We start from the raw sequence: 50,680 nt of genomic DNA, 5'->3' as shown, positions 1-50,680 counted from the left end.
CTACCGCGCGCTTAGAAGCAAAAGCAACGGCAACGGCAACGACTACGACAACGACGACGGCCATTCAGGTTCGCGAACAGCACGTCCGAATACGGCAGGGTTGCGCGGGGAACTCGCCAGTTGACGAGATCATTCCCACCGAGAAAGACACCAAATTACCCCTTCGCCGAGCGATCAATGGAGAACCCAGCCCAGTCCTGGCTTACCGGCATCAGTTCCAGGCTGTTGATGTTGATATGCGCCGGCTGGTTGAGGATCCAGAAGATGGTCTCGGCAATGTCCTGTGGCTGAATCGGCTCGGCACCCGCGTAGGTAGCATCGTACTTGGCCTGGTCACCGCCAAAACGCACCAACGAGAACTCGCTCTCGCACAAGCCAGGCTCGATGTTGCTCACCCGCACGCCAGTGCCGCGCAAGTCGCACCGCAAGCTCAACGAGAACTGGCCGACAAACGCCTTGGTACCGCCATAGACGTTGCTGCCCGGATAGGGATAATTACCCGCCACCGACCCCACGTTCAGGATGGACGCCCCCCGCCCGTGGGCAATCAAGCGCGGCAGCAGCAAGCGCGTGGTGTAGATCAGCCCCTTGATGTTGGTGTCGACCATGGTTTCCCAGTCGTCGAGGCTGCAATTCTGTGCCGCGTCCACCCCCAGCGCCAACCCGGCGTTGTTGACCAGCCCGCGAAGCGTGTCGAAACCCGCTGGCAAGTTGGCGATGGCCTGTTCCATCGCCTGGCGATCACGCACATCCAGCACCAGGCCATGGACTTCGGTTTGCGCTGACAATTCGGCACACAAGGCATCCAGGCGGTCCTTGCGGCGCCCAGTGAGCACCAGCTTCCAGCCCGCCTCGGCAAACCGGCGGGCAGTGGCCTCGCCAAAGCCGGACGTGGCGCCTGTGATGAAGACGGTCGAAGTCATGCAGTGTTCCTCACGTAAGAGATCCTGGGTTAACCCGAAGCATGCCCGTGCTCGATGCGCCGGGCAAGTCGCCATACGCACTGATCGTTTTTTGACCACACCGCTGAAGGCCGCGTATGCACTGGGCTGCAGCCACCTATGCGCACCTTATCCACAAGCCTTTCCCCGCCAATTGGGGGCAACTGCCGCACCCGGCGGAACCCTTTCAGCGAACCACGGTCTCGTCTGACTTTTTCACTAGGGCCAGATCCTTGGCCACATGCTGCTTCCAGACGTCTGTCCAATGCTTTTCCACAATTTTATCCACAGACATCCGACCTTATGACATCACACTTAAAAAGTACTAGTCAGATAGGCATAGCACCACCCAGCACGCCCATGGTCAAAAAATGATCAAATCTGTGAAAGCCTTTGATTCAAGGGCCTGCAGAAAGATGCCACCATGTTTTCCACAGGCACCTCCACACGAATGGTGGACTAAATCAAGTTGTGGGTAACCGAGGGCGGCCTGTCGCCTCGCGCCTGTGCATAAGCCCGAGGTCATGGCAGTTGTCCACATGAGGACTGGCCTGTTGAGACGTGCAGGAAGATGCTTTCGAGCGCTGACCAGCCCCGATTGGCTCAAGGCTGGACGACCATCAGGGCTCAGTGCCCGCCCAGATAAGCACTGCGCACCTCTTCATTGACCAACAACTCCTGGCCCGTACCCGTCATGCGTATCTGCCCGTTGACCATCACGTAAGCCCGGTCGGACAGCTTCAACGCATGGTTGGCGTTCTGCTCGACCAGGAAGATGGTCATGCCCGTCTTGGCCAGCTCGCGCAGGGTGGCGAAAATCTGCTTGACGACGATGGGCGCCAGCCCGAGCGAAGGCTCATCCAGAAGCAGCAGTCGAGGCCGGCTCATCAGGGCGCGGGCGATGGCCAGCATCTGCTGCTCACCCCCCGACATGGTCATGGCGCGCTGGTTGCGTCGCTCCTTGAGGCGTGGAAACAATGCATACATCCGCTGCATGTCCTCGTCAGCATGCTTGTCGCCGATGGGGATGGTGCCCATCATCAGGTTTTCTTCGACACTCATGTCCGGGAACACCCGCCGCCCTTCCGGCGATTGAGCGATGCCATTGGCGGCGATGTAGTGCGAGGACTTGCGGGTGATGTCGGTGCCCCGGTAGAGGATCTGACCGGAAGCGGCGCGAGGTTGCCCGAAAATGGACATCAACAAGGTGGACTTGCCCGCCCCGTTGGCACCGATCAGGCTGACCGTCTCACCTTCGTCGATGTGCATGGACACCTGCTTCAGGGCCTGGATGGGGCCGTAGAATACATCCAGGTCCTTCAATTCCAGAATGGGTGCAGTCATATCAGCTCCTCTTCGTCGGCACCCAGATAGGCAGCGATCACTGTCGGGTTGTTGCGGATATCCTGGGGCGCGCCCTCGGCGATCACGTTGCCGTGGTCCAGTACGACGATGTGGTCGGAAATGCTCATGACCATGCCCATGTCATGCTCGATCAGCACCACGGTGATGTCATGTTCGTCGCGCAGGACCCGCACCATGCGGCTCAACGCTTCGGTTTCCTGAGGGTTCAGGCCCGCGGCAGGTTCGTCCAGGCAGATCACCTTCGGGCGGGTGCACATGGCACGGGCGATTTCCAGGCGTCGCTGCTGGCCGTAGGACAGTTCGCCGGCCAGGCGGTTGGCGCAGTCGACCAGGTCCACCACCTCCAGCCAATAGAACGCATGGTCAAGCGCGTCGCTCTCGGCCTTGCGATACCCCTTGGTGTTGAGCACGCCAGCCAACAGGTTGCGGTTGACCCACATGTGCTGGGCCACCAGCAGGTTCTCGACGACGGACATTTCCTTGAACAGCCGGATGTTCTGGAACGTCCGGGCCAGGCCGGCCCGGTTGACCAGGTGGGTGCCGCCAAACATCTTGTAGTACAGCCGGCTGGCGAACCGTGATGGCGAGACGAAGTCCGCCGCCTGGAAGCGTTCGCCCAGCAATTGGATGACGTTGGTATGGCTACCCCGCGCGTTGAGCTCGATCCGCCCGCCGCTGGGCTTGTAGAAGCCGGTCAGGCAGTTGAACACCGTGGTCTTGCCTGCGCCGTTGGGGCCGATCAGGGCGAAGATTTGGTTGCGCCTGACTTTCAGGCTCACATCGCTGAGCGCCTTGATGCCACCGAACTGCATCATCAGGTGGTCTACCGAGAGAATGATGTCGTCGCTCATGGCGCCACTCCTTTACGCGGGATCACACCGGACCGGCTGATGCGGATCAGCCCGCGCGGTCGCCAGATCATCATCAGCACCATTAGCACGCCAAACAGCAGCACCCGGTACTCGGAGAAGCTGCGCAGCAGTTCTGGCGCAACAGTGAGCACGAACGCGGCAATCACCACGCCGACGGTCGAACCCATGCCGCCCAGTACCACGATGGCCAGGATCAGCGCTGACTCGAAGAAGGTGAACGAGGACGGGTTGACGAAGCCTTGGTAGGTGGCGAAAAACACCCCCGCCAGCCCCGCCGTCGAGGCGCCCAGGGTGAACGCCGAGAGCTTGACCAGCACATGGTTGAGCCCCATGGAACGGCAGGCAATCTCGTCTTCGCGCAGGGCCTCCCAGGCGCGACCTACCGGCATGCGCGTCAGCCGGTGCTTGATGTACAGCACGGCCAGCACCACCAGGAACAGTACCGCGTAGATGAACACGAACTTGAGGTTGGGGTTGTAATCGATACCCATGAACTCGTGGATAGGCACGCCCCCGTCCTTGGCCCGCCGCCCGAACTCCAGGCCGAGGAACGTCGGCGCCGGGGCCGGCATGCCGTTGGGGCCGCCAGTGAACGACAGCCAGTTGTTGAGCACCAGGCGAATGATTTCGCCAAAGCCCAAGGTAACGATGGCCAGGTAATCGCCGTGCATGCGCAACACCGGAAAGCCCAGGATGCACCCGGCCAGGGCCGCGGCAATGGCCGCCAAGGGCAGCACGCTCCAGAAGCCAAGCCCCAGGTACTGGTAGCCCAGCGCCAGGCCATAGGCACCGATGGCATAGAACGCGACATAGCCCAGGTCCAGCAGCCCGGCCAGGCCAACCACGATATTCAGGCCAAGACCCAGCAGCACGTAAATCAGCCCAAGGATCACCACCGTCAGCAAGTACTTGTTGGCAAAGATCGGGAAGATGATGGCGATCACGATGAGCGCAGGAATGATGTAGCGCAGCCGCGACTTGTAATCTGGCGGGTTCACATGCACGCCCGAGCCGCCATTGTCGAAGCCTTGCAGCATGCGCCGGCCGGCAGCGGTTTGCAGGTAGAGGCTGAGCAGGAAGCGCCCAAGCATCACACCGCCGACCAGCCACGCCACACGCCGCGGTTCGGCGTTGAAGCTGTAGCCGTCGAGCACCACACCGACGACCGGGCCGAACACGATGAGCGCCAGCAGCCCTGCCACCAGGGTTTCCACTACGCTGCGCTTGAGATCCAAGCCTGTCTTTTGGGGAACGGATACGGATTTGGCAATGGACATGGTCACACCTTAGCCACGAGTGGGCGACCCAGCAGGCCTTGGGGGCGGAAGATAAGGATCAGCACCAGCAGCGAGAAGCTGAAGACGTCCTTGTAGTCCGAGTTGATGAGCCCGGAGAACAGCGATTCGGAGATGCCCAGGATGATGCCGCCAAGCATCGCGCCAGGCAGCGAGCCAATACCGCCGAGTACCGCGGCAGTGAAGGCCTTGATGCCGATGATGAAACCGGCATAGAAATCGAAGGTGCCGTAGTTCATGGTGATCAGTACGCCCGCCAGCGCCGCCATCACGGCACCGATGACGAACACATAGGAAATCACCCGGTCGGTATTGATGCCCAGGATCGACGCCATCTTGCGGTCCTGCTGAGTGGCCCGGCACATGCGCCCCAGCTTGGTGTACTTGATCACATAGGTCAGCAGGCCCATGCCAACGAAGGCCGCCACCAGAATGAAGATCTTGGTGTAGGTCAGTTGCACGAAGCCGCTGCCCACCTCGACGCGCCAGGCGCCTTCAAGCAGGGTTGGTACCCCCTGTTGCCGCGCACCTTGGCTGATTTGCGCGTAATTCTGCAGGATCAGGGAAATGCCGATGGCACTGATGAGCGGCGCCAGGCGGGTGGAGTTGCGCAAGGGTTTGTAAGCGATGCGCTCGATGGTGAAGCCGTATACCCCGGTCACCACGATGGTGAACAACAAGGTGCCCAACATCAGCAGAGGGAAGGACTCGACGCCGAAATAGGCCAGCAATGCCAGGCTGATCGCCGCCAGGTAGGCGGAAATCATGTACACCTCGCCGTGCGCGAAGTTGATCATGCCGATGATGCCATAGACCATTGTGTAGCCGATGGCGATCAGGCCGTAGACCGACCCGAGGGTCAGGCCATTGACCAGTTGCTGCAGGAAAATACCATCCATAACGCAATCTCACCTGATCGAGATCGCACCGGTGCTGCCCACGCAGGGCCCGGTACCAGGCAGCCATGGCGCTGCAGCACTGTGCTGATCTTCGGATAAAGACGGGTACCGCAGGGCCGGGCCCTGGGGCTCGCGCCCCAAGTCCCTGGAGCCGTTGTTATTGTTGTTTTTCCAGCTGGTGGTACTTGCCGTCCTTGTCCCACTGGTAGACCACGTAGTCCGACACCGTCAGGTCACCCTTGCTGTCCCACTTCTTCTCGCCCATCACCGTCTGCACAGGGTTGGCCTTCAACCACTTGGCCGCGTCTTCGCCCTTGTTGGACTTGGCGCCGTTGAACGCTGCAGCCAGTGCCTGCAATGAGGCGTAGGCGTAAAGGGTGTAGCCTTCAGGCTCGGTGCCGCCTTTACGGAATTCCTCGACCACTGCCTTGCTGTCGGGCAGTTGACGCGGATCGGCGCCGAAGGTCATGTAGACGCCATCGACGTACTGCGCCCCGCCTGCCGTGGACACCAGTTCGTCGGTGACGATGCCGTCATCGGACATGAACCTCACGTCCTTGAGCCCTTGCTCGCGCAGCTGGCGGACCAGGGGGCCGGCCTCAGGGTGCAGGCCACCGAAATAGACCACGTCGGCGCCGGTGGAGCGGATCTTGGTCACAATGGCGCTGAAGTCTTTCTCGCCTCGGGTCAGGCCCTCGTACAGCACAGGCTTGACGCCGCGTTTTTCCAGCTGAGCCTTGGTCGCATCGGCCAGCCCCTGGCCGTAGGTGTCCTTGTCGTGCAACACCGCTACTTTCTGGCCCTTGAGTACATCGACGATATAGTTGCCAGCGACGACGCCCTGCTGGTCGTCACGCCCACACATGCGGAACATGGCCGACAGCCCGCGCTCGGTGACCTGCGGGTTGGTCGAGCCGGGCGTGATGGCAATGACGCCTGCTTCGTCGTACACCTCGGATGCCGGGATGGTATTGGAGGAGCAGAAATGCCCTACCACGCCAATGACCTTGTCCTGATCCACCAGCCGGTTCGCTACAGACACGGCCTGCTTGGGTTCGCACGCGTCGTCGCCTTTGACCAGCACGATCTTCTCGCCATTGACTCCTCCGGCTGCGTTGATCTTGTCGGCCGCTGCCTGCGCACCTTTCATGTATTGCTCGCCAAACGCTGCGTTGGCACCGGTCATCGGGCCTGCAACACCGATCTTGACGTCGGCCTGTACATACGAAGAAACACCCATGGCCGTGGCAACGGCCAGGGCGAGGAAACCTTTCCTGTAAAACGTCTGCGACATGAGGTGGTGCTCCTAGAGTTTTTTTGATTGGCACTACAACGACTCAGCCCTGTGCTCTGAGCAAGGGCCGTGCCATTAGATTCGCATCATCTCCAAACACCATCGTGCGTAGGGTGGCGGGCCGGCGTTGGCCGTTTCTTTATTGAGCGTGCAACCGTCTATTCCACCTCAGGTGACACCGATTATCGCGGCGCAGGGCAACCGTAACGGCAGGGCGTTGCAACTGGTGCACGGGCCGATGGGCAACCGACCTGTAACAATTAACGTCACCGAACTGCACACAGCTGGTGCATGACTGCTACAGCCCGCACCTTAACTACACTCGGTACGTGATGTAACGCCGCCTGATTTGGCTGGTACGACACCGTAGTCAGATTCTTCTGAAGGGTTTCACGCTGCCTTACCTCTCCATCGGCGTCGCAATCACATCGGCATGGCAAAGACTGGCACAATGACCGCCTATTGCCGTTTCTGGAGCCACCTTGATGAGCGAGAGCGCATTCGCCGAGCGCATCGTGCATAACCTGCTCGACACCGATTTCTACAAGCTCACCATGATGCAGGGCGTGCTCCACAACTACCCTGACGCCGATGTCGAATGGGAATTTCGCTGCCGCAATGGCGAGGACCTGCGCCCCTACCTGCACGACATTCGCCAGCAACTCGAGCAGCTTGCCGAACTGACGCTGGATAACGGCCAACTTGCCTTCCTGGAGCGCATCAGCTTTCTCAAGCCTGATTTCCTGCGCTTTCTGAGGTTGTTCCGCTTCAACCTGCGTTACGTGCACCTGGGTATCGACGACGGTCAGCTGGTGCTGCGCCTCAAAGGGCCCTGGCTACATGTGATCCTGTTCGAGGTGCCGCTGCTGGCGATCGTCAGCGAGGTGCGCAACCGTTCGCTGCACCCGCACATGCGCCTGGCCGATGCCCGTGATCAGCTTTACCGTAAATTCGATTGGCTGCGCGCCAACGCCAGCACCGATGAACTGGCCGAAATGCAGGTCGCTGACTTTGGTACCCGCCGGCGTTTCTCCAGCCGTGTGCAGGAAGACGTGGTGCGCGTGTTGCGCGATGACTTCCCGGCCCGCTTCGTCGGCACCAGCAATGTGGACCTGGCCTGGAAACTCGACATCAAGCCGCTGGGCACCATGGCTCATGAATGGATCATGGCCCATCAACAGTTGGGCCCGCGGTTGATCGACAGCCAGATCGCCGCACTCGATTGCTGGGTGCGTGAGTACCGGGGGTTGCTGGGCATCGCCTTGACCGACTGCGTGACCATGGACGCCTTCCTGGGCGATTTCGACCTGTACTTCGCCAAGCTCTTCGATGGGCTGCGCCACGACTCCGGTGACCCTGTGCTCTGGGCCGAGAAAGCCATTGCTCACTACCAGCACCTGGGCATCGATCCGATGACCAAGACGCTGGTGTTCTCTGATGGGCTGAACCTGCCCCGGGCGCTGGAAATCTTCCGTGCCCTGCGCGGTCGCATCAACGTAAGCTTCGGTATCGGCACCAACCTGACCTGCGACATTCCGGGCGTAACGCCGATGAGCATCGTGCTTAAGATGACCGATTGCAACGGCGCACCGGTGGCCAAGATTTCAGACGAAGCGGCCAAGACCCAGTGTCGTGACGAGAACTTCGTCACCTACCTACGTCACGTTTTCAAAGTCCCCAGCAAGGAGTAACCCCATGCAAGCGGTTCAGCAAGAGATTGCCCAGGCACTCAAGGTACAACCGCCGTTCGCCGACGCTGCCGCCCTCGAGGCCGAAGTGACCCGGCGGGTAGCGTTCATCAAGGACTGCCTGGCCAATGCAAGGCTCAAGACCTTGGTACTGGGCATCAGCGGCGGCGTCGATTCGCTGACCGCAGCCCTGCTCGCCCAGCGCGCCATCAATGAGTTGCGTGATGAAACCGGTGACAAGGGCTATACCTTCATCGCCGTGCGCCTGCCCTATCATGTCCAGCACGATGAGCATGATGCACAGGCGTGCCTGGACGTCATCAAGCCGGACGAGACGCATACCATCGACATTGCCCCGGCCGTCAAGGCACTGGCAGGCGAAACGCAGGCGTTGAAAAACGGCTCGCCCACGCTCGTGGATTTCGTGGTGGGTAACATCAAGGCCAGGATGCGCATGGTTGCCCAGTACACCATCGCAGGCGCGCGCGCAGGCCTGGTGATCGGGACCGACCACGCAGCCGAGGCGGTCATGGGCTTTTATACCAAGTTCGGCGACGGCGCCTGCGACCTGGCGCCGCTCAGTGGCCTGGTCAAGCATCAGGTACGCGCCATCGCGCGCCATTTCGGGGCGCCGGAGTCACTGGTGGAGAAAGTGCCTACCGCCGACCTCGAAGACCTCGACCCGGGCAAGCCAGACGAAGCGGCCCACGGGGTTACCTACCAGCAAATCGACGCATTCCTGCATGGCCAGGAAATCGATCAAGCTGCGTTCGATGTCATCGTTGCCAACTACCGCAAGACCCAGCACAAGCGCGAACTGCCGTTCGCCCCTTGAATACGCAATTGGGGCCGCGTTGCGGCCCCAATTCGTGTTCTACCGCGTGGTGACATCACTTGACCACAACTTTGCCTTTCATCATCGCGATGTGACCTGGGAAGGTGCAGAAGAAGCTGTAGTCACCGCCGGCTTCGAGCTTGGCGGTGTCGAACGTCACTTCAGTTTCCTTCTCTGGCGCGCCGATCATCTTGGTGTGGGCGATGATGGCGGCGTTGTCGGCCTTGATGTAGTCCTTTTCCAGACCCTGACTCATGCCTTCGGTGGCGATGCCCTGCATGTCGGCCGTCTTGCTGATGACCAGGTTATGGCCCATGACGTTCTTCGGCAGGTTGCCGGAGTGAGTCAGTTTGACGGTGAATTCTTTGCAGCTCTTGTCGACCGTGATTTCCTTGGTGTTGAAGGACATCTGGTCAGTCGAATCGACAGTTACCGAACACTCGGCTGCGAAGACAGAGGCGCTGGCGAGGGTCAGCAGGGATACCGCTACAGCTTTCGCAAACATCGTGAATCTCCTTGGCAGGGTTTTATCAACAGCGAGACTGCCTGAAACCGTCCAGCCCCTGGGTGACGTGCGTCAAGGGGATGTCAATGGGCAGTCAGTTGAATTGTTCAATGGATTGTATACAACCAATCTAAGGGCACATCATGCCCTTTTAATAGACGATGGGACAACCTCTCATTTAGGAGCAGTACCAAATGCCCATGTCCAGTTTCTTGAACAGCCTGCTCGCTGCCTATGCCCACGCTGCCACAGGCGCGATCTGCGAGTTCTCGCGCCCCGAGTGATGCCGTTGTGCAGTGATCGAGTAACCCTTTGTTGCTGAGGAAGGGGCCGCCAGGCGGCCCGGGGTTTAGCGTGGGATGACTGGCTGGCGCGGCTTCTTCCCGCCTTTGCCACCCTTGGCCGACTCCTTGCGCTCCTTGGCCGCCTGCTGGTTGCGGGCGAACGCCTCCGCCTTGGCCTTCTCACGCTTGTCCCATGGCTTGCTGCCATCGCTGGCACGCGGCGGCAGGCCGGTGTGCTGGGTCAGGATCTTTTGGTCCTTGCCCACCTTGTGGCTACCGGCAGGCGTCGAGTTCTTGCGTCGGGCACTCTGGTAGGTATCGGATTGCGGCTGGTGCAACGGGATCAGCTGATGCTTGCCTGGCCCGATCAGGTCGGCACGCCCCATGCGCTGCAGCGCCTCGCGCAGCATCGGCCAGCCCTTGGGGTCGTGGTAACGCAGAAACGCCTTGTGCAAGCGACGCTGCTCGTCGCTCTTGACGATATCCACGCCCTCGCTCTTGTAGGTCACCTTGCGCAGCGGGTTCTTGCCCGAGTGATACATGGCTGTGGCAGACGCCATCGGCGAGGGGTAGAACGCCTGCACCTGGTCGGCACGGAAACCGTTGCCCTTGAGCCACAAGGCCAGGTTCATCATGTCTTCGTCGGTGGTGCCGGGGTGCGCCGCGATGAAGTACGGGATCAGGTACTGCTCCTTGCCCGCCTCCTTGGAGAACTTCTCGAACATGCGCTTGAAGCGGTCATAGCTGCCAATGCCCGGCTTCATCATCTTGTCCAGCGGGCCACGCTCGGTGTGCTCCGGGGCAATCTTGAGGTAGCCACCCACGTGGTGGGTCACCAGCTCCTTGACGTACTCCGGCGATTCCACCGCCAGGTCGTAGCGCAGGCCCGAGGCGATGAGGATTTTCTTCACGCCTGGCAGCGCACGGGCCTTGCGATACAGCTCGATCAACGAACTGTGGTCGGTGTTCAGGTTCTCGCAGATACCGGGGAACACGCACGAGGGCTTGCGGCAGTGCTTCTCGATTTCCGGGCTCTTGCAGGCGATACGGTACATGTTGGCGGTAGGGCCGCCGAGGTCCGACACCACGCCAGTGAAGCCTGGCACCTTGTCGCGCATCTCCTCGATCTCGTTGAGGATCGATTCGTGCGAACGGTTCTGGATGATGCGCCCTTCGTGCTCGGTGATCGAGCAGAACGTACAACCGCCAAAGCAGCCGCGCATGATGTTGACCGAGAAGCGGATCATCTCGTAGGCCGGGATGCGCTCCTTGCCATAGGCAGGGTGCGGCACGCGCGCATAGGGCATGCCGAACACGTAGTCCATTTCCTCGGTGCTCATGGGAATGGGCGGTGGGTTGAACCACACGTCCACTTCGCCATGTTTCTGCACCAGGGCGCGGGCGTTGCCTGGGTTGGTCTCCAGGTGCAGCACACGGTTGGCATGCGCATACAGGACCGGGTCGTTACGCACCTTTTCGAACGATGGCAGGCGAATTACCGACTTCTCGCGCGTCACGCGCGGGCTGTCCAGTATCTGCACCACCTTGGCTTCGTTCGGGTCTTCCTGGTCGCCCTTGGCTTGTTCGATGGCGCAGGCCTGGGTGTCCTGGGTGTTGACGTACGGGTTGATGATCTTGTCGACACGCCCCGGACGATCGATACGGGTGGAGTCGATTTCGAACCAGCCGTCCGGGGTGTCGCGCCGCACGAAGGCCGTGCCACGCACATCGGTGATCGACTCGATCTTCTCGCCGTTGGACAGCCGTTGTGCCACCTCGACCACGGCACGCTCGGCATTGCCGAACAGCAGGATGTCGGCGCTGGCGTCGATCAGGATCGAGTGGCGCACCTTGTCCTGCCAATAATCGTAGTGCGCGATGCGGCGCAAGGAGGCCTCGATGCCGCCCAGCACGATGGGCACGTGCTTGTAGGCTTCCTTGCAACGCTGGCTGTACACCAGGCTGGCACGGTCAGGCCGGCTGCCCGCCAGGCCGCCCGGGGTGTAGGCGTCGTCGGAACGGATTTTCTTGTCGGCGGTGTAGCGGTTGATCATCGAGTCCATGTTGCCGGCAGCCACACCGAAGAACAGGTTGGGCTCGCCAAGCTTCATGAAGTCGTCTTTGGACTGCCAGTTCGGCTGGGCAATGATGCCTACGCGAAAACCCTGGGCCTCCAGCAACCGGCCGATGATGGCCATGCCGAACGACGGATGGTCGACGTAGGCGTCGCCAGTCACGATGATGATGTCGCAGGAATCCCAACCGAGCAGATCCATCTCCTCCCTGCTCATCGGCAGGAAAGGTGCTGGCCCGAAGCATTCGGCCCAGTACTTGGGATAGTCGTAGAGTGGTTTGGCTGCTTGCATGTCAGTGACCGGTTTTGGTGTGCAGGAAATCGCGGGCGCGAAATATAGCACAAATTTTAACCAAGTCCGACTGGAATCGTAGGGGTTAGGTGGGTTGCGCGACAGTTGGTGTAAAGGCCTACAGGTGCCTGCCGTGATAATGACTTCGCTTGTCAGATCGAGCGCCGCGCGGGCGGCGCATCGAGGGACATTCTTATTGAGACCTCCCAAAGGCCGCTGGGGTTGCAGGTTTGCTGCATCTACGCCATCGAGCACCGCTCATCCGGCGCTTCCCGCGCGAAGCTCGCTCTTTCAGGCTTTTGCGACGAGGCGCCCTAAGTGCTTCCAAAGTGGGCAGGCAACTCTGCACCTAGCATTTTTGTCAGTGCTGCGGAGCCAAATTCAAAAGTACAATCAACTTTACCACCCCTACCAGCCCGTGGCAGCAAAGGTGAAATATGCGACTCTTTTATTGCAACGATGTCGTGTCTCATATTGCGAACACCTCCGCGAACATATCGATTTTCAGGCACGACGGTCACAATCTCTCGCTAAAAAATCACCAGAACACTCATCTACTTCTGAGCGTTGATTGTTCCAACACCTCAATCCTCACTACCACCCCGAACCAAGTAATACATTACAGCTACAGCGCCTTTGGATTCAACAGCCCCTCGAACAACGAATGGGGTTTTAAAGGTGAGTGGAAAGATCCTATCAGCAACGGTTACCTATTGGGGAATGGCCGTAGACTCTACTGCCCGTCCACCCTGCGCTTTGTCAGCCCAGACCCCTTGAGCCCATTCTCCAGCGGTGGCCTTAACCACTACGCATTCGCCCTGAACGACCCTATTAATAACAGCGATCCAACCGGCCTGTCTGCCCTCAGTATGATTTTCAAGCCCCTAAAATATCTATCGAAACTCATGAACCCCAGAAAAACGTATCATGGCAAAGTCGTGTGGCAACATCGAGGAATGACGGCATTCACTGGTAAACCTCGAACAGACGGAAATCTCGAAACCCTTTACATTTCCAGCCACGGGCAACCCGGCAGTCTAGTAGCAGGCACCTACGCTTATAGAGCTGCAGATATTTATAAAAAACTCGAGCAACAGGGTATTGAAATGCAGGGCAGACAAACACACATCCTGTCTTGCTTCTCTGCTATGCCTGCGTATCGCGGAGGCTTTTCATTTGCCGATGATATGGCCAAGCTAACCGGCGCTCAATCCTCAGGTTACGCGGACATAATCGCCGTCGAGGATAAAATCGGTAACCATGGAACTATTGCCAGCCACCGCCTCCTGCCCTCAATCATGAATTTTTGGGCGGTTCCCGACATAACCAAAGTCAGACGAGGAAACATTCGAAACCCCCATAAAACACAAGGTGCAGGCTCAGGCGGCAAATACTCCTAGTATCATAGTCAGTACCTCGTTAGGTGCTCGTAACTTACACGCTAACTAGCCTACCCTTTTTAATAATCTCAGCAGCTATTACTCGTCGTCGTCGAAGTTGTACATCCCCGGCGCCAGGTTCTCGAAGCGGGTGTATTTACCAATAAACGCCAGTCGCACAAAACCAATCGGCCCGTTACGCTGTTTACCGATGATGATTTCCGCCACGCCCTTGTGCTCGGTCTCGGGATGGTACACCTCGTCGCGGTACACGAACATGATGACGTCGGCGTCCTGCTCGATTGCACCCGATTCACGCAGGTCGGAGTTCACCGGACGTTTGTTCGGACGTTGCTCCAACGAACGGTTGAGCTGCGAAAGGGCAATGACCGGGCAATTGAATTCCTTGGCCAGGGCTTTGAGCGAGCGAGAGATTTCGGAAATCTCGTTCGTGCGGTTGTCACCGGAAGATCCGGGAATCTGCATCAACTGCAGGTAGTCGACCATGATCATGGCGATCTCGCCGTGCTCGCGTGCCAGGCGCCGGGTGCGCGCGCGCATCTCTGATGGGCTGATGCCAGCGGTGTCATCGATGAACAGCTTGCGGTCGTTGAGCAGGTTTACCGCCGAGGTGAGGCGTGGCCAGTCGTCGTCGCTCAATTGACCGGAGCGGACCTTGGTCTGGTCGATACGACCCAGTGAGGACAGCATACGCATGACCAGCGATTCGCCTGGCATTTCCAGCGAAAACACCAGCACGGCCTTGTCGGTCCGCAGCACGGCGTTTTCCACCAAGTTCATGGCGAACGTGGTTTTACCCATCGAAGGCCGGCCCGCCACGATGATCAGGTCGGCCGGCTGAAGGCCGCTGGTTTTCTCGTCCAGGTCGGTATAACCGGTGGAAATACCGGTGATGTCGCTGTCGGAGTTGAACAAGGTATCGATGCGGTCGATGGCCATGGTCAACAGGTCGTTGACCCCTACCGGGCCGCCGGTCTTGGGTCGCGCCTCGGCGATCTGGAAGATCTGCCGCTCGGCGTCGTCGAGGATTTCCGCCGCATCACGGCCTTGCGGATTGAACGCATTGTCTGCGATGTCGGTACTGATGCTGATCAGTTGCCGCAGCGTGGCCCGCTCGCGAATGATCGCGGCGTAGGCCTTGATGTTGGCCACCGAAGGCGTGTTCTTGGCCAGTTCGGCCAGGTACGCCAGGCCACCGACCTGCGTCGATAAGCCTTCCTTGTCGAGCTGCTCGTGCAGCGTCACCACATCGAACGGCTGGTTGGCGTCGGCCAACTTGTGCACGGCACGGAAGATCAGCCGGTGGTCATGCCGGTAGAAGTCACCGTCCGACACCTGATCCAGCACCCGCTCCCAGGCGTTGTTGTCCAGCATCAGACCACCGAGCACGGCCTGTTCGGCCTCGATGGAATGCGGCGGCACTTTCAGGGCTGCGGTTTGCAGGTCGAGCTGTTCGGAGGTAGTGATCTCGTTCATGGCCACGAAAGAATTCTGGAGGATGAAAAAGACAAAGGGCACGGCCTGTCGAAGACAGGACCGTGCCCGATGTTAACCGGCTGACACCTGAGGGGCCAGCCAGTCAGCGCAGCTTAGGCAGCTACGACGACCACGCGTACGGTGGCTTCAACGTCGCTGTGCAGGTGCACGGCTACGTCGTATTCGCCAACCTGACGGATGGTGCCGTTCGGCAGACGAACTTCAGCTTTGGCCACTTCAACGCCGGAGGCGGTCAGGGCGTCAGCGATGTCGTGGGTGCCGATCGAACCGAATAGCTTGCCTTCGTCGCCAGCGGTGGCAGTGATGGTCACTTCCAGCTCGGCCAGTTGGGCAGCGCGGCTTTCAGCCGACGATTTACGGTCTGCAGCTGCTTTTTCCAACTCGGCGCGACGCTCTTCGAACGCAGCCAGGTTGGCGGCGTTGGCAACGGTAGCCTTGCCGAATGGCAGCAGGAAGTTACGGCCGTAACCAGCCTTAACTTTTACTTTATCGCCCAGGTTGCCCAGGTTGGCGACTTTTTCCAGCAGGATCAGTTCCATTTGGTAAAACCTCTTAACTTTTAACCTTCACCGTTCGCGGAGTCATTCCCTTTGGGGGACTTGCGACCGCGAAAATCAATCAGGCTGTCGACAATGGCCAGGACCACCAGCAACGGGTAAATCAGCTGCATGATCAGCGGCAGCGTCACGTACATCCCTACCAGCCAGAAACCGGCCAGTCGGCCCTGCGCCACGAGCCCATGCATCAAAGCGATGCCGGCCAGCACCAGTACCAGGCTCGAAGCCGATGCCAGGATGATGAACTGCGGCCCGATGAACGGGGCCACCACCATCACTGCCACCAGGGCCACCATGGTCTGTTTCGGCAGCTTCAGGGCACGAAACTCGTGACCGAAGCCTCCAGGGTTGTACAACGCTGCCTGCCAATAGCGCGCTAGCACCAAGGCCAGCACGCAGAACAACTGCACTGTCACCGCTGTGGAAGTGACCAGCAATGGGCGGATCACTTCACCGGAGAGCACCGGCTGCCCTTCTACTTGCGGCATGGCTTCGGCAAACGCCTTGGCCAGCGCATCGAAGGTAGGGGCCAGCGCCAGATCGAGCACGAGGCTGAACGCCACGGCGAACACGGCACTGACCACCAACACCCGACTCCAGGGATGCTCGGCCCGCAACAGGCCGGCAAGTGCCAGGGCGCCCGCGATCACCATGAAGGTGATCGGATCGCCCATGACCCAAACGGCCAACCCTGCCAGCAAGCCGCCAGCGATGACCGTTGAAGCATCCTTGAACCCGCGCCGCAGCAGCACAAGGCTGCCGGCAGCGGCACTCAACCAGAACAGCAGCGGCAATACCGCGCTGATGACCACCACGAGGGTGGCCTGCACACGACCGCGCATGATGAAACTTGCTAACGCTCGCATGCTAATCCCTTACTGCTTGTCGACGACCCGGTCTCAGCGGCCGTGGCTGTCGGTGTAGGGCAGCAGGGCCAGGAAGCGGGCGCGCTTGATAGCGGTAGCCAGCTGACGCTGATAACGAGCTTTGGTACCGGTGATACGGCTTGGAACGATCTTGCCGGTTTCGGATACGTAAGCTTTCAGGGTGTTGAGATCTTTGAAGTCGATCTCTTTCACGTCTTCAGCAGTGAAGCGGCAGAATTTACGACGACGGAAGAAACGTGCCATTTAATAGGCTCCTCTAAAGGTCCGTGGATTACTCGTCAGCGTTATCGCTGGAGTCGCTGTCATTGCTGTCGTCGCCTTCGGCGGACTCGGCATGCTCAGGACGCTCACGACGCTCACGGCGCTCGCTGCGGTTTTCTTCAGCCTTCAGCATCTCGGACTGACCGGTAACGGCTTCGTCGCGACGGATGACAAGGTTACGGATAACGGCATCGTTGTAGCGGAAGTTGTCTTCCAGCTCGGCCAGGGCCTTGCCAGTGCACTCAACGTTCAGCATCACGTAGTGAGCCTTGTGAACATTGTTGATGGCGTAGGCCAGTTGACGACGGCCCCAATCTTCCAGGCGGTGGATCTTGCCACCATCTTCTTCGATCAGCTTGGTGTAACGCTCAACCATGCCGCCGACTTGCTCGCTCTGGTCCGGGTGAACCAGGAAGATGATTTCGTAATGACGCATGAATGCTCCTTACGGGTTAGTAGTCTGCCAGCGAATCTGGTCAGACAAGGAGTGAATGACACTGGTGTGTCTTGCCAGGGAGTAGAGGCACATGCGCACCTGCCAGCTCGGCAAGGGGCGCAATTGTAGAGAAGGCCAGACAGACAAGCAAGGCAATTGGCGATTATTTGAACAACCGGAAACACTTCGACGCGGCGCCTGTCGCTCCACGGGTGCAGCTGCCTGCATAGGATCAGTTCACGTGGTCAGGTAAGGCTGACGCCGCGCCGGCCACAAGACCGGCACGGCCCTGGGCTCAACCCTTGGCCTGACGCTGGCGCACGGCCTCGAACAGGCATACGCCAGTGGCCACGGACACGTTCAGGCTGCTGACGCTGCCGCTCATCGGCAGCTTCACCAGAAAATCGCAGTGCTCGCGGGTCAGCCGGCGCATGCCCTTGCCTTCGGCGCCCATGATCATCACCAGCGGGCCGGTCAGGTCCTGCTGGTAGATTTCCTGCTCGGCTTCGCCAGCGGTGCCGACCACCCATAGGCCCCGCTGCTGCAACTTCTCAAGCGTACGCGCAAGATTGGTCACGGCCACCAGCGGGATCACCTCGGCTGCGCCGCATGCGACCTTGCGCACTACAGGCGTAAGGGTCGCTGACTTGTCCTTGGGCACGATCACAGCCGTGGCCCCCGCCGCATCGGCGGTGCGCAGGCAGGCACCGAGGTTGTGCGGGTCGGTCACCCCGTCCAGCACCAGGATCAGCGGCGGCGTTTCAGTGCGTTCGAGCAACTCCTCGAGCATAAGCTCGCCCCAGACCTGGCTGGGGCTCACCTCGGCCACCACACCCTGGTGCACGCCCTCGACCCAGGCGTCCATCTCACGGCGTTCGGCTTGACCCACGGCCACACGGTTCTCGGCGGCCAAGGCCAGCAGCGCTTGCAGGCGCGGCTCGCTGCGACCCTCTGACAGCCAGATCTGCTTGACTCGCTTGGGATGGTGCTGCAACAGCGCCTGTACCGCGTGAACGCCGTAGATCTTTTCCAACTGACTCATGAATTGCTCTTGCTCTTGCGTGAGGCGCCGGATTTCGACGGCCCTTTACGGTGCTTGGTAGGCTTGCCGGACGTCTTGCTGCCCTTGTCCGACTTGCTGCTGCCGTGGCCGGTAGTGCGGGCCTCGGTCATCAGCGCCTTTTTCATTTCGCGGCTCTTGCGCACCTCGGCGTTGCGCTGCACGGCGTCCTTGGGGAAATACGCCTCGGAGGCTTCGCTCTTGCGGCTGCGCGGCTTGGGCGTGGCCTTGGCCTTCACTTGCTCCGGAGCTTGCTCGGTCGGGGCCGCCGCAGCCGTTGCACCACGCTGCTTGCGACCGATCGGAGCGGCCAAAGTGGCGTCGGCCACCTCGAAGTCGATCTTGCGCTCGTCCAGGTCCACGCGCATGACCTTGACCTCGATCGTGTCACCCAGCCGGAAGCTGCGGCCGGTGCGTTCGCCCGACAGGCGATGATGCACAGGGTCGAAGTGGTAATAGTCGCCCGGCAGCGCACTGACGTGCACCAGACCCTCGACGTAGATGTCGGTCAGCTCGACGAACAGGCCGAAACCGGTCACCGCAGTGATCACACCCGGGAACGTCTCGCCCACGCGGTCCTTCATGTATTCGCACTTGAGCCAGTTGACCACGTCACGGGTGGCTTCGTCAGCCCGACGTTCGGTCATCGAACACTGCTCGCCCAGTTGCTCGAGGGTGTTCTCGTCGTACGGGTAGATACGCGCCTTGGGAATGCTCATGGCACCGGCACGCTTGACGTGCGGGGTATCGACCTTGGAGCGGATCACGCTGCGGATGGCGCGGTGCACCAGCAGGTCAGGGTAACGGCGGATCGGCGAGGTGAAGTGAGTGTACGCCTCGTAGTTCAAGCCGAAGTGGCCGTTGTTGTCGGTGCTGTACACCGCCTGGCTGAGCGAGCGCAGCATCACGGTCTGGATCAGGTGGAAGTCCGGGCGGGCGGCGATGCTCGCCAGCAGTGCCTGGTAGTCCTTGGGCGACGGATCCTTGCCCTTGTGCAGGGACAGCCCCAGCTCGCCCAGGAACGCGCGCAGCTTTTCCAGGCGCTCCGGTGGTGGGCCGTCGTGCACGCGGTACAAGGCCGGCACGTTATGTTTTTGCAGGAACTCTGCCGTGGCCACGTTGGCGGCCAGCATGCATTCCTCGATCAGCTTGTGCGCATCGTTGCGCACGGTCGGGCGAATTTCCGCGATTTTGCGGTCTTCGCCGAAGACGATGCGAGTTTCCTGGGTCTCGAAGTCAATGGCACCGCGGGTGTGACGGGCCTCGAGCAGGACTTTGTACAGGTTGTAGAGGTTCTTCAGGTCCGGGACGACTTCCTTGTATTCCTCGCGCAGCGCTTTGCCTTCACGGGTGCGTGAATGCTCGAGCATGCTGCTGACCTTGTTGTAGGTCAGGCGGGCGTGGGAGTGGATGACCCCTTCATAGAACTGGTAGTCGACCATTTGCCCGGCCTTGTTCATGGTCATTTCACAGACCATGGCCAGTCGATCGACATGCGGGTTCAACGAGCACAGGCCGTTGGACAACTCCTCGGGCAGCATGGGCACCACGCGCTCGGGGAAGTACACCGAGTTGCCGCGCTGCTGGGCTTCCACATCCAGCGCCGAGCCCAGGCGAACGTAGCTCGACACGTCGGCGATGGCCACATAAAGGCGCCAGCCACCGGAGAACATCCGCAGCTTGCCCAGCGGTTCGCAGTAAACGGCATCGTCGAAGTCGCGCGCGTCCTCGCCGTCGATGGTCACGAAAGGCAGGTGGCGCAGGTCGACGCGCTTTTCCTTGTCCTTGTCTTCGACTTCGGAGCGGAACTTGCGGGCCTCCTTGATCACATCCTTGGGCCAAACGTGTGGGATATCGTAGCTGCGCAAGGCAACGTCGATTTCCATGCCCGGCGCCATGTAGTTGCCGACCACTTCCACCACATCGCCTTGTGGCTGGAACCGCGCCGTCGGCCAATGGGTGATCTTGATCTCGACGAACTGGCCGATCTTCGCGCCACCGTTGCGCCCGGCCGTGACCAGCACTTCCTGCTGGATCTTCGGGTTGTCGGGGGTCACGTAACCGATGCCGCCCTCCTCGAAGTAGCGGCCGACCACGCTCTCATGGGCGCGGGAGACAACCTCTACCAGTACGCCTTCGCGGCGACCACGGCGGTCGACGCCAGATACGCGAGCCAGGGCGCGGTCGCCATCGAATACCAGGCGCATCTGCGACGGGCTCAGGAACAGGTCTTCGCTACCGTCGTCGGGAATGAGGAAGCCGAAGCCGTCGCGGTGGCCGGAGACGCGACCGCAGATGAGGTCCAGCTTGTCCACCGGGGCATAGGTGCCGCGCCGGGTGTAGATAAGCTGGCCGTCGCGCTCCATGGCCCGCAGGCGGCGACGCAGTGCTTCGATCTGGTCTTCTTCGTGCAGACCGAACTCTGCCGCCAGCTCCTCGCGCGCGGCCGGTTCGCCACGGTCGGCAAGGCGCTGCAGGATCAGCTCACGGCTGGGAATGGGGTTGTCGTATTTTTCCGCTTCGCGAGCGGCCTCGGGATCGAGGGATTGCCAATCGGCCATCAGAAGGGGTTCACCTTGGGGTATATAGATAGGAATTCTGGCATAGGCGTATTGAAACCGGAAATGTCAGCCTTGGACAGCCCCCTGAGGAGCGCTCGGCAATCGGCAATAGGCCCATGAAATCAACAAGTTGAATTTTTTGAGATTTTTTTTGATCGAGGGCTTTACAGCCCTTGGGAGCATCCGTATAGTGCGCACCACGACGACGGACAACCCCGAAGTTGTAGTAGAGATGAGCGGCGCTGTAAAGCATCTTTTATCTCGAATGTGTGCCCAGGTGGCGGAATTGGTAGACGCGCTGGTTTCAGGTATCAGTGGCTTAACGGCCGTGGAAGTTCGAGTCTTCTCCTGGGCACCAAAATTTTCAAGTAATAGATGACCAAGGATCTGTTACTACTGTGTGAAGCGAACAATAGTCGCCTTCATCAGATGATGTAAAGCTTTGCCCAGGTGGCGGAATTGGTAGACGCGCTGGTTTCAGGTATCAGTGACTTAACGGTCGTGGAAGTTCGAGTCTTCTCCTGGGCACCATACAAAAACCCACTAGCTTGCTAGTGGGTTTTTTCTTGCCTGAAATTCAGCACCTTGGCCGCGCCCTCCCGTGCTTTCGGCCTTCTGCAAGACGGTGCACAAGACCCAACGCCCCGCCCCTTCCGATGCATGCATAAGCCCACGTAACCCGCTCAATGAATTTATCGTCACCTCGCCACATGAGAAACGATTTCGTTTACCATTGTTTCCGAATATGTAGCCGTAAGCGAGGAAGTACCCGCATGACGATCCGCCCGCAACCGCTGATGCGCACCCTGGCCGCCGCCGTATTGAGCCTGGTCATCGGCGCTCCGGCCGCCATGGCAGACGCGCCGGTCACCTTGACCATGTACAACGGTCAGCACAAGGAAATCGGCGAGGCCATCGCCAAGGCTTATGAAGCCAAGACCGGCATCCATATCAATATTCGCAAGGGCAGCAGCAACCAGCTGGCCAGCCAGATCATCGAAGAAGGCGAGCGCTCGCCGGCCGACATCATCTATACCGAAGAGTCGCCACCCCTGAACAACCTGGGTGAATTGGGCCTGCTGGCAAAGATCGATGATGCCACGCTCAACATGCTGCCCAAGGAATACGTCGCCGCCAACGGCACCTGGATGGGCGTGACCGCGCGGACCCGGGTGGTGGTGTACAACCCCAAGAAAATCGACGAGAAGGACCTGCCGACCACGGTGATGGACTTCGCCAACCCTGAATGGGACAGGCGTGTTGGCTTCGTGCCCACCAGCGGGGCTTTCCAGGAGCAGGCGGTAGCCATCCTGAAGATGCATGGTCGCGAGGCAACGGAAGAATGGCTGACCGGCCTGAAGGCCTTCGGCAAGACCTACACCAACAACATGGTCGCCCTCAAGGCCGTGGAGAAAGGTGAAGTGGACGCGGTGCTGGTCAACAACTACTACTGGTACGCCTTGGAGCGCGAGCGTGGCAAGCTCGATTCCAAGCTGTACTACCTGGCCGACGGCGATGCCGGCAACCTGGTGACCATTTCGGGTGCCGCGGCCGTGAAGGCCAGCAAGCACCCCAAGGAAGCCCAGGCCCTGCTCAACTGGATGGCCAGCGAAGAAGGCCAGCGCGTCATCACCCAGACGACAGCCGAGTACCCGCTGCACAAGGGCATGGTCTCCGACCGGGGCCTGAAGCCGTTTGAAGACCTGCGCCCGCCCAAGATCTCGCCTGCCGACCTGGGCAATGCCGAGGAAGCCATCGAACTGGAACGTGAGGTCGGTCTGCTCTAATGACTGCCGCCCTGACCCAGCCGGTGCCGGTACGTTTCGTACCGCGCCGCAAGCGCCCCTCGATCTGGGTGGTGCTGCCCGTGCTTTTCCTGGTGGCGATGAGCGTGCTGCCATTGCTCTACGTGGCCATCAAAGCCTGGGAAGCCGGCTGGCGAGAGGCGCTGTATCTGTTGTGGCGCCCCTATGTATGGGGGCTGATGCGCAATACCTTGTTGTTGATGGTCGGGGTAACCCTGACTTGCATGGTGGTGGGCCTGGCGCTGGCCTGGTTGCTCGAACGCAGCGACCTGCCCGGTCGCAGGCTGTGGGGGGTGGTGTTGTGCCTGCCCTTTGCCGTGCCGTCGTTCGTCAGCAGCTTCACCTGGGTCTCGCTGAGCGCTGACTTCGAGGGCCTGGGCGGCGCCATTTTGGTGATGGCCCTGTCCAAGTACCCGCTGATCTTCCTGCCAGTGGCCGCCACCTTGCGCAACCTGGACACATCACTCGAGGAGTCGGCGCGCACCCTGGGCTGTAGCCGCTGGAGCGTGTACCGGAAAGTCACCCTGCCCCTGCTGTGGCCATCGATGCTCGGGGGCGCCTTGTTGATTGCCCTGCACATGCTCGTGGAATTCGGCGCGCTGTCGATTCTAGGCCTGCAGACATTCACCACCGCCATTTACCAACAGTTCGAGCTGGAGTTCAGCAACGCCAACGCGGCCATGCTCTCTGCCGTACTGCTAGCCATGTGCCTGGTCATGCTCTGGCTGGAGCTGCGGGTACGCGGCAAGGCCCGGCATGTGCGCATCGGCCAGGGCGTGGCACGCCGCGCTCAGCCTATAAAGCTGCGTGGCTGGGCAATACCTGCTCAGTTGTTCTGCCTGGGCCTGGCAGTATTGGGCAGCGGTATTCCATTGGCCATGCTCGGTTACTGGCTCAGCGTGGGTTCCTCCGCAGCGTTCCCCATTGCGGATATTTCCAGTGCACTGCTCACCTCGCTGTCCGTGTCGCTAGGCGGCGCCGGCTTCTGCGTCGTGCTAGCTCTGCCGATCAGCTTCCTGGTGGTGCGCTACAAGGGGCGCCTGGCCATTTGGGCAGAACGCTTGCCGTACCTGCTGCATGCCCTGCCCGGCCTGGTCATTGCCCTGACGCTGGTGTTCTTCGCCCTGCACTACGTGCCGGTGCTGTACCAGACCACGGCGTTACTGCTTTTGGCCTATGCACTGTTGTTCCTGCCTCTGGCCCAGTCCCCTGTACGCACGGCCTTGAACAAGGCCTCCCCTACGCTGGAAGAAGCGGCCCGCACCCTGGGAGCAAGCAGCTTTGCCGCGTTTTGCAAAGTGACCCTGCCGATCATCTTCCCGGCGATGGCAGCGGCCTTCGCCTTGGTGTTTCTGGACGCCATGAAGGAATTGACGGCAACGTTGCTGCTCAGCCCGACCGGCATGACGACCCTTGCCACCGAAGTCTGGGCACACACGGCCAATGTGGAGTTCGCGGCCGCAGCCCCGTATGCGGCGTTGTTGATTGTGGTGTCGGGGTTGCCGGTGTACCTGCTGACAACGCGGATGTACCTGAACCGGGCGTGATGGCCTCAAACGCATCAAGCCCGGAACTGGCCTAGACTCGCCCGAAGCTGCGCCGCCAGATCGTCCAGTACCTTGCTGCTTGCCGTGGTCTGCATCACCACTTCGGCTGAACGCTCGGCCTGGGTATGTATGTTCTGCACCCTGCCGCGCACCGCTTGCGCGCCATTGGCTTGCTGTTCGGCGGCGCGGGTAGCCAGGCCTATCGCCGCATGCACCTGCTCGACGGCAGCCTGTACCGACTGCTGGCGACGCTCGTTGTCACGCAGCACCAGCAGCCCTTCGCTGGCCTTTGCACCCGCTTGGCTGATCGTGGCTACCGCCTCCTTGGCCCCTGCCTGCAGCGCGGCAATATGCGCCTGGATATCACCGGTGGAGCGCTGCGTCTTGCTCGCCAACGCCCTCACTTCGTCCGCCACTACGGCAAAGCCACGCCCCGTCTCACCGGCACGGGCGGCTTCGATGGCGGCATTGAGGGCCAGCAGGTTGGTCTGCTCGGCAATGCCATGGATCACCGTCAGTACCATCTCGATCTGCTCACTTTGCTTGGCCAGGCGCTCAATGACCTGGGAGCCTGCGTCCACCTGCCCAGCCAGGTTTTCGATCAGCCCGGCCAGTTGCGTCGAGGTTCGACTGTTTTCGTCGGTGGCCTGGCGGATGTCCACCACTTGCTGCAAGGCGGCCTGCATGGCGTAGCTCTCGGCCTGGGCTTCTTCAGCCATGCTCGACAGGTCGCTCAGGCTGGCCGCCACTTCATCACGTTGCAACGCAGCGGCGGCATCGGCGCCGGCGTTGCGCTGGGCCATGGCGTCGATTTCCACACCGGTGCGCTGGGCCACGTCACCGGCTTCGCGCACGATAGGTTGCAGCTTGTCGACGAAGCGGTTGACTGCAGAGGCCATGTCGCCAATCTCGTCGCAGCTGTCCAGCCGTACCCGCTTGGTCAGGTCGCCTTCGCCCGCCGCCAGGTCATCGAGCGCCGCGATCAACAGGCGCAACTTGCTCACTACACGCCGGCCCAGCACCACGGCCACCACCAACAGCACGCCCAACCCTACCAGCACCAGGCCCAGCCCGATGCGCCAACGCAATTCAGCCGCCGCATCGCGCACGGTTTGCGCTGTATTGTTCTGCATGGCCGCGGCGCTGCCTTGCGCGGCCTCAAGGCGTTCACGCAGGGTCTTGCCACTATCGGCAGCCGCCCCTACCAGGCTGTCGCCAACCAGCTGTTCGCTGCTGGTGATCAAGGCTGCGAAACGCTGATCCAGCGCGGCCAGTTGCTGATCGATACCGGCGGTTGACACGCCCAGCAGAACCTTGCCGATTTCCGCCCCGTTTGGGTTGATCGACGCTTCGACCATGTACACGGCAGGATCACGGCGAGCGGCCTCGATCACCTTGTCCAGCGCGCGCTCCCCTTGGCCCTTCTCGAGCAATGCCTGGTTGATCGGGTTCTGTCGGTTCAGGTAGCGGGTCAGGTGCTGGCCTTCTGCATCGTCATAAATCACGAACAGAACGTTGGGATTGCGCTGCGCCCGTCGGGCGAAATCCGACAGCACCGGCACATCCTTGTCCCAGATGGCGCGCGGCGCCACCGAGGCCAGCAACTCTGCCATGTCGTTGGCGGACTCCTTCAGCGTGCCTTCGAGAGTTTCGCGCAGTTGCTGCTGCTCGGCCTGCAGGCGCGTCGAGAGCCCTGCACTCAAGCGTTGGCGCGTGCTGGCAGACAGGCCATCGAGGCCTGCGCGCACCTCCTGGCCGGCTTGCTCCAGATCGATCGTGAGTTGCTGGCTGTCATGCCCCAGGCGTTCGGCCAGTTCGCGCTCAAGGGCCGAAACGGTGCTTCGTGTCAGGGCAACGGCCACCAGCACTTGCACCAAAAGGGCGATACCCAAGGCCACAAAAACAGGCCGCAACAGGCGGCTTCGTAACAGCGAAAGGATGGCAGACACGGTGAAACCCTCGTGTTTTCTGGCGCCATTACTTTGATGGCATCGACAGACACTTCTTACAGCAAGGGTTATGCCGGTAGCAGCGGGGATAAACGCCAAGTCCAAGCAATGCGCGTTTCATACCCACAATGAAAAACGCCGCGGCCCCTGTTCAGGGCCACGGCGTCAGATCAGCCTGCAGGGCAGATCAGGCGAACGGATGACGCAGCACGATGGTCTCGTTGCGGTCCGGGCCGGTGGAGATGATGTCGATCGGCGCGCCGATCAGCTCCTCGATACGGGTGATGTAGGCACGCGCATTGGCAGGCAGCGCTTCCAGGGTCTTGGCACCCAAGGTCGACTCGCTCCAGCCCGGCAGTGTTTCGTACACAGGCTGCAGGCCGATGTAGCTGTCGGCATCGGTCGGGGCTTCGATCACTTCGCCATTGGCATCCTTGTAACCTACACAGATGTTGATGGTCTCCAGGCCGTCCAGCACGTCGAGCTTGGTCAGGCAGATGCCCGAGATGCTGTTGACGTCGATGGCGCGGCGCAGGATGACGGCATCGAACCAGCCGCAACGACGGGCACGCCCGGTCGTGGAGCCAAACTCATGGCCACGCTTGGCCAGGGTGGCGCCCGTGTCATCGAACAGCTCGGTCGGGAACGGGCCCGAACCTACGCGGGTGGTGTAGGCCTTGGTGATGCCCAGGATGTAGTCCAGGTACATCGGGCCCACGCCGGAACCGGTCGAGATACCGCCAGCGGTGGTGTTGGAGCTGGTGACGTACGGGTAGGTACCGTGGTCGATGTCCAGCAGCGAGCCTTGCGCGCCTTCGAACATGATGTCCTTGCCGGCACGACGCAGTTTGTGCAGCTCGGCAGTGACGTCGAGCATCATCGGCTTGAGCTGTTCGGCATAGGCCATGCACTCGTCCAGCGTCTGCTGGAAGTCGATGGCAGGCTCTTTGTAGTAATTGACCAGCTGGAAGTTGTGGTAGTCCAGCAGCTCGCCCAGCTTGGCGGCAAAACGCTCGCGGTGGAACAGATCGCCCACGCGCAGGCCACGGCGGGCGACCTTGTCTTCGTACGCTGGGCCGATACCACGGCCGGTGGTGCCGATCTTGGCTTCGCCACGGGCTTTTTCACGGGCCTGGTCCAGCGCGACGTGGTACGACAGGATCAGCGGCGCAGCCGGGGAAATGCGCAGGCGCTCGCGCACCGGTACGCCCTTCTCTTCCAGCTTGGTGATCTCGCGCATCAGCGCATCGGGTGCAACGACCACACCGTTGCCGATCAGGCATTGCACGCCTTCACGCAGGATGCCGGATGGAATCAGGTGCAGAACGGTCTTTTCACCGTTGATCACCAGGGTGTGGCCCGCGTTGTGGCCACCCTGGTAGCGCACGACGGCGGCAGCATGTTCGGTCAGCAGATCGACGATCTTGCCTTTGCCCTCATCACCCCACTGGGTGCCCAGGACGACGACATTCTTACCCATTACATTGGTCCTCATTCACGCAAACTTGGTTGCCGGCCTGTTGCCGACGCAGAAACTCACTGGGCCAGCGGCAGAACCTGCCAGCGCCCGTCTTGCTGAATCAATTGACGATCACAATCCGCTTCAAGGGCAGCACTCAGCGGCTGACCAGGCAGGGCCTGGACCACACGCTGGCCCTCGTTGCGCAACTGGCAGACATGCTGCCATAGGGCCGCATCGCCACTGTCCGGCATCCAGATGCCGCCCGTGGGCAGTACGACCTCCGCTCGCCCCAGTGTGACCAGGGTCTTCAAATCCGTGGAGAAACCGGTAGCCGGGCGCGCCCGGCCAAAGTCGGCGCCGATGTCGTCATAGCGTCCGCCCTGGGCAATCGACTGCCCTTCACCTGGCACGAACACCGCAAACACCACGCCCGTGTGGTAGTTGTAACCGCGCAGTTCACCCAGGTCGAAGTACAACGGCAACTGCGGATAACGAGCGGCCAACCGGTCGGCGATGGCCAGCAAATCGTCCAGGGCCGCCAGCACGCTGGCAGGTGCACGACCCAGGCGTACGCGGGCCTCGGCCAGAACTTCCCTGCCGCCGCACAGCTCGACCAGGGCTCGCAGCATGTTGCCCACATCCTTTGGCAAGTCGGCCGTCAGCGCCTGCACTTCGTCGACCGCCTTGCGCTGCAGGGCGTCGAACAGCTGCTGCTCGACCGCGCCCGACAGGCCGGCGGCCCGAGCCAGGCCACGGTAGATGCCCACATGGCCCAGGTCCATGTGAACATCAGGCACATCGGCCAACTGCAGTGTGGCGAGCATCAGGCTGATGACTTCCACATCGCTGGTGGGGCTGGCATCGCCATACAGTTCGGCACCCAGCTGGATAGGGCTGCGCGAGGTAGACAAAGCACGCGGCTGGGCATGCAGCACACTGCCGGCGTAACACAACCGGCTTGGGCCTTCACGGCGCAGGGTATGGGCGTCGATGCGCGCGACCTGCGGCGTGAAGTCGGCACGAAAGCCCATCAAGCGGCCGGACTGCGGGTCCACTACCTTGAAGGTACGCTGATCCAGGTCCTGGCCAGCGCCGGTAAGCAGCGACTCCAGGTACTCGATATGCGGGGTGACGACCAGTTCGTAACCCCAACTCTGGAACAGGTCCAACACCTGGCGACGCGCGATCTCGATGCGCGCGGCCTCAGGTGGCAGTACTTCCTCGATGCCATCTGGCAGCAGCCAGCGGTCTACCGTTGCCATTACGCCTTTTCCCCTCTGGTCCGGGCGGCCGCCAGCAAGCCGGCCGTCAGTAAAGCAGGTATCGCGCACAGCAACGGGCAGCACTGATCCCAGCGCAGCCACCGTACCCGATACCCTCGAATTGCCTTGCAAACGTGTCAAAGGCGAACCGACACCAAGCCGATCAACCTTGCAGACGCAAAAAAGCCGGGAAATTTCCCGGCTGACTCATCATACACCCCTTTTGATTCGGGATGCACCCTGCCTGGCGTTTTAGCTGCCAGGCGGGGCGCCTGCCTGAATTCGCCTCAGGGCTTGCTCTTGTCCATGAAGCGGAAGAACTCGTTCTTCGGATCCAGGACCAGCACGTCGCTCTTGCTGGAGAAGCTCTCGCGGTAGGCTTGCAAGCTACGGTAGAACGCGTAGAAATCAGCGTCCTGCGTGTAGGCCTTGGCGTAGATAGCCGCCGCCTGGGCATCACCCTCACCGCGGGTCTGTTCAGATTCGCGATAGGCCTCGGCCAGTAGCACACGGCGCTGGCGATCGGCGTCGGCACGAATACCTTCGGCCAGCTCATTACCCTTGGCCCGGTGCTCGCGCGCCTCGCGCTCACGCTCGGTGCTCATGCGATCGAACACACTGCGGTTGACTTCCTTGGGCAGGTCGATGGCCTTGACGCGGACGTCGATGACCTCGATACCCAGCTCCTTGTTGGCCATGCGGTTCAGCGAAGCGGTGATGTCGGCCATCAACGCGTCACGCTCACCGGACACCACTTCGTGCAGGGTGCGCTTACCGAACTGGTCACGCAGGCCGCTTTCCAGACGACGGGACAGACGCTCATCAGCGATCTGCTTCATGCCGGAAGTGGCCGTATAGAAGCGCTCGGCATCCTTGACGCGCCATTTGGCATAGGCGTCGACCATCACCGCTTTCTTCTCCAGGGTCAGGAACCGCTGGGTAGGGGCGTCGAGGGTCATCAGGCGGGCGTCGAACTTGCGTACCTGGTTCACGTACGGCACTTTCACGTGCAGCCCTGGCTGGACATCGGCCTGAACCACCTTGCCGAAGCGCAGCAATACTGCCCGCTCGGTCTGGGCCACGATGTAGAAGCTGTTCCAGGCCACGATGGCCAGAACCACGGCGGCGATCAGGGCGATCAGCGATCGGTTGCTCATCAGCGGCTCTCCCTAGTGCGCAGCGGCTGCTGTTGCTGTTGCGTGTCCTGCGCCGAGCGCGCGGCGGCAGCGTCGTTGGCCGACGATACACCGCTCGCAGGTGCGGACGAGTTGCGGCTGCCTTCGACCATCTTGTCCAGTGGCAGGTAGAGCAGGTTGTTCTGCCCATCCTTGGTTGCCACCATGACCTTGCTCGAATTGCTGTACACCGCCTGCATGGTTTCCAGGTACAAGCGCTCGCGGGTCACATCAGGTGCCTTGCGGTACTCGGTGACCAGCTTGGTGAAGCGGTCGGCCTCACCCTTGGCCCGGGCAATGACTTCATCGCGGTAGCCGTTGGCGTCTTCGATGATGCGCTGGGCCTGACCACGGGCTTCGGGCACCACGCCATTGGCGTAGGACTCGGCCTGGTTGCGGGCACGCTGCTCGTCTTCGCGCGCCCGGATCACGTCATCGAAGGCTTCCTGCACTTCACGCGGGGCTGCCGCGCTCTGCACGTTGACCTGGGTAACGGTAATGCCGGTGCGGTAGTTGTCGAGGAAACGCTGCAGACGTTCGCGGATGTCCACGGCCATCTGTTCACGACCTTCGGTCAATACCTGGTCCATGGACGTAGAGCCCACCACGTGACGCAGGGCGCTGTCGGTCGCATGCTGCAGGCTGACCTCAGGCTGGTCAACGTTGAGCACGAAGTCCTGCAGGTTGCTGATCTTGTACTGGACGGTCAGCGGTACCTCGACGATGTTCTCGTCTTCGGTCAGCATCTGGCCCTGCTTGGTGTAGGCCCGCTCGCGCGTGACGTTTTCCATGTACTTGCGATCGATCGGCGGGAAGTAGATGTTTAGGCCGGGACCGACCGTCTCATAGTACTTGCCGAAGCGCAGCACAACGGCCTGCTCCTGCTCGTCGACGACATACACGGCGCTGTACAGCCAGATGGCCGCCAGCACTGCCAGGCCGATGGCAAGCAGCCCGAGGCCGCCGCCTTTGCCGACATTGCGGTCACCGCCACCCCGTTTCTTGCCACCACCGAACATGCCGTTGAGGCTGTCCTGCAGTTTGCGGAAGGCCTCGTCCAGATCCGGCGGACCTTTTTTGTCGCCGCCACCACCGCCACCGCGGCGGCCGCCCCAGGGATCCTGATTGTTCGAGTTGCCACCCGGCTCGTTCCAAGCCATAGCGCTCTCCATCTGATAAAGCAAAGACGCGCCCACGGCGCGCCGTCCAATGCTACAGAATGCCTGTCACTGCTGCCCGACGACCTCGTAGGGCATTTATTGCAAAGTGTGTTGCTCGACAAACACTTGCGGCTCCATGCCTTCACGGCTGACCAGGCGATTGAGTTCTACCCTGGGCAGACGCACGCTCAGCAGGCTGCGCCCTTCTTCATCATGCGCTTCACTCTGCACCGCGCCCAGGTCAAAGAATTGCGCGCGCAGGCGGGCAAAACGTTGCTCCAGGCACAAGGTGCCGACAAACAGATCATCACCCAGCAGCTCGGCAATCGCCTGGCCAACCAACTCCAGGCCACGCCCGTCACGTGCCGAAACCCAGACCCGCTCGGGCTTGCCGTCGGCATTGCGCTGGATCTGCGGCTCGACCTCTTCGAGCAGGTCGAGTTTGTTATACACCTCGAGGATCGGCAAGCCTTCGGCGCCAATCTCGCCCAACACGGCCAGCACCTGCTCGATTTGCTCCATGCGCTCAGGCTCATGGGCATCGATCACGTGCAGCAGCAGGTCGGAGTTGCTCGACTCCTCGAGCGTAGCCCGAAACGCCTCGACCAGCTTGTGCGGCAGGTGGCGAATGAAGCCCACGGTATCGGCCAGCACGATAGGCCCCAGGTCGTTGAGCTCAAGCCGACGCAGCGTCGGGTCGAGGGTGGCGAACAACTGGTCGGCGGCGTACACCTCGGACTGGGTCAGGGCGTTGAACAACGTGGACTTGCCGGCGTTGGTGTAGCCCACCAGCGAGACCGACGGAATGTCCGCGCGCTTGCGCCCGCGACGCGCCTGTTCGCGCTGGCTGCGTACTTTCTCGAGGCGGGACTTGATCTGCCGGATGCGTACGCGCAGCAGGCGACGGTCGGTTTCGAGCTGGGTTTCACCCGGCCCCCGCAGGCCAATACCCCCTTTTTGTCGCTCAAGGTGGGTCCAACCGCGTACCAGCCGCGTACTCATGTGCTCAAGCTGGGCCAGTTCGACCTGCAGCTTGCCTTCGTGGGTACGTGCCCGTTGGGCGAAGATATCCAGAATCAGCCCGGTCCTGTCGAGCACACGGCACTCGAACACGCGTTCGAGGTTGCGCTCCTGACTGGGCGTGAGGGTGTGATTGAAAATCACCAGGTCTACCTGCTCGGCATGGACACGGTCGTGCAACTCCTCGACCTTACCACTGCCAATCAGGTACTTGGCCGAGGGCTGATGCCTCGAGACCGTTACCAGCGAGACGATGTCGGCACCGGCCGACAACGCGAGTTCCTGAAACTCCTGCGGGTCTTCGCGCGCCTCAGGGTTCTGACCTTCCAAGTGAACGAGCAACGCGCGTTCACCACCACCGTGGCGCTCAAAGAACAATGCAGGCTCCTATCAGGCGTTGCCTGGCTCGCTGTCGCCGTGATCGGAATCGGACGGGCTTGGCAGACGAACCGGGCGGGCAGGTACAACAGTGGAAATGGCGTGCTTGTAGACCATCTGGCTGACGGTGTTCTTCAGCAGCACCACGAACTGGTCGAACGATTCGATCGAGCCTTGCAGCTTGATGCCGTTTACCAGGTAGATCGAAACCGGGACCTTTTCTTTTCTCAAGGTATTCAGGTAAGGGTCTTGTAGCGAATGCCCTTTTGACATATGCCGCACTCCTGTAAGGATAAATAATTGGAAAATCTGAAAAAACGATAAGTAAGGCCGGCTTTCACAAGGATAGACGGCAATCAGCAGGGACTCAGCTCAATATGGAGATGGCCCCAAGGTATTTCAAGGTGCGGGACAGATTGTCGCAGGCCAGGCTGTCGAGCCAATGCACGTCTGGCCAGCCACGCAGCCAGGTGAATTGCCGCTTGGCCAACTGCCTGGTCGCGATGATACCGCGTTCACGCATCTCATTCTCAGTCAGCTGGCCGTCCAGGTAATCCCAGACCTGCCGATAGCCCACTGCCCGTATAGACGGCAGTCCGGCGTGCAAGTCACTTCTGGCTCGCAGCAATCGGACCTCGTCGACAAAGCCCTGTTCCAACATCTGTGAAAATCGTAACGCAATTCGCTGGTGCAGAATGTGACGATCTGTAGGCGCAATCGCAAGACTGGCGACAGTATAGGGCAAATGACCGCAGGCGCTTGCGTCTGCACAGCTACTTTCAGCCAATTGACGCTGTCGATGGGCCGTCATGCTTTGCCCGCTGACCCGGTACACCTCCAGCGCCCGGATCAACCGTTGCGGATCGTTGGGATGGATGCGCGCGGCCGACTCCGGATCGACCTCAGCCAGTTGCTGGTGCAGCGCCACCAGGCCCTCGGCCTCGGCCAGGGCCTCGAGCTCGGCCCTGACCTGGGCATCGGCCGCCGGCATGTCGGCCAGCCCTTCGGTCAACGCCTTGTAATAAAGCATGGTCCCGCCCACCAGCAACGGGATATTGCCGCGGGCGGTGATCTGGGCCATCACGCGCAAGGCGTCGGCACGAAACTGCGCAGCCGAGTAAGCGTCGGCCGGGTCGCGGATGTCGATCAGGTGGTGCGGATGGGCAGCCAGCACAGCCTTGGAAGGCTTTGCCGAACCGATGTCCATGCCCCGATAGACCAGGGCGGAATCGACGCTCACCAGCTCGCAAGGCAAGACCTTGCTCAGCTCGATGGCGAGGTCGGTCTTGCCCGATGCCGTCGGGCCCATCAGAAATATTGCAGGGGGCTTGCCACTCATTTCATCGACCGCGCAGGAATAGTTTGTCCAGATCATCCAGGCCCATCTGGGTCCAGGTGGGACGGCCATGGTTGCACTGGCCGCTGCGCTCGGTGTTTTCCATGTCGCGCAGCAAGGCGTTCATTTCCGGGATCGCCAGGCGCCGATTGGCACGCACGGCACCGTGACAGGCCATGGTGCCGAGCAATTCGTTCAGGTGTGCCTGGATACGGTCGCTGGTGCCGTACTCCATGAGGTCCGCCAGCACATCCTGTACCAGGCGGTTGGCTTCAGCCTGCTTGAGCAACGCAGGAATCTGGCGAATCGCCAGGGTTTCCGGGCCAAGGCGCTGCAACTCGAAGCCCAGGCGCTGGAACCAGGCGGCGTGTTCTTCGGCGCAATCGGCCTCGCGCTGGCTCAGGGCGAGCGTTTCGGGCACCAGCAATGGCTGACCGCTAAGACCTTCGCTGGCCATGGCCACCTTCAGCCGCTCGTACATGATCCGTTCATGGGCGGCATGCATGTCGACGAGCACCAGGCCTGCGGCGTTCTCGGCCAGGATGTAGATGCCCTTGAGCTGGGCCAACGCGAAGCCAAGCGGGGGGATGTCGCCCTGGCTTTCCGGCAGCGCAGCGGCGCCTTCGCTCAAGGGCTTGTAGAACTCGCGATAGACCGCCTGGGCCTCGGCAGCCGGCAATGGCTGCGACGGCCTGGGTGTGTATTGATACTGGTAACCCGCGCCACTGCCACTGCCGGCAACAGGAGACGGCGCAGCACGCGGTTGCTCGAGCACGGCCGCAGCCAGGCGCATTTCGCCCTGGGGCCCGAACTCGCCTGCCTGCTGCCCCGTCGGGCGGGTCGCCTCAGGCAAAGCAGCCGGGGCAGCCAACTGGTCTTCGGGACGCACATCGGCCAGGGCACGGTGCAAGGTGCCGTACAGAAAGTCGTGGACGCTGCGTCCCTCACGGAAGCGCACTTCGTGCTTGGTCGGGTGAACGTTGACGTCCACGCCATTGGGCTCAAGCTCAAGAAACAGGACGAAGGTGGGGTGACGACCGTTGAACAGCACGTCCCGGTAAGCCTGGCGTACGGCATGGGCCACCAGCTTGTCGCGCACCGCGCGCCCGTTCACGAAGAAGTACTGCAAGTCTGCCTGGCTGCGCGAGTAGGTCGGCAACCCGACCCACCCCCACAGACGCAGGCCGTTGCGCTCCACGTCGATGGGCAGGGCCTGCTCCATGAAACCCGGACCGCAAATGGCGCCCACCCGCCGGGCACGGTCGGCTTCCTCGCGTGCCTCGTGCAAGCTCAGAATGCTCTTGCCGTTGTGCCGCAGATGGAAGGCCACGTCGAACCGGGCCAGTGCCAGGCGCCGGATCACTTCCTGCAAGTGGTCGAATTCAGTTTTCTCGGCCTTGAGAAACTTGCGCCGCGCCGGCGTGTTGAAAAACAGGTCGCGCACTTCCACGGACGTGCCGACGGGGTGCGCAGCAGGCTGCACCCGCGCAGTCATCTCGCGCCCTTCGGTTTCCACCTGCCAGGCTTCGCTGGCGTTGGCCGTGCGCGAGGTCAGGGTCAGCCGGGCGACCGAGCTGATCGAGGCCAAGGCTTCACCGCGAAACCCCAGGCTCAGGACGCCTTCAAGGTCTTCGAGCTCGCGGATCTTGCTGGTGGCATGGCGCTCCAGCGCCAGCGGCAGGTCGTCGGCAGAGATGCCGCTGCCATCGTCGCGCACCTTCAGCAGCTTGATGCCACCCTGCTCGACGTCGACGTCGATTCGGCGAGCACCGGAGTCGAGGCTGTTTTCCAACAGCTCCTTGGCAACCGATGCCGGCCGTTCCACCACCTCGCCAGCCGCAATCTGGTTGGCCAGCCGCGGGCTGAGCAGCTGGATACGTGAGCCGCCGCTCATTGTGAAGCCAACGTGGTGGCAGGAATGTCCAGGCGCTGGCCGACCTTCAGCTCATCGGTCTTTAGGCTATTGGTGCTGCGCAGGCTGGTGACGCTGACCTGATAGCGCACCGCAAGCATGGCCAGGGTTTCGCCGGGCCGCACCGTATGTTCACGCGGGCCCTGGGCGATCTTGCCGCTGTCGCGCAGCCACGCCACGTAAGTGCCTGGCGGTGGGTTCTGCTGGAAGTACTGGCGAACCCCGGTGTGAATGGAGCGCGCCAATGCCTGCTGGTGGCTGCGTGTGGCCAGCTTGGCGGCTTCTGCATTGTTCGAGATGAAGCCGGTCTCTACCAGGATCGAGGGAATGTCCGGGGACTTGAGCACCATGAAGCCGGCCTGTTCCACGCGCTGCTTGTGCAGCGAGGTGATACGCCCCATGTTGCCCAGCACCTTCTGACCGACGTTGAGGCTGGAGCTGAGCGTGGCCGTCATCGACAGGTCGAGCAGCACCCCGGCCAGCATGCGGTCCTTGTCATCGAGGCTGACATTGCCGGCACCGCCGATCAGGTCAGAGCGGTTTTCCGTATCGGCCAGCCAGCGTGCGGTCTCGGAGGTGGCACCGCGGTCGGACAAGGCGAACACCGAGGCGCCGAAGGCAGCGCGCGACGGGGCAGCATCGGCGTGGATGGAGATGAACAGGTCGGCGCCTTTCTTGCGGGCGATCTCGGTGCGCTTGCGCAACGGGATGAAGTAGTCGCCGGTGCGCGTCAGCTCGGCGCGAAAGCCCTTCTCGCTGTTGATCTGGCGCTGCAGTTCGCGGGCGATCTGCAGGACGATGTCTTTTTCATGCTGCCCGCTGGAGCCCGAAGCGCCTGGATCCTCGCCACCGTGACCGGCATCGATGGCCACCACGATATCGCGCTTGCCACTGGGCACCGGTGGCAGCTTGATGGCTGGCTGGGTTGGCGTGACGGGCACCGCTGGCGTGGTGGCTGGCGTTTGCACCGGTGGCGGCGCAGGCGGTGGGGCACTGGCGGCAATGGCGTCCGCCTCCTGATCGTACAGGTCGACCACCAGGCGATTGCCGTATTGCGCGTTAGGCGCCAGGGTGAAGCTCTTGGGCGTGACCGATTTCTTCAGGTCCACGACCACCCGCAGGTCGGTCGGCGTGCGCTGGGCCGAGCGCACGCTGCTGATCGGCGTATTGGACGTCGCCACCTTCAAGGGTGCGCCCAGGGTTGCGCCGTTGATGTCGATGACCAGCCGATCGGGTGCGCTCAATGTGAAGACACTGTGCTGCACAGGGCCAGACAGGTCGAAGACCAGCCGGGTGTTGTCCGGCGCACGCCACAGGCGCACGCTCTTGACTTGAGTGACGGCCAGAGCCTCAACGGTCACCGTTGTCAGCAAAAGCCCAACGATGGCGACCAGTGCGCGTATGCGCATACCTACCCCGCTTGCTGTTTATAGTATTCGGCCAGTGCCACGCACCAGGCGTCGCCGCGAGCCCCCTGCGGCGAAAGTACAAGCGAGCGTCCGCTCGCCTGGGGGCTTATGGTAATGGTCAGGTCAGGCTTTGGCAAAACGCCCGCACCCTTTTGTGGCCACTCGAACAGGCACAGTGGATCACCCTCGAAATAGTCACGAATGCCCATGAACTCAAGCTCCTCCGGATCGACCAGCCGATAGAGGTCGAAGTGAAAAGCTCGGACATCACCAATCTCGTAGGGTTCTACCACGGTAAACGTAGGGCTTTTCACTGCACCCGTATGGCCCAACCCACGAATAAGGCCGCGAGACAGGGTTGTCTTGCCAGCGCCGAGGTCGCCTTCCAGGAAGATGATCCCGCGCCCACCGGTCACACCGGCCAGTTGGCCGCCAAAGGCAACCATGGCCGCTTCATCGGCCAGAAACAGGTTTAAGCCAGACACGCTGAATGCTCCTCCAACAACGCACGAATCACAGGTATCAGATCACTGGCCGCCAACCCCCGGCCGCCGCTACCCAGGCGCTCGCCAGCACAGGCATGCAGCCAGACGCCCAGGCCTGCGGCGTCCCAGGCGCCAAGCCCCTGGGCCAGCAGCGCGCCGCACACACCACTGAGCACATCTCCAAGGCCTGCGCCCGCCATGGCTGGATGGCCACGGTCGCAGCGCGCCAACCGCCCTTCGGGGTCGGCGACCAAGGTACCTGCGCCTTTGAGCACGCACACACTGTTGTGGCGGCGTGCCAGCTTGCGCGCTGCACCCGGGCGGTCCGCCTGCACCGCTTCGGTGGAAATACCCAGCAGCCGTGCAGCTTCGCCTGGGTGCGGGGTCAGGATACTGCCACTGGGCAGCGCAAGGGGCGAGGCTGCCAGCAGGTTCAGGGCATCGGCATCCCAAACCTGCGCGCCCTCGGCGTTGGCCACAGCGGACAGCAGGCTGCGCCCCCATGCCGCCTGCCCCAGGCCAGGCCCCACGACCGCCACCGAAGCGCGGCCCAGCACGGTCATCAACTGGTTGGCCGACTGCACGCCCAGGCACATGGTTTCGGGCATGCGAGTCAGCCCGGCGGCCACGTGCTCCGGCCGCGTGGCTACGCTCACCAGCCCCGCGCCGCAGCGCAACGCGGCCTCGGCGCTGAGCAGGACGGAGCCGCCGGTGCCAAGGTCGCCGCCGACCACCAGCACATGGCCGAAGTCACCTTTATGGGCCTGAGCAGGGCGTGGCGGCAGGCGGGCAACGGTCAGGCTGCTCAGCACTGTGGGGGCGTGTACGGGGTTACTGGTCTGTTGCATGGGGTCAAAAGCTCCAATGTCTGGCAGAATTATACGCACCTCTGCCCGTATTGCTTGCCCATCCATGTCCGCCTTCACTCCTGACCTCGACGCACTGGCCCATAACATCAAGCTGTGGGGCCAGGAACTGGGCTTTGCCCACGTCGGCATCGCCGGTATCGACCTGGGCGAACACGAGCATCACCTGCAGCGCTGGCTGGACGCCGGTTATCAGGGGGAGATGGAATACCTGGGGGCACACGGCAGCAAGCGCGCCCACCCAGAGCAGCTGATTCCAGGCACCGTGCGCGTCGTCTCGCTGCGCATGGACTATCTGCCCGGCGACACGCAAATGGCGCAGCGCCTGGCCCAACCGGAAAAGGCCTACGTATCCCGCTATGCCTTGGGCAGGGACTACCACAAGCTGGTGCGCAAGCGTGTGCAGTCGCTGGCCGACCGCATCCAGCAGGCCATCGGCCCCTTTGGCTACCGGGCCTTCGTCGACAGCGCGCCGGTGCTGGAAAAGGCGCTGGCCGAACAAGCCGGGCTTGGCTGGATCGGCAAGAACACCCTGTTGCTCAACCGCAAGGCCGGCAGCTACTTCTTTCTGGCTGAACTGTTCGTCGACCTGCCCCTGCCAGTGGACCAGGCCACCACCAGCGAGCATTGCGGCCGCTGCACGGCTTGCCTGGACATCTGCCCAACCCAGGCGTTCGTCGGCCCGTACGTGCTCGATGCCCGCCGCTGCATCTCCTACCTGACCATCGAGCTCAAGGGGCCGATCCCGGTGCAGTTGCGCTCGATGATGGGCAACCGGGTGTTCGGCTGCGATGACTGCCAGATCGTCTGCCCCTGGAACCGCTTCGCCAAGCCCACCCGCGAGCAGGACTTCCAGCCCCGCCACGGCCTGGAGAACGCGGAGCTGGCGCAGATGTTCTTGTGGGATGAGCCTACTTTCCTGCGCAAGACCGAAGGCGGGCCATTGCGACGTGCCGGTTATGAGCGCTGGCTGCGCAACCTGGCCGTTGGTCTGGGCAACGCCCCCTCCACGATCCCGGTCATCGAAGCCCTCAAGGCGCGGCGCGACGATGCCTCGCCACTGGTGAGGGAACACGTGGAATGGGCGCTTGCCCGGCACGGGGTGGCATGACCCTAAAGGGGAGGTCGCGATAGGCCGCATAGCGGCCTCTGCACCTTTGCGGTGTAGCACAAAGCCAGGGCCCGCTAGCCTGGTGCGGGCGCCCAACCTCACTGCTGGTCATTGTAATGAAACTTGGGCATCTCCCAGTGAAAGCGGATAGCCAGCAATCGCACCAGAAACCCACCGAACAAGGTCAGCAGCATGGCTTGCTCTGCGGGCACCTTGAAGTAGTCGCAGCCCAGGTAGAACCAGGCCGCAGCGAACGACACGCTCGCGTAAAGCTCCCGGCGGAACACAAGCGGAATGTCATTGCAGAAGATATCCCGCAGAATCCCGCCGAAGACCCCCGTGATCACACCGCTGATGGACGCCACCAGCATGCCCTGCCCCATCTCCAGCGCGGTCATGCAACCAATGAGGGTAAAGGCCACCAGCCCCAAGGCGTCGAGTACCAGAAACAGGGAGCGCAGGCGGCGCATCATCGGCGCGATGAAAATGGTCAACAGCGCCGCACAGCTGGTCAGCACCAGGTATTCCGGGTGCTTGACCCAGGTCAGCGGGTAGTGCCCCAACAGCACGTCACGCACCGAGCCACCGCCCAATGCGGTCACGCATGCGATCAGCACCACCCCGAACCAGTCCATGCCACGACGGCCGGCAGACAGCGCACCGGTCATCGCTTCGGCGGTGATGGCGATCAGATAAAGCATCAGCAACATGAGCAAGACCCACACCGATCACCCGCTCAAGCGACCGTCAGCGCACGGCCTCGGGCAGAAGTGCCGGGGGCCGTACGCTAATGGTCGCGTGAAGCGCGTGAGCTGCGTTTTTTTAGAATTTGATGAAGTGTTCGCGGTAGTGGCGCAGCTCGGCGATGGATTCGCGAATGTCGTCCAGCGCCAGGTGCGTGTTGCCCTTGCTGAAGCTGTCTCGCACTTCGGGGGCCCAGCGCGCTGCCAGTTCCTTGAGGGTGGAGACGTCGAGATTGCGGTAGTGGAAGTAATTTTCCAGCTGACGCATGTGCCGGTACAGGAATCGACGGTCCTGGCAGATGCTGTTCCCGCAGATTGGCGATTTGCCTTTAGGTACCCACTGCTCGAGGAAGGCGATGGTCTGGGCCTCGGCCTGGGCCATGCTCACCTGGCTCTCGCGCACACGCTGGGTCAGGCCGGAGGCGCCGTGGGTGCGGGTGTTCCAGTCGTCCATGCGCGCCAGCACTTCATCACTGTGGTGGATGGCGATGACCGGGCCCTCGGCCAGCGTATTGAGGTCGCTGTCGGTGACAATGGTGGCCATCTCGATGATGACATCGCTGTCCGGATCCAGCCCGGTCATCTCCAGGTCGATCCAGATCAGGTTCTGTGGGTTTTGCATGCAGGCACTCCTCCGATGGAGGCCTATATTAGCGCAGTGCACCCCCACGAACCAAAGTGAAGCGGACAGCGTTCAGGCCCGGCATGCTAGACTGCCAGTCGTTTTCTACGCCCCGCACGGGGCCTTCTACGGAGCGTTCATGGCCAAACGCCAGCTCAACCGTCGCCAGAACTGGCGTATTGAAAAGATTCAGAACGAGCGCGCTGCACGTGCGGCAAAGCGCGAGCAGCATGCCTTGCAGGAACTGGAAGGCGGCGACCTTGGGCCCGAGCAGCTGGGGCTGGTGATCGCGCACTTCGGTGTACAAGTTGAAGTCGAAGCCCAGGATGGCGACACCGCAGGCCAGGTGTTTCGCTGCCACCTGCGCGCCAACCTTCCTGCGTTGGTCACTGGCGACCGCGTGGTCTGGCGTGCCGGCAACCAGGGGATCGGCGTCATCGTTGCGCAGATGCCCCGTGCAACCGAACTGTGCCGGCCCAACAACCATGGCCAGCTCAAGCCAGTGGCGGCCAATGTCGACCTTATCGTCATCGTTTTCGCACCGGCGCCGGAACCGCACCCCAACCTCATCGACCGCTACCTGGTGGCCGCCGAGCATGCCGGCCTGCGGCCCCTGTTGCTGCTGAACAAGGCTGACCTGGTCAATGACGAGAACGGGCCAGGCCTGCAAGCGCTCCTGGACGTATACCGTGAACTGGGCTACCCGCTGCTGGAAGTGTCGGCGCATCAAGGGGATGGCATGCAGCGCCTGCAGCAGTCACTGGATGGACACATCAGCGTCTTCGTCGGTCAGTCGGGGGTGGGCAAGTCGTCGCTGGTCAACAGCCTGCTGCCACAGGCCGGTACCCGGGTCGGTGACCTGTCGGAATGGTCAGGCCAGGGCACCCATACCACCACCACCGCCCGCCTGTACCACTTCCCCAACGGGGGCGACCTGATCGACTCGCCGGGCATCCGTGAGTTCGGCCTGGGGCATGTCAGCCGCACCGATGTGGAAGAGGGCTTTATCGAGTTCCGCGACCTGTTCGGCACCTGCCGCTTCCGCGACTGCAAACATGATCGCGAGCCTGGGTGCGCGCTGCTCAAGGCCCTGGAAGACGGGCGAATCAAGCCACAGCGGATGAACAGCTACCGCTCGATCATCGCCAGCCTGCCGGAAGAAACCTACTGATCAACCCTGCATGCCCAATGCAGGCGAGGTACCTTGTCCGCCCCGGCAGTGACCGGCAGCCCAACGGGGCTGCCAAGCCCTTACTGTTCCTTGGCCTCATCCATCTTCAACGTGCCGTCCTCGAAGATGTTGAGCTTCTGGCGCAACTCACGTGGTTGCATGGGCGTATGGTCATCGGCCGCCGAGGGTGCCGGTGCAGTCGTTGAAGGTGGCTGCGCCCCGGTAGGGGCTTGCGCCGGCGGTGGCGCGGCGCCCTGCTCGCCTTCGATATCACGCTGGGCCTTCTTGGTCAGCACGATGATGTCGATCCGACGGTTTACCGGGTTGAACGGGTTCTTGCGATCGAACAGCGACGAAGACGCATACCCCACCACCCGTGCCACCTGGCCATCTGGATAACCCCCTGCCACCAGGGCCCGCCGCGCAGCGTTGGCACGGTTGGCCGACAGCTCCCAGTTGCCGAACTCGCCAGCGCCTGCGTACGGCTTGGCATCGGTATGGCCACTGACGCTGATCTTGTTGGGCACGGTCTTGATGGTATCGGCCATGGCCAGCAGGATGTCCTCGAAATAGGGCTGCAAGCGTGCACTGCCGATGTCGAACATGGGCCGGTTCTCGGCGTCCATGATCTGGATGCGCAGGCCGTCCTGGGTGATCTCGAACAGGATCTGGTCCTTGAACTTCTGCAGCTGCGGGTTCTCCTCCACCTTGTTCTGCAACTCCTGCAGCAGCAGCTCGAGGCGCTCGCGCTCGACCTGCTCGGCCATGGTTTCCACCTGGTCCTTGTTCAGTTCGATGCTGGTGTCTGGGGTCGGCTCCGATTTCACCTCGGGGTTGATGGTCTTCTCCGGCGCCAGCTCGGGCGAGCCGCCCAGGTCGATGACGTAGGGTGTACCACTCTCGGAGAAGCCGATCGGGTCCTTGAAGTACCCGGCGATGGCGATCTTCTGCTCAGGGGTTGCGGTCGACAGCAACCACAGCACCAGAAAGAACGCCATCATGGCCGTGGCGAAGTCGGCAAAGGCGATCTTCCAGGCGCCACCATGGTGGCCGCCGCCAAAGCGCTTTACGCGCTTGACGATGATGGGCTGATTGTTCTCCATGACTCAGCGACCGCGTACCGCTTGCTCGAGCTCGGAGAAGCTGGGGCGATGCTTGGGGTACAGCACCTTGCGCCCGAACTCCACGGCCAGCGACGGCGGCATGCCCGAGGCCGAGGCGACCAGCGAGGCCTTGATCGACTCGTACAGGTTGAGTTCTTCCTTGGCATCGTGCTCAAGGCACTTGGCCAGTGGGCCGAAGAAACCGTAGGCGGCGAGAATACCGAAGAAGGTACCCACCAAGGCGGCGCCCACGTGCATACCGATGGCTGCCTGGTCACCATCGCCCAGCGACGCCATGGTGACGACGATACCCAATACGGCTGCAACGATACCGAAGCCTGGCATGCCGTCTGCGACCCCAGTGACCGCGTGGGACGGATGCTCCAGCTCCTCCTTCATGCTCAGCAGCTCCATGTCGAACAGACCTTCGAGTTCGTGGGGGGCCATGTTGCCGGTGGACATGATGCGCAGGTAGTCGCAGACGAACGCGGTCATGCGCTCATCGGCCAGTACGGTCGGGTACTTGGCAAAGATCGGGCTGGCCGAGGCGTCTTCGATGTCGGCCTCGATGGCCATCATGCCTTCGCGGCGGCTCTTGTTGAGAATTTCATAGACCAGCCCCAGCACTTCCAGGTAATAGGCATGGGTGAAGCGCGAGCCGAACATCTTCATCGACTTCTTCAGAACGTGCATCGTCATGTAGCCAGGGTTGGCCTGCAGAAACGCACCAAAGGCCGCGCCGCCGATGATCAGCACTTCGAACGGCTGGATCAGCGCCGCAATCTTGCCGTGGGAAAGGACGTAGCCGCCGAGTACGCTCGCGAATACGACGATGATGCCGATAATTTTAGCCATAGATTCAAAGCACTTGCTGTCGTGGTCAGGGAAAGAGGCGGGAGCGTCAAAACTCTTCTTCTCCTTATCGGCAGAACTGCGCCAGACTATAGCCACTAAAAGCGAAAAGCCAGTTCGGACTGATGTCAAAATGCCAATTGAAACCGAGGTATCCGGCCAGGCCCCACGTACGTTAGAAGCCTGGGTGAAGCTGCTGGAGAGTGTGCGCATTCCTGTGCCCAAGCACAGCTACGACCGGGTCATGGCGGCCATCAACGATAACCGGCGTTCATTGCGCGACATCGCCGAGCTGATGCAGGACAGCCCGGCCCTGGTGCTGTCGGTGATGCGCGAAGCCAACCACCCGACCAACGCCAGCCAGGCCGAGCCGGCCGAAAGCCTGGAAATTGCGCTCAATCGCCTGGGCCTTGAGCGCAGCGCACTGCTGCTCAAGCGCCTGCCAGCGCTGCCGATGGAAGACATCCCGCCGGTGCTGCGCCAGTTCCAGATGATCAGCCAGCATGCCTCGCAGCAGGCCAGTGGCCTGTTCGCCAGCCGACTGGCGCGGCTGTGGCAGGAAATCCACTGGGGTAGCCTGCTGTTTCTGTCCCCATTATGGCCGCTGGCATTGGCCCACCCGAAGCTGCTCGACACCTGGGAGCTGCGGGTCATCCATAAAGGAGAAGACGCCGCCATTGTCGAGCAGGAGCTATTCGGTGTTCGCATCATGGCGCTGTGCCAGGCCATTGCCCAGCAGTGGCGCCTGCCGCAATGGGTGACCCAGGGTTACCGTCTGCTGCTCGAAGAGCGCGAGCAGCTTGCCCAGGTGTTGAACATCGCCCGGGACGAAGACCTGCTCAACCAACAACATCGGCTCGATGCCGAGCCCGGTCTGCGGCGCTGGTTCAATCAACCGGCCAACACCGTGCTGTTGGCCAATAACCTGGCGCTGGCAGCCCAGGTGGGCTGGGACAATCCCCATCTGCTGCGCTGGCAACTGCTGACCGCACTCTACCTGCAGACCTCGCTCGAAGACATACAACAGCAGGTGCACCAGCAAGCCGCGGCCAGTGCCAGGCGCCATGCGCGCCTGGCACTGTTCCACCCAGCCGAGGCCTTGATCTGGCCATGGCATCAACGCCGCCCCCACCCGGACATGCTGGCGCCCCCGCCCCCCACCGCCGATGAACTGGCGCGCTGGCGGTCGCTCTGCCAGGACTTGCTGGCCCAGCCCAGCCCTTTCACCAATACCGTGCACCTGGCGGCCCAAGCCCGTGAGGCGGTACTGGCGTGCGGCATGCAACGCCTGCTGCTGCTTGGCCTGGACCGGGCCAATGACTGCCTGCGCGTGCAACAGGCGGCCGGGCTAGCGAAAGAGGCGACCAGCCTGGTATTGCCGGTGGCGGCGAACAAGCTGCTGCAAAAGCTGATGTCCAAGGCCGGGCAACTGCGCATCACGCCCGAAAACCACACGCAGTTCGCCTCGTTGTTGCCGCCGCCCTTGCGTGCCCTGTTCCGAGGCGAGCATGTCCTGCTGCGCTCGCTGGCGGTCAATGACCAGGTGGTCATGTTATTGGTGGCCGACCAGGGGTGCCGGCCCCTGGCCGATATCAGCGTGCAGGCTTTTGGCAAAACCTCGCAATGCATCGAACGGGCGCTGTGGGTGTTTGCCAACCGCAACGGCTGAGCCTTGCGCTACAATCGCCCCTTTGCACACTGGAGACCGTGGATGACCGACTTTTCCGGCCTGCCGCTGGTGATCGAAGCCGCCGACCTGCTGCCACGCCTGGGCTCGCCCGACCTGATCCTGGTCGACCTCAGCAGCGCCAATCGTTACGTCAGCGGGCATATCCCGGGCGCGCATTTCGTCGAGGGCAAGCGGACCCAGCTCGGCCAGCCGCCTGCGCCTGGGCTGCTACCGCCGCAGAGCGACCTGGAAAAGCTGTTCGGCGAACTGGGCCACCGCAGCGATGCGGTCTACGTGGTGTATGACGATGATGGCGGTGGCTGGGCTGGCCGCTTCATCTGGTTGCTCGATGTGATCGGTCACACCCGGTACCACTATCTCAACGGTGGCATCCAGACCTGGCCGGCCGACCGGCTCAGTACCGATGTGCCTGCCAAGGGTACCCGGCCGGTGAGTTTGCAACTGCATTCGGAACCCACCGCCACCCGCGAGTACCTGCAAAGCCGCCTGGGCGCCGATGACCTGGCCATCTGGGATGCTCGCGCCCCACAGGAATTCACCGGCGAAAAAATGCTCGCGGCCAAAGGCGGGCACATACCTGGTGCGGTCAATTTCGAATGGACCGCCGGCATGGATCTCAATGACCATCTGCGCATCCGCCCGGACATCGCCGAAGTGCTGAAGTCCCTTGGCATCACGCCTGACAAGGAAGTGATCACCCACTGCCAGACGCATCGCCGCTCCGGCTTCACTTATCTGGTGGCAAAGGCCCTGGGCTACCCGCGAGTCAAAGCGTACGCTGGCTCCTGGAGCGAGTGGGGCAACCACCCGGACACGCCTGTCGAAGTTTAAGGAAACTGAATGAAATCCCGTCTGTTCATCATCAGCCAGTACCTGCTGCCGCATCACCTGCTGTCGCGCCTGGCCGGCTGCGTTGCCGAGTGCCGCGCCCGCTGGTTCAAGAACGCCTTCACCGCCTGGTTTGCCAAGCGCTACCAGGTCGACATGCGTGAAGCGCTGGTCGAAGACTTGACCGCCTACGAGCACTTCAACGCATTCTTCACCCGCGCCCTGAAACCAGGCGCACGCCCCCTGGACCAGACCCCCGGCGCCATCCTGTGCCCGGCCGACGGTGCAGTGAGCCAGGTTGGCCCGATCGAGCACGGCCGCATCTTCCAGGCCAAGGGCCACAGTTACAGCGCACAGGAACTGCTGGGCGGCGACCCGGCCCTGGCAGCCCCCTTCATGGGCGGCGAGTTTGCCACTGTCTACCTGTCACCCAAGGACTACCACCGCGTGCACATGCCGCTGGCAGGCACGCTGCGCGAGATGGTCTACGTGCCGGGGCGGCTGTTCTCGGTAAACCAGACCACCGCAGAAAACGTGCCTGAACTGTTCGCTCGCAATGAGCGGGTGGTCTGCCTGTTCGACACCGAGCGCGGCCCGATGGCGGTTGTCTTGGTCGGTGCCATGATCGTGGCCTCCATCGAGACCGTCTGGGCAGGGCTGGTCACGCCGCCCAAGCGCGAGCTCAAGACCTTCCGCTACGACGATGCCAGCCGTGCGCCAATTCACCTGGAAAAAGGCGCCGAACTGGGTCGATTCAAGCTGGGTTCGACGGCGATCGTGCTATTCGGCCCCGACCAGGTCAAATGGGCCGAACACGTGGGCGCCGCCTCGGCGGTGCGCATGGGCCAGCTGTTGGCCACCCCGTTGCAGGCGTGATGGCCCGAGACGTGGCTCCAGGGTTCGGGCGCTAACGCCAAAACCCTGGGGTCTGCGCAGGCTGGATCAGCCGCGGGTATCGCGATCGCGCAGGCCCAGCAGGTACAGCACACCATCAAGGCCCAGCGTGGAAATCGCCTGCTTGGCCGACTGACGCACCAGCGGCTTGGCGCGGAAGGCCACGCCCAGCCCCGCCAACGCCAGCATCGGCAGGTCGTTCGCGCCATCGCCCACGGCGATGGTCTGTTCCAGTTGCAGGCCCTCCTCGCTGGCCAGTTGCTGGAGCAGCTCGGCCTTGCGCTGGGCATCGACGATAGGCTCCACCGCCACGCCAGTCACCTTGCCGTCGACCACTTCCAGCTCATTGGCGAAGACGTAGTCGATGCCCAGGCGCGCCTGTACCTGGCGGGCGAAGTAGGTGAAGCCACCCGACAAAATGGCGGTCTTGTAACCCAGGCGCTTGAGCTCGGCAAAGAGGTTTTCCGCGCCCTCGGTCAAGCGCAGCGATGCGCCGATTTCATCCAGCACGCTGACATCCAAACCCTTGAGCAGCGCCATGCGTTCCTTGAAACTGGCCCGGAAGTCCAACTCGCCCCGCATGGCCCGCTCGGTGATCGCCGCGACCTGCTCACCCACGCCAGCGGCCTTGGCCAGCTCGTCGATCACTTCGGCTTCGATCAGGGTCGAATCCATGTCGAACACGGCCAGGCGGCGGTTGCGGCGGAACAGGTCGTCCCGCTGGAAGGCGATGTCGATGCTCAGGGCCTCGGACAAGGCAAAGAACTCGGCGCGCAACGCCTGGCCATCGTCAGGCTCGCCGCGAACCGAAATCTCCACCGCGGCCTTGCCCTTGCTGGTGTCCGCGTCCAGCGCCACTCGAGCCGACAGGCGCTCGATGCGCTCGATGGTCAGCCCGTGCTGGCTGATGATGGCGCTGACACGCTGTAACTGGTCGGGCGAGATCTTGCGGCTAAGCAGGGTCACCACGTGCCGTGCTTCACCATGGCCATCGGCCCAGTGCTGGTAGTCCGCTTCGGAAATCGGTGTGTAGCGCGCCTGCAAGTTCAGCTCGTGCGCCTTGGCCTGGACACTCTGCAGCAGCTTGGTCGCCACTTCGTTATCCGGGATATCCACCAGGATGCCGAACGACAGCGTGCCGTGCATCACCGCCAGGCCGATGTCGAGAATGCTCACACCGCCCTGCAGCAGGACGCCAGTGATGGCAGCGGTAAGACCGGGGCGGTCCTCACCGGTGATGTTGATCAGGACGATTTCGCGCACAACCAGGCTCCGACTTCGATGAAAAATGCGCATTCTACCGATTTTCCGTGACCATCGGGCGCTAACGATACTTTGCCGACAAAACCCGTGTCGCTATACTGCCCCCCACTTCATGCCATTAAGAGCCGAGCTCAGTGAACCGGCCCACCTCAGTCAAAACAGACAATTTCTTCCTGATGATCTATCGCGCCCTGAGTCAACGTCGCGTGCCATTGGCATTGCGCATCGCCTGCACCAACATTTTTCTGGTGGCCCTGGCGCTGGTGATCTATGCCTGCGTAATGGGGTTGCAGTTCAAGCAGGCCATGCACGACCAGGCCGATGCCGTGGGCCAGAGCCTGACGACCCAGACGGCCACGTCGGCGACCGAGTTGCTGGTGGCCAACGATATCCTCAGCCTCAACGTGCTGCTGGGCAACCTGGTGAAGAACCCGCTGGTGGCGCATGCCGCCATCTACAGTGTCGACAACCGCATCCTCGCCGAGGCAGGCCAGCGTCCGCGCAACAGCCTGCTGGGTGAGGCCGAGGGCGTCTATCAGACCAAGATCACCTTCCAGGACGTGGCCGCCGGACAACTGCGCATGAGCCTGGACATGAGCCAGTTCCAGCAGCCCATGCTGATCAGCATGCAGAGCATGGCTATCCTGGCGGCCATTCTGCTGGTGCTCGCCCTGACCTTGAGCCTGCGCCAGGGCCGATTCATCACCTTGCCGCTGCTGCAACTGCGGGTCTGGTTGCGCGACCCGCAGTATTACACGCCCGCCACCGACCGCCAGGACGAGATCGGCGACATCGCCCGGCAACTGCACGCCCGACTGGCGCCACCGCCTCCGCCAGAGCCGGAACCGGAACTGGAGGACGACGAGCACTTCGATGAAGCGCCCGCCCCCGTTTCCAAGCCTGCCCAGCGCACTACCGTGACCAGCGCGGACGATGACGACGAGGCATTCGCCGGCCTGCTGGACGACACACCGGCGCATGCGATCGAAATGGAGTCCGATGAGCCCCAGTTCAGCGCAGTGCTTGCCGTGCAACTGGGTTCCCAGGAGCAGCTGCGGCGTTTGCCGCGCACCCGCCTGACCGAGCTTACCGAGCGCTATCAGGAGTGCCTGGAGCATGCGGCCTCGCTGTACGAGGGCGAAACCCACACCCTCAACGATGGCAGTACGTTGGTCCTGTTCCACAGCCGCCAGTGCGGCGAGGACTACCTTACCAATGCCATCTGTTGCGGTGAGTTGCTACGTGCCTTGGGCCATGCCTTGCAGATCGACGTCGCTGACAGCGGCATCACCTTGCAACTGCAACTGGGCCTTGCCATGAGCAATGACCTCGATGGCCTGGAACTGGTCGACCTGCTGATGGCTGAGAAGGTGCAGGATGCGCTGGCACTGTCTCAACACAGCCGCAATCTGTTGCTGGTCGAGCGCAAGGTCAATGACGACGGTTTGATTCGCCAGCGTGCTCGCATCCGCCCCATTGCAAGCCCGGAAGGCGCATGCTGTGTGGAGCGCCTGATGGAGCCATACCCCTCGATGCTGGAGCGCCAGCTGGCCCGCATGCACGAACGCCGCGCCTGAGCCATTACAGGGTCGCTGCGCGGCGCTGTACAGCGCCCACGAAAAAGCCCGCCTTGA

Annotated in this window: 43 protein-coding genes, 2 tRNA genes and 1 pseudogene; 13 read left to right on the top strand and 33 right to left on the bottom strand. The window is 61.9% G+C overall.

The window, feature by feature from the left end; genetic code table 11:
• Positions 1-155 precede the first annotated feature (155 nt).
• The 6 genes from ACF8R3_RS18215 to ACF8R3_RS18190 form a co-directional block, all read right to left on the bottom strand.
• Positions 156-923 (bottom strand): SDR family oxidoreductase, encoded by a 768-nt coding sequence (locus tag ACF8R3_RS18215; protein ID WP_058638002.1) that lies wholly within the window; start codon positions 921-923, stop codon positions 156-158.
• A 645-nt stretch (positions 924-1,568) separates the two neighbouring features.
• Complete coding sequence (locus ACF8R3_RS18210; protein WP_058638001.1) at positions 1,569-2,285, bottom strand: ABC transporter ATP-binding protein; 717 nt, start codon at positions 2,283-2,285, stop codon at positions 1,569-1,571.
• Positions 2,282-3,157 carry an ABC transporter ATP-binding protein gene (locus ACF8R3_RS18205; RefSeq protein WP_023532980.1) on the bottom strand — a complete coding sequence of 292 codons (876 nt, stop codon included), beginning with the start codon at positions 3,155-3,157 and terminating at the stop codon, positions 2,282-2,284. Before ACF8R3_RS18205 ends, ACF8R3_RS18210 begins: the two co-directional genes overlap by 4 nt.
• Positions 3,154-4,455 (bottom strand): high-affinity branched-chain amino acid ABC transporter permease LivM, encoded by a 1,302-nt coding sequence (gene livM, locus ACF8R3_RS18200; RefSeq protein WP_058638000.1) that lies wholly within the window; start codon positions 4,453-4,455, stop codon positions 3,154-3,156. The genes ACF8R3_RS18205 and livM overlap by 4 nt, the downstream gene beginning before the upstream one ends.
• Positions 4,456-4,457: 2 nt before the next feature.
• Positions 4,458-5,372, bottom strand: a complete 915-nt coding sequence (locus ACF8R3_RS18195) for a branched-chain amino acid ABC transporter permease (RefSeq protein ID WP_023533025.1) — start codon at positions 5,370-5,372, stop codon at positions 4,458-4,460.
• A gap of 157 nt (positions 5,373-5,529) precedes the next feature.
• Positions 5,530-6,666 (bottom strand): branched-chain amino acid ABC transporter substrate-binding protein, encoded by a 1,137-nt coding sequence (locus ACF8R3_RS18190; RefSeq protein ID WP_058637999.1) that lies wholly within the window; start codon positions 6,664-6,666, stop codon positions 5,530-5,532.
• A gap of 485 nt (positions 6,667-7,151) precedes the next feature.
• On the opposite strand from ACF8R3_RS18190, the gene pncB reads away from it, so the two are divergent.
• Both pncB and nadE read left to right on the top strand, forming a co-directional pair.
• On the top strand, positions 7,152-8,357 hold the full coding sequence (gene pncB / locus ACF8R3_RS18185; protein WP_145253664.1) for a nicotinate phosphoribosyltransferase: 1,206 nt from the start codon (positions 7,152-7,154) through the stop codon (positions 8,355-8,357).
• Positions 8,358-8,361: 4 nt separating this feature from the next.
• Positions 8,362-9,189, top strand: coding sequence for an ammonia-dependent NAD(+) synthetase (gene nadE / locus ACF8R3_RS18180; protein WP_058637997.1), 828 nt, complete (start codon positions 8,362-8,364; stop codon positions 9,187-9,189).
• Between the two features lie 55 nt (positions 9,190-9,244).
• Here nadE and azu read toward each other — a convergent pair whose 3' ends face one another.
• Together azu and ACF8R3_RS18170 are read right to left on the bottom strand one after the other, a co-directional pair.
• Positions 9,245-9,694, bottom strand: a complete 450-nt coding sequence (gene azu / locus ACF8R3_RS18175) for an azurin (RefSeq protein ID WP_058637996.1) — start codon at positions 9,692-9,694, stop codon at positions 9,245-9,247.
• A 349-nt stretch (positions 9,695-10,043) separates the two neighbouring features.
• A complete protein-coding gene (locus ACF8R3_RS18170; protein ID WP_078477912.1) occupies positions 10,044-12,344 on the bottom strand; it encodes a YgiQ family radical SAM protein in 2,301 nt (766 codons plus the stop codon).
• A gap of 437 nt (positions 12,345-12,781) precedes the next feature.
• On the opposite strand from ACF8R3_RS18170, the gene ACF8R3_RS18165 reads away from it, so the two are divergent.
• Positions 12,782-13,744 carry an RHS repeat-associated core domain-containing protein gene (locus ACF8R3_RS18165; protein WP_196121427.1) on the top strand — a complete coding sequence of 321 codons (963 nt, stop codon included), beginning with the start codon at positions 12,782-12,784 and terminating at the stop codon, positions 13,742-13,744.
• Positions 13,745-13,822: 78 nt separating this feature from the next.
• On the opposite strand, the gene dnaB is transcribed toward ACF8R3_RS18165, so the two are convergent.
• From dnaB to rnr, 7 genes are all read right to left on the bottom strand, one after another.
• Positions 13,823-15,220 (bottom strand): replicative DNA helicase, encoded by a 1,398-nt coding sequence (gene dnaB / locus ACF8R3_RS18160; protein WP_023532900.1) that lies wholly within the window; start codon positions 15,218-15,220, stop codon positions 13,823-13,825.
• A 113-nt stretch (positions 15,221-15,333) separates the two neighbouring features.
• Complete coding sequence (gene rplI / locus ACF8R3_RS18155) at positions 15,334-15,780, bottom strand: 50S ribosomal protein L9 (RefSeq protein WP_012316464.1); 447 nt, start codon at positions 15,778-15,780, stop codon at positions 15,334-15,336.
• Positions 15,781-15,800: 20 nt separating this feature from the next.
• Positions 15,801-16,664: a hypothetical protein gene (locus ACF8R3_RS18150; RefSeq protein WP_023533001.1), complete on the bottom strand. Its 864-nt coding sequence runs from the start codon at positions 16,662-16,664 to the stop codon at positions 15,801-15,803.
• Positions 16,665-16,697: 33 nt separating this feature from the next.
• Positions 16,698-16,928, bottom strand: coding sequence for a 30S ribosomal protein S18 (gene rpsR, locus ACF8R3_RS18145; RefSeq protein ID WP_003249563.1), 231 nt, complete (start codon positions 16,926-16,928; stop codon positions 16,698-16,700).
• A gap of 28 nt (positions 16,929-16,956) precedes the next feature.
• The gene (gene rpsF / locus ACF8R3_RS18140) at positions 16,957-17,382 is read right to left on the bottom strand and encodes a 30S ribosomal protein S6 (RefSeq protein WP_021783885.1); all 426 of its coding nucleotides are present in this window, start codon (positions 17,380-17,382) and stop codon (positions 16,957-16,959) included.
• 295 nt (positions 17,383-17,677) lie between these two features.
• Positions 17,678-18,424, bottom strand: a complete 747-nt coding sequence (gene rlmB, locus ACF8R3_RS18135; protein WP_023532995.1) for a 23S rRNA (guanosine(2251)-2'-O)-methyltransferase RlmB — start codon at positions 18,422-18,424, stop codon at positions 17,678-17,680.
• Positions 18,421-21,003, bottom strand: coding sequence for a ribonuclease R (rnr, locus tag ACF8R3_RS18130; RefSeq protein WP_058605823.1), 2,583 nt, complete (start codon positions 21,001-21,003; stop codon positions 18,421-18,423). Before rnr ends, rlmB begins: the two co-directional genes overlap by 4 nt.
• A 271-nt stretch (positions 21,004-21,274) precedes the next feature.
• Between rnr and ACF8R3_RS18125 the strand changes: the two genes are divergently transcribed.
• From ACF8R3_RS18125 to ACF8R3_RS18110, 4 genes are all read left to right on the top strand, one after another.
• A tRNA-Leu gene (locus tag ACF8R3_RS18125) sits at positions 21,275-21,361 on the top strand.
• A gap of 86 nt (positions 21,362-21,447) precedes the next feature.
• Positions 21,448-21,534, top strand: a tRNA-Leu gene (locus ACF8R3_RS18120).
• Positions 21,535-21,776: 242 nt separating this feature from the next.
• Positions 21,777-22,790 carry an extracellular solute-binding protein gene (locus ACF8R3_RS18115; protein ID WP_058637993.1) on the top strand — a complete coding sequence of 338 codons (1,014 nt, stop codon included), beginning with the start codon at positions 21,777-21,779 and terminating at the stop codon, positions 22,788-22,790.
• Positions 22,790-24,355, top strand: coding sequence for an iron ABC transporter permease (locus ACF8R3_RS18110; protein WP_196124453.1), 1,566 nt, complete (start codon positions 22,790-22,792; stop codon positions 24,353-24,355). Before ACF8R3_RS18115 ends, ACF8R3_RS18110 begins: the two co-directional genes overlap by 1 nt.
• 14 nt (positions 24,356-24,369) lie before the next feature.
• Here ACF8R3_RS18110 and ACF8R3_RS18105 read toward each other — a convergent pair whose 3' ends face one another.
• The 13 genes and pseudogenes from ACF8R3_RS18105 to ACF8R3_RS18045 form a co-directional block, all read right to left on the bottom strand.
• A complete protein-coding gene (locus ACF8R3_RS18105) occupies positions 24,370-25,074 on the bottom strand; it encodes a methyl-accepting chemotaxis protein (RefSeq protein WP_392515980.1) in 705 nt (234 codons plus the stop codon).
• Positions 25,075-25,275: 201 nt separating this feature from the next.
• Positions 25,276-25,488: pseudogene (locus tag ACF8R3_RS18100) on the bottom strand (methyl-accepting chemotaxis protein); the annotation flags it as partial.
• Between the two features lie 1,003 nt (positions 25,489-26,491).
• Positions 26,492-27,784, bottom strand: a complete 1,293-nt coding sequence (locus ACF8R3_RS18095; RefSeq protein WP_058637990.1) for an adenylosuccinate synthase — start codon at positions 27,782-27,784, stop codon at positions 26,492-26,494.
• A gap of 56 nt (positions 27,785-27,840) precedes the next feature.
• A complete protein-coding gene (locus tag ACF8R3_RS18090) occupies positions 27,841-29,028 on the bottom strand; it encodes an ATP phosphoribosyltransferase regulatory subunit (protein WP_023532898.1) in 1,188 nt (395 codons plus the stop codon).
• A gap of 287 nt (positions 29,029-29,315) precedes the next feature.
• Positions 29,316-30,185: a protease modulator HflC gene (hflC, locus tag ACF8R3_RS18085; RefSeq protein ID WP_058605819.1), complete on the bottom strand. Its 870-nt coding sequence runs from the start codon at positions 30,183-30,185 to the stop codon at positions 29,316-29,318.
• The gene (gene hflK, locus ACF8R3_RS18080) at positions 30,185-31,363 is read right to left on the bottom strand and encodes an FtsH protease activity modulator HflK (RefSeq protein WP_058637989.1); all 1,179 of its coding nucleotides are present in this window, start codon (positions 31,361-31,363) and stop codon (positions 30,185-30,187) included. Before hflK ends, hflC begins: the two co-directional genes overlap by 1 nt.
• A gap of 96 nt (positions 31,364-31,459) precedes the next feature.
• Complete coding sequence (gene hflX / locus ACF8R3_RS18075; RefSeq protein ID WP_058605817.1) at positions 31,460-32,761, bottom strand: ribosome rescue GTPase HflX; 1,302 nt, start codon at positions 32,759-32,761, stop codon at positions 31,460-31,462.
• A 12-nt stretch (positions 32,762-32,773) separates the two neighbouring features.
• Complete coding sequence (hfq, locus tag ACF8R3_RS18070; RefSeq protein ID WP_015272006.1) at positions 32,774-33,034, bottom strand: RNA chaperone Hfq; 261 nt, start codon at positions 33,032-33,034, stop codon at positions 32,774-32,776.
• Between the two features lie 94 nt (positions 33,035-33,128).
• Positions 33,129-34,100 carry a tRNA (adenosine(37)-N6)-dimethylallyltransferase MiaA gene (gene miaA, locus ACF8R3_RS18065; RefSeq protein WP_058637988.1) on the bottom strand — a complete coding sequence of 324 codons (972 nt, stop codon included), beginning with the start codon at positions 34,098-34,100 and terminating at the stop codon, positions 33,129-33,131.
• Position 34,101: 1 nt separating this feature from the next.
• Positions 34,102-35,991 (bottom strand): DNA mismatch repair endonuclease MutL, encoded by a 1,890-nt coding sequence (mutL, locus tag ACF8R3_RS18060; RefSeq protein ID WP_058637987.1) that lies wholly within the window; start codon positions 35,989-35,991, stop codon positions 34,102-34,104.
• Positions 35,988-37,418 (bottom strand): N-acetylmuramoyl-L-alanine amidase, encoded by a 1,431-nt coding sequence (locus ACF8R3_RS18055; RefSeq protein ID WP_058605814.1) that lies wholly within the window; start codon positions 37,416-37,418, stop codon positions 35,988-35,990. Before ACF8R3_RS18055 ends, mutL begins: the two co-directional genes overlap by 4 nt.
• Positions 37,419-37,420: 2 nt before the next feature.
• A complete protein-coding gene (gene tsaE, locus ACF8R3_RS18050; RefSeq protein WP_058605813.1) occupies positions 37,421-37,903 on the bottom strand; it encodes a tRNA (adenosine(37)-N6)-threonylcarbamoyltransferase complex ATPase subunit type 1 TsaE in 483 nt (160 codons plus the stop codon).
• Positions 37,891-38,751: an NAD(P)H-hydrate dehydratase gene (locus ACF8R3_RS18045; RefSeq protein ID WP_078477907.1), complete on the bottom strand. Its 861-nt coding sequence runs from the start codon at positions 38,749-38,751 to the stop codon at positions 37,891-37,893. The genes tsaE and ACF8R3_RS18045 overlap by 13 nt, the downstream gene beginning before the upstream one ends.
• Before the next feature lie 64 nt (positions 38,752-38,815).
• On the opposite strand from ACF8R3_RS18045, the gene queG reads away from it, so the two are divergent.
• On the top strand, positions 38,816-39,880 hold the full coding sequence (gene queG, locus ACF8R3_RS18040; RefSeq protein WP_058637985.1) for a tRNA epoxyqueuosine(34) reductase QueG: 1,065 nt from the start codon (positions 38,816-38,818) through the stop codon (positions 39,878-39,880).
• Positions 39,881-39,978: 98 nt separating this feature from the next.
• Here the strand turns inward: queG and ACF8R3_RS18035 are convergent, their stop codons facing one another.
• Together ACF8R3_RS18035 and orn are read right to left on the bottom strand one after the other, a co-directional pair.
• Positions 39,979-40,590 (bottom strand): trimeric intracellular cation channel family protein, encoded by a 612-nt coding sequence (locus tag ACF8R3_RS18035; protein WP_023532953.1) that lies wholly within the window; start codon positions 40,588-40,590, stop codon positions 39,979-39,981.
• Positions 40,591-40,702: 112 nt separating this feature from the next.
• Positions 40,703-41,245, bottom strand: coding sequence for an oligoribonuclease (gene orn / locus ACF8R3_RS18030; RefSeq protein WP_027913960.1), 543 nt, complete (start codon positions 41,243-41,245; stop codon positions 40,703-40,705).
• A gap of 139 nt (positions 41,246-41,384) precedes the next feature.
• On the opposite strand from orn, the gene rsgA reads away from it, so the two are divergent.
• Complete coding sequence (gene rsgA, locus ACF8R3_RS18025) at positions 41,385-42,416, top strand: small ribosomal subunit biogenesis GTPase RsgA (RefSeq protein WP_058637984.1); 1,032 nt, start codon at positions 41,385-41,387, stop codon at positions 42,414-42,416.
• An 80-nt stretch (positions 42,417-42,496) separates the two neighbouring features.
• On the opposite strand, the gene motB is transcribed toward rsgA, so the two are convergent.
• Positions 42,497-43,519, bottom strand: a complete 1,023-nt coding sequence (motB, locus tag ACF8R3_RS18020) for a flagellar motor protein MotB (RefSeq protein WP_058637983.1) — start codon at positions 43,517-43,519, stop codon at positions 42,497-42,499.
• 3 nt (positions 43,520-43,522) lie between these two features.
• The gene (gene motA, locus ACF8R3_RS18015; RefSeq protein ID WP_058605808.1) at positions 43,523-44,374 is read right to left on the bottom strand and encodes a flagellar motor stator protein MotA; all 852 of its coding nucleotides are present in this window, start codon (positions 44,372-44,374) and stop codon (positions 43,523-43,525) included.
• A 130-nt stretch (positions 44,375-44,504) separates the two neighbouring features.
• Between motA and ACF8R3_RS18010 the strand changes: the two genes are divergently transcribed.
• Genes ACF8R3_RS18010 through asd form a run of 3 tightly spaced genes read left to right on the top strand, consistent with a single transcriptional unit; the run spans position 44,505 to position 47,765 of the window.
• Positions 44,505-46,040 carry an HDOD domain-containing protein gene (locus tag ACF8R3_RS18010; protein WP_196186560.1) on the top strand — a complete coding sequence of 512 codons (1,536 nt, stop codon included), beginning with the start codon at positions 44,505-44,507 and terminating at the stop codon, positions 46,038-46,040.
• A 42-nt stretch (positions 46,041-46,082) separates the two neighbouring features.
• The gene (locus tag ACF8R3_RS18005; RefSeq protein ID WP_392515979.1) at positions 46,083-46,892 is read left to right on the top strand and encodes a rhodanese-like domain-containing protein; all 810 of its coding nucleotides are present in this window, start codon (positions 46,083-46,085) and stop codon (positions 46,890-46,892) included.
• Positions 46,893-46,901: 9 nt separating this feature from the next.
• Positions 46,902-47,765, top strand: a complete 864-nt coding sequence (gene asd / locus ACF8R3_RS18000; protein ID WP_078477903.1) for an archaetidylserine decarboxylase — start codon at positions 46,902-46,904, stop codon at positions 47,763-47,765.
• A 66-nt stretch (positions 47,766-47,831) separates the two neighbouring features.
• On the opposite strand, the gene serB is transcribed toward asd, so the two are convergent.
• Positions 47,832-49,046, bottom strand: coding sequence for a phosphoserine phosphatase SerB (gene serB, locus ACF8R3_RS17995; protein WP_058604066.1), 1,215 nt, complete (start codon positions 49,044-49,046; stop codon positions 47,832-47,834).
• Positions 49,047-49,180: 134 nt separating this feature from the next.
• Between serB and ACF8R3_RS17990 the strand changes: the two genes are divergently transcribed.
• Positions 49,181-50,623 (top strand): hypothetical protein, encoded by a 1,443-nt coding sequence (locus ACF8R3_RS17990; protein ID WP_058638925.1) that lies wholly within the window; start codon positions 49,181-49,183, stop codon positions 50,621-50,623.
• Positions 50,624-50,680 lie beyond the last annotated feature (57 nt).

Origin of the sequence: Pseudomonas sp. FYR_7 (assembly GCF_043106155.1) — a bacterium.
Taxonomy (GTDB): domain Bacteria; phylum Pseudomonadota; class Gammaproteobacteria; order Pseudomonadales; family Pseudomonadaceae; genus Aquipseudomonas; species Aquipseudomonas parafulva_B.
This window is presented reverse-complemented; position numbering and strand designations above follow the sequence as displayed.

What these genes read in the sequence shown, in the direction of transcription:
- ACF8R3_RS18215 (WP_058638002.1), bottom strand. Translation starts at nt 923, where the DNA reads ATGACTTCGACCGTCTTCATCACAGGCGCCACGTCCGGCTTTGGCGAG.
- ACF8R3_RS18210 (WP_058638001.1), bottom strand. Translation starts at nt 2,285, where the DNA reads ATGACTGCACCCATTCTGGAATTGAAGGACCTGGATGTATTCTACGGC.
- ACF8R3_RS18205 (WP_023532980.1), bottom strand. Translation starts at nt 3,157, where the DNA reads ATGAGCGACGACATCATTCTCTCGGTAGACCACCTGATGATGCAGTTC.
- livM (WP_058638000.1), bottom strand. Translation starts at nt 4,455, where the DNA reads ATGTCCATTGCCAAATCCGTATCCGTTCCCCAAAAGACAGGCTTGGAT.
- ACF8R3_RS18195 (WP_023533025.1), bottom strand. Translation starts at nt 5,372, where the DNA reads ATGGATGGTATTTTCCTGCAGCAACTGGTCAATGGCCTGACCCTCGGG.
- ACF8R3_RS18190 (WP_058637999.1), bottom strand. Translation starts at nt 6,666, where the DNA reads ATGTCGCAGACGTTTTACAGGAAAGGTTTCCTCGCCCTGGCCGTTGCC.
- pncB (WP_145253664.1), top strand. Translation starts at nt 7,152, where the DNA reads ATGAGCGAGAGCGCATTCGCCGAGCGCATCGTGCATAACCTGCTCGAC.
- nadE (WP_058637997.1), top strand. Translation starts at nt 8,362, where the DNA reads ATGCAAGCGGTTCAGCAAGAGATTGCCCAGGCACTCAAGGTACAACCG.
- azu (WP_058637996.1), bottom strand. Translation starts at nt 9,694, where the DNA reads ATGTTTGCGAAAGCTGTAGCGGTATCCCTGCTGACCCTCGCCAGCGCC.
- ACF8R3_RS18170 (WP_078477912.1), bottom strand. Translation starts at nt 12,344, where the DNA reads ATGCAAGCAGCCAAACCACTCTACGACTATCCCAAGTACTGGGCCGAA.
- ACF8R3_RS18165 (WP_196121427.1), top strand. Translation starts at nt 12,782, where the DNA reads ATGCGACTCTTTTATTGCAACGATGTCGTGTCTCATATTGCGAACACC.
- dnaB (WP_023532900.1), bottom strand. Translation starts at nt 15,220, where the DNA reads ATGAACGAGATCACTACCTCCGAACAGCTCGACCTGCAAACCGCAGCC.
- rplI (WP_012316464.1), bottom strand. Translation starts at nt 15,780, where the DNA reads ATGGAACTGATCCTGCTGGAAAAAGTCGCCAACCTGGGCAACCTGGGC.
- ACF8R3_RS18150 (WP_023533001.1), bottom strand. Translation starts at nt 16,664, where the DNA reads ATGCGAGCGTTAGCAAGTTTCATCATGCGCGGTCGTGTGCAGGCCACC.
- rpsR (WP_003249563.1), bottom strand. Translation starts at nt 16,928, where the DNA reads ATGGCACGTTTCTTCCGTCGTCGTAAATTCTGCCGCTTCACTGCTGAA.
- rpsF (WP_021783885.1), bottom strand. Translation starts at nt 17,382, where the DNA reads ATGCGTCATTACGAAATCATCTTCCTGGTTCACCCGGACCAGAGCGAG.
- rlmB (WP_023532995.1), bottom strand. Translation starts at nt 18,424, where the DNA reads ATGAGTCAGTTGGAAAAGATCTACGGCGTTCACGCGGTACAGGCGCTG.
- rnr (WP_058605823.1), bottom strand. Translation starts at nt 21,003, where the DNA reads ATGGCCGATTGGCAATCCCTCGATCCCGAGGCCGCTCGCGAAGCGGAA.
- ACF8R3_RS18115 (WP_058637993.1), top strand. Translation starts at nt 21,777, where the DNA reads ATGACGATCCGCCCGCAACCGCTGATGCGCACCCTGGCCGCCGCCGTA.
- ACF8R3_RS18110 (WP_196124453.1), top strand. Translation starts at nt 22,790, where the DNA reads ATGACTGCCGCCCTGACCCAGCCGGTGCCGGTACGTTTCGTACCGCGC.
- ACF8R3_RS18105 (WP_392515980.1), bottom strand. Translation starts at nt 25,074, where the DNA reads ATGGCTGAAGAAGCCCAGGCCGAGAGCTACGCCATGCAGGCCGCCTTG.
- ACF8R3_RS18095 (WP_058637990.1), bottom strand. Translation starts at nt 27,784, where the DNA reads ATGGGTAAGAATGTCGTCGTCCTGGGCACCCAGTGGGGTGATGAGGGC.
- ACF8R3_RS18090 (WP_023532898.1), bottom strand. Translation starts at nt 29,028, where the DNA reads ATGGCAACGGTAGACCGCTGGCTGCTGCCAGATGGCATCGAGGAAGTA.
- hflC (WP_058605819.1), bottom strand. Translation starts at nt 30,185, where the DNA reads ATGAGCAACCGATCGCTGATCGCCCTGATCGCCGCCGTGGTTCTGGCC.
- hflK (WP_058637989.1), bottom strand. Translation starts at nt 31,363, where the DNA reads ATGGCTTGGAACGAGCCGGGTGGCAACTCGAACAATCAGGATCCCTGG.
- hfq (WP_015272006.1), bottom strand. Translation starts at nt 33,034, where the DNA reads ATGTCAAAAGGGCATTCGCTACAAGACCCTTACCTGAATACCTTGAGA.
- miaA (WP_058637988.1), bottom strand. Translation starts at nt 34,100, where the DNA reads ATGAGTGGCAAGCCCCCTGCAATATTTCTGATGGGCCCGACGGCATCG.
- mutL (WP_058637987.1), bottom strand. Translation starts at nt 35,991, where the DNA reads ATGAGCGGCGGCTCACGTATCCAGCTGCTCAGCCCGCGGCTGGCCAAC.
- ACF8R3_RS18055 (WP_058605814.1), bottom strand. Translation starts at nt 37,418, where the DNA reads ATGCGCATACGCGCACTGGTCGCCATCGTTGGGCTTTTGCTGACAACG.
- ACF8R3_RS18045 (WP_078477907.1), bottom strand. Translation starts at nt 38,751, where the DNA reads ATGCAACAGACCAGTAACCCCGTACACGCCCCCACAGTGCTGAGCAGC.
- queG (WP_058637985.1), top strand. Translation starts at nt 38,816, where the DNA reads ATGTCCGCCTTCACTCCTGACCTCGACGCACTGGCCCATAACATCAAG.
- ACF8R3_RS18035 (WP_023532953.1), bottom strand. Translation starts at nt 40,590, where the DNA reads ATGTTGCTGATGCTTTATCTGATCGCCATCACCGCCGAAGCGATGACC.
- orn (WP_027913960.1), bottom strand. Translation starts at nt 41,245, where the DNA reads ATGCAAAACCCACAGAACCTGATCTGGATCGACCTGGAGATGACCGGG.
- rsgA (WP_058637984.1), top strand. Translation starts at nt 41,385, where the DNA reads ATGGCCAAACGCCAGCTCAACCGTCGCCAGAACTGGCGTATTGAAAAG.
- motB (WP_058637983.1), bottom strand. Translation starts at nt 43,519, where the DNA reads ATGGAGAACAATCAGCCCATCATCGTCAAGCGCGTAAAGCGCTTTGGC.
- motA (WP_058605808.1), bottom strand. Translation starts at nt 44,374, where the DNA reads ATGGCTAAAATTATCGGCATCATCGTCGTATTCGCGAGCGTACTCGGC.
- ACF8R3_RS18010 (WP_196186560.1), top strand. Translation starts at nt 44,505, where the DNA reads ATGCCAATTGAAACCGAGGTATCCGGCCAGGCCCCACGTACGTTAGAA.
- ACF8R3_RS18005 (WP_392515979.1), top strand. Translation starts at nt 46,083, where the DNA reads ATGACCGACTTTTCCGGCCTGCCGCTGGTGATCGAAGCCGCCGACCTG.
- asd (WP_078477903.1), top strand. Translation starts at nt 46,902, where the DNA reads ATGAAATCCCGTCTGTTCATCATCAGCCAGTACCTGCTGCCGCATCAC.